This window comes from Nocardia sp. BSTN01 (genome assembly GCF_015354405.1).
GTDB lineage: Bacteria > Actinomycetota > Actinomycetes > Mycobacteriales > Mycobacteriaceae > Nocardia.
Genome location: NZ_JADKYP010000047.1, coordinates 1 through 54481, shown reverse-complemented (window position 1 = coordinate 54481; position 54481 = coordinate 1). Strand labels below are relative to the sequence as shown.

At 68.0% G+C, this 54481-nt stretch carries 39 protein-coding genes; 4 read left to right on the top strand and 35 right to left on the bottom strand.

Going from position 1 to position 54481, the window contains the following annotated elements:
* Positions 1 to 947 (top strand): aminotransferase class V-fold PLP-dependent enzyme (locus tag IRT45_RS27950; RefSeq protein ID WP_194808832.1); only part of this gene is annotated, 947 nt, incomplete at its 5' end.
* Positions 948 to 959: 12 nt separating this feature from the next.
* On the opposite strand, the gene IRT45_RS37865 is transcribed toward IRT45_RS27950, so the two are convergent.
* The 5 genes from IRT45_RS37865 to IRT45_RS27925 form a co-directional block, all read right to left on the bottom strand.
* Positions 960 to 3455 (bottom strand): AAA family ATPase, encoded by a 2496-nt coding sequence (locus IRT45_RS37865; protein ID WP_194808831.1) that lies wholly within the window; start codon positions 3453 to 3455, stop codon positions 960 to 962.
* On the bottom strand, positions 3452 to 4825 hold the full coding sequence (locus IRT45_RS27940; RefSeq protein WP_194808830.1) for an AAA family ATPase: 1374 nt from the start codon (positions 4823 to 4825) through the stop codon (positions 3452 to 3454). Before IRT45_RS27940 ends, IRT45_RS37865 begins: the two co-directional genes overlap by 4 nt.
* 64 nt (positions 4826 to 4889) lie before the next feature.
* Positions 4890 to 5474 carry a dihydrofolate reductase family protein gene (locus IRT45_RS27935; RefSeq protein ID WP_228535294.1) on the bottom strand — a complete coding sequence of 195 codons (585 nt, stop codon included), beginning with the start codon at positions 5472 to 5474 and terminating at the stop codon, positions 4890 to 4892.
* A 122-nt stretch (positions 5475 to 5596) separates the two neighbouring features.
* Positions 5597 to 6106, bottom strand: a complete 510-nt coding sequence (locus IRT45_RS27930) for a hypothetical protein (protein WP_194808829.1) — start codon at positions 6104 to 6106, stop codon at positions 5597 to 5599.
* 142 nt (positions 6107 to 6248) lie between these two features.
* Positions 6249 to 6983: a MerR family transcriptional regulator gene (locus tag IRT45_RS27925; RefSeq protein WP_194808828.1), complete on the bottom strand. Its 735-nt coding sequence runs from the start codon at positions 6981 to 6983 to the stop codon at positions 6249 to 6251.
* Positions 6984 to 7100: 117 nt separating this feature from the next.
* Between IRT45_RS27925 and IRT45_RS27920 the strand changes: the two genes are divergently transcribed.
* Positions 7101 to 7466, top strand: coding sequence for a DUF1707 domain-containing protein (locus tag IRT45_RS27920; RefSeq protein WP_194808827.1), 366 nt, complete (start codon positions 7101 to 7103; stop codon positions 7464 to 7466).
* Between the two features lie 6 nt (positions 7467 to 7472).
* Here IRT45_RS27920 and IRT45_RS27915 read toward each other — a convergent pair whose 3' ends face one another.
* Positions 7473 to 9902: a serine/threonine-protein kinase gene (locus IRT45_RS27915; protein ID WP_194808826.1), complete on the bottom strand. Its 2430-nt coding sequence runs from the start codon at positions 9900 to 9902 to the stop codon at positions 7473 to 7475.
* A 127-nt stretch (positions 9903 to 10029) separates the two neighbouring features.
* Positions 10030 to 11580, bottom strand: coding sequence for an amino acid permease (locus tag IRT45_RS27910; protein ID WP_194808825.1), 1551 nt, complete (start codon positions 11578 to 11580; stop codon positions 10030 to 10032).
* 182 nt (positions 11581 to 11762) lie between these two features.
* On the opposite strand from IRT45_RS27910, the gene IRT45_RS27905 reads away from it, so the two are divergent.
* Positions 11763 to 13028, top strand: coding sequence for an SPFH domain-containing protein (locus IRT45_RS27905; protein ID WP_194808824.1), 1266 nt, complete (start codon positions 11763 to 11765; stop codon positions 13026 to 13028).
* 275 nt (positions 13029 to 13303) lie between these two features.
* Here IRT45_RS27905 and IRT45_RS27900 read toward each other — a convergent pair whose 3' ends face one another.
* The 17 genes from IRT45_RS27900 to IRT45_RS37655 all read right to left on the bottom strand — a co-directional run bounded on the left by IRT45_RS27900 (position 13304) and on the right by IRT45_RS37655 (position 39464).
* Positions 13304 to 18220 (bottom strand): NAD-glutamate dehydrogenase, encoded by a 4917-nt coding sequence (locus IRT45_RS27900; protein WP_194808823.1) that lies wholly within the window; start codon positions 18218 to 18220, stop codon positions 13304 to 13306.
* A gap of 120 nt (positions 18221 to 18340) precedes the next feature.
* Positions 18341 to 19060: a hypothetical protein gene (locus tag IRT45_RS27895; RefSeq protein WP_194808822.1), complete on the bottom strand. Its 720-nt coding sequence runs from the start codon at positions 19058 to 19060 to the stop codon at positions 18341 to 18343.
* Positions 19057 to 20133, bottom strand: a complete 1077-nt coding sequence (locus IRT45_RS27890; protein WP_194808821.1) for a discoidin domain-containing protein — start codon at positions 20131 to 20133, stop codon at positions 19057 to 19059. Before IRT45_RS27890 ends, IRT45_RS27895 begins: the two co-directional genes overlap by 4 nt.
* Positions 20134 to 20210: 77 nt before the next feature.
* Complete coding sequence (locus tag IRT45_RS27885; protein ID WP_051757256.1) at positions 20211 to 20534, bottom strand: helix-turn-helix transcriptional regulator; 324 nt, start codon at positions 20532 to 20534, stop codon at positions 20211 to 20213.
* A 95-nt stretch (positions 20535 to 20629) separates the two neighbouring features.
* Positions 20630 to 22378: a type VII secretion protein EccE gene (gene eccE / locus IRT45_RS27880; RefSeq protein WP_309241181.1), complete on the bottom strand. Its 1749-nt coding sequence runs from the start codon at positions 22376 to 22378 to the stop codon at positions 20630 to 20632.
* Positions 22375 to 23751 carry a type VII secretion-associated serine protease mycosin gene (gene mycP / locus IRT45_RS27875; protein WP_228535292.1) on the bottom strand — a complete coding sequence of 459 codons (1377 nt, stop codon included), beginning with the start codon at positions 23749 to 23751 and terminating at the stop codon, positions 22375 to 22377. The genes eccE and mycP overlap by 4 nt, the downstream gene beginning before the upstream one ends.
* Positions 23751 to 25283 carry a type VII secretion integral membrane protein EccD gene (gene eccD / locus IRT45_RS27870; RefSeq protein WP_194808820.1) on the bottom strand — a complete coding sequence of 511 codons (1533 nt, stop codon included), beginning with the start codon at positions 25281 to 25283 and terminating at the stop codon, positions 23751 to 23753. Before eccD ends, mycP begins: the two co-directional genes overlap by 1 nt.
* Positions 25280 to 27124, bottom strand: a complete 1845-nt coding sequence (locus IRT45_RS37190) for an AAA family ATPase (RefSeq protein WP_228535290.1) — start codon at positions 27122 to 27124, stop codon at positions 25280 to 25282. Before IRT45_RS37190 ends, eccD begins: the two co-directional genes overlap by 4 nt.
* A 31-nt stretch (positions 27125 to 27155) precedes the next feature.
* On the bottom strand, positions 27156 to 28025 hold the full coding sequence (locus IRT45_RS27860; protein ID WP_228535288.1) for an ESX secretion-associated protein EspG: 870 nt from the start codon (positions 28023 to 28025) through the stop codon (positions 27156 to 27158).
* A gap of 3 nt (positions 28026 to 28028) precedes the next feature.
* Positions 28029 to 28343, bottom strand: coding sequence for a WXG100 family type VII secretion target (locus IRT45_RS27855; RefSeq protein WP_194808819.1), 315 nt, complete (start codon positions 28341 to 28343; stop codon positions 28029 to 28031).
* Between the two features lie 45 nt (positions 28344 to 28388).
* On the bottom strand, positions 28389 to 28793 hold the full coding sequence (locus tag IRT45_RS27850; RefSeq protein ID WP_194808818.1) for a hypothetical protein: 405 nt from the start codon (positions 28791 to 28793) through the stop codon (positions 28389 to 28391).
* Positions 28794 to 28839: 46 nt separating this feature from the next.
* Positions 28840 to 30270 (bottom strand): PPE domain-containing protein, encoded by a 1431-nt coding sequence (locus IRT45_RS27845; RefSeq protein WP_194808817.1) that lies wholly within the window; start codon positions 30268 to 30270, stop codon positions 28840 to 28842.
* A gap of 29 nt (positions 30271 to 30299) precedes the next feature.
* Entirely contained in the window at positions 30300 to 30617 is a 318-nt protein-coding gene (locus IRT45_RS27840; RefSeq protein WP_030518535.1) for a PE domain-containing protein, read from the bottom strand.
* A gap of 88 nt (positions 30618 to 30705) precedes the next feature.
* Complete coding sequence (eccCa, locus tag IRT45_RS27835; RefSeq protein ID WP_194808816.1) at positions 30706 to 34716, bottom strand: type VII secretion protein EccCa; 4011 nt, start codon at positions 34714 to 34716, stop codon at positions 30706 to 30708.
* Positions 34716 to 36281 carry a type VII secretion protein EccB gene (gene eccB / locus IRT45_RS27830; RefSeq protein WP_194808815.1) on the bottom strand — a complete coding sequence of 522 codons (1566 nt, stop codon included), beginning with the start codon at positions 36279 to 36281 and terminating at the stop codon, positions 34716 to 34718. Before eccB ends, eccCa begins: the two co-directional genes overlap by 1 nt.
* A 3-nt stretch (positions 36282 to 36284) precedes the next feature.
* Positions 36285 to 38039 (bottom strand): type VII secretion AAA-ATPase EccA, encoded by a 1755-nt coding sequence (gene eccA, locus IRT45_RS27825; RefSeq protein ID WP_030518538.1) that lies wholly within the window; start codon positions 38037 to 38039, stop codon positions 36285 to 36287.
* Between the two features lie 453 nt (positions 38040 to 38492).
* Positions 38493 to 39464 carry a C40 family peptidase gene (locus IRT45_RS37655; RefSeq protein WP_194808814.1) on the bottom strand — a complete coding sequence of 324 codons (972 nt, stop codon included), beginning with the start codon at positions 39462 to 39464 and terminating at the stop codon, positions 38493 to 38495.
* A gap of 200 nt (positions 39465 to 39664) precedes the next feature.
* On the opposite strand from IRT45_RS37655, the gene IRT45_RS27815 reads away from it, so the two are divergent.
* Positions 39665 to 40975, top strand: coding sequence for a hypothetical protein (locus IRT45_RS27815; RefSeq protein WP_194808813.1), 1311 nt, complete (start codon positions 39665 to 39667; stop codon positions 40973 to 40975).
* Between the two features lie 116 nt (positions 40976 to 41091).
* On the opposite strand, the gene IRT45_RS27810 is transcribed toward IRT45_RS27815, so the two are convergent.
* The 11 genes from IRT45_RS27810 to IRT45_RS27760 form a co-directional block, all read right to left on the bottom strand.
* A complete protein-coding gene (locus tag IRT45_RS27810) occupies positions 41092 to 43023 on the bottom strand; it encodes a type VII secretion target (protein WP_194808812.1) in 1932 nt (643 codons plus the stop codon).
* 137 nt (positions 43024 to 43160) lie between these two features.
* A complete protein-coding gene (locus tag IRT45_RS27805) occupies positions 43161 to 45698 on the bottom strand; it encodes a hypothetical protein (RefSeq protein WP_194808811.1) in 2538 nt (845 codons plus the stop codon).
* A gap of 5 nt (positions 45699 to 45703) precedes the next feature.
* Positions 45704 to 46009: a hypothetical protein gene (locus IRT45_RS27800; protein ID WP_194808810.1), complete on the bottom strand. Its 306-nt coding sequence runs from the start codon at positions 46007 to 46009 to the stop codon at positions 45704 to 45706.
* 19 nt (positions 46010 to 46028) lie between these two features.
* Positions 46029 to 46385 carry a hypothetical protein gene (locus tag IRT45_RS27795; RefSeq protein ID WP_030518544.1) on the bottom strand — a complete coding sequence of 119 codons (357 nt, stop codon included), beginning with the start codon at positions 46383 to 46385 and terminating at the stop codon, positions 46029 to 46031.
* A 76-nt stretch (positions 46386 to 46461) separates the two neighbouring features.
* Entirely contained in the window at positions 46462 to 47229 is a 768-nt protein-coding gene (locus IRT45_RS27790; RefSeq protein ID WP_194808809.1) for a hypothetical protein, read from the bottom strand.
* Positions 47226 to 47570 (bottom strand): YbaB/EbfC family nucleoid-associated protein, encoded by a 345-nt coding sequence (locus IRT45_RS27785; protein WP_194808808.1) that lies wholly within the window; start codon positions 47568 to 47570, stop codon positions 47226 to 47228. Before IRT45_RS27785 ends, IRT45_RS27790 begins: the two co-directional genes overlap by 4 nt.
* Positions 47567 to 49063 carry a PPE domain-containing protein gene (locus IRT45_RS27780; protein ID WP_194808807.1) on the bottom strand — a complete coding sequence of 499 codons (1497 nt, stop codon included), beginning with the start codon at positions 49061 to 49063 and terminating at the stop codon, positions 47567 to 47569. The genes IRT45_RS27785 and IRT45_RS27780 overlap by 4 nt, the downstream gene beginning before the upstream one ends.
* 29 nt (positions 49064 to 49092) lie before the next feature.
* Positions 49093 to 50811 carry a hypothetical protein gene (locus tag IRT45_RS27775; protein ID WP_194808806.1) on the bottom strand — a complete coding sequence of 573 codons (1719 nt, stop codon included), beginning with the start codon at positions 50809 to 50811 and terminating at the stop codon, positions 49093 to 49095.
* Complete coding sequence (locus IRT45_RS27770; RefSeq protein ID WP_194808805.1) at positions 50801 to 51679, bottom strand: hypothetical protein; 879 nt, start codon at positions 51677 to 51679, stop codon at positions 50801 to 50803. Before IRT45_RS27770 ends, IRT45_RS27775 begins: the two co-directional genes overlap by 11 nt.
* A gap of 9 nt (positions 51680 to 51688) precedes the next feature.
* Entirely contained in the window at positions 51689 to 53281 is a 1593-nt protein-coding gene (locus IRT45_RS27765; RefSeq protein WP_194808804.1) for a hypothetical protein, read from the bottom strand.
* Between the two features lie 103 nt (positions 53282 to 53384).
* A complete protein-coding gene (locus IRT45_RS27760; RefSeq protein ID WP_194808803.1) occupies positions 53385 to 53924 on the bottom strand; it encodes a hypothetical protein in 540 nt (179 codons plus the stop codon).
* Between the last annotated feature and the right edge of the window lie 557 nt (positions 53925 to 54481).

Genomic DNA, 54481 nt, shown 5'->3' with positions numbered 1-54481 from the left:
ACGGGTGGGCGAGCGGACACCGCGCACCCTCGCGCTACGACGATCGGGTGGATCGGCTGCGCGCCGCCTACGCCCGCCTCCTCGACGGCGCGACGGCAGCCGATGTGGCGATCGGCAATTCGGCCGCCGCTCTCATCGGACCGGCCGCGGCGGCACTGGCCCCCGGCTCCGAAGTACTGGTCGCCGCAGGCGATTTCGCGTCCGTGCCCAATCCGTTCCGCTACCGCGGGGATCTGCGGGTGCGCACGGTGGAACTGGAGCGACTCGCCGACGAGGTACGGCCGGATACCGCACTGGTGGCGTGCAGTCTCGTCCAGTCCGCGGACGGCCGGACGGTCGACGCGGCGCGGTTGCGCGCGGCGACCACGGCGCACGACGCGCTGCTGCTGTTCGACGTCTCGCAGGCCGCGGGCTGGTTGCCGCTGCGGTTCGCCGACGCCGACATCTGGGTGTGCGCGAGTTTCAAATGGCTGCTCGGCGCCCGCAGTGTCGGACTGCTGGCGATCCGGCCGGAGATCGCCGACCGGGTGCGCCCGCATGCGCCGGGCTGGTATGCGGCCGCCGACCGCTGGGCGGAAATGTATGCCCCGCAACGGCTTGCCGATACCGCGCGGCGCTTCGACGCCACGCCGGATTGGCTCGGCGTGGTGGGTGCACTGGCCGGCGCGGAACTGCTGGAGGAGTTGACCGTTCCGGCGATTCAGGCCCACGATCTGGCACTGGCCGACCGTTTCCGCGCCGGCTCGGCCGACCTCGGCTTCACACCCGTTCCCGGACGAGCGCCGATCGTGTCGATTCCGGGCGCCGCGGCCGCCGCGGACGCCCTCGCCGAGGCCGCGGTGGTGACCACGGCGCGAGCCGGTGCGCTGCGGGTGTCGTTCCACGTCCACAACGACTCCGACGATGTCGACCGCGCCCTGAAAGCCTTGGGCGACAGTCGAAGGTGATCGGCTGAGGTCTCAGAGGGTTCGGCGCAGGCGTCCCGGTGGCTGCCGTGATTCGGCACGCACGCGATCGCGCAATCCACCCGGAATGCGGTGGATGATCGCCGAGCGGTCCGCGGCCGCGAGTTTCCGGCGAATGGTCGCGACCTGGGCGTCGACCGTGCGGACCGACGTCCCGCGGCGCACGGCGACCGCACTGTTGGTCCACCCGGCGGCCACCAGAATCGCGATCTCGCGTTCGGCGGGTGAAAGTTCTTGCCACCCTGCATCATCCGGGTCGGCGTCGAGGTCCTCGACGATCTCCAGCCGTCCGAGGAAATACCGCTGCAGCTCGTTCTCCTGCGGCCGCATCCGCCCACCGCGACGCACCGCGGCGGCGTAGCGCTGGGCGCCCAGCACCGCGGTCGCGGCCGTACGCGCGGCCAGCGATCCCTCCATCACCAGCGGCACCCGGTCCGAGGCGATCCCCATCGAACGATGCAATGCGGCGGTACCGCCCTGCAGGTAGGCGATCTCCCGCGCGGCGGCGGCGAGTTCGCCCGGGCGCGCGCCGGATTCGATCCGCCGCGACAGGATCGTGGCCAGCGCGACGGTGCAGAAGTGGATGATCCAGCCCGCGGTCCAGGTATCCCCGCGATCGAGATGCGCGGCAACCGCCGCCCGGCCCCGGCGCACGGCATCCGCGGCATCGCCGTGGCGGATGGTGGCGACCAGTTCCGCGAACTCGGCCCAGGACACCGCCCACGGCGCATCCGTCTTCGCCGCATCGTGCAGATGGCGGCGCACCACCCGCCCGGCGACCTCCGGGCTCGCCAGGCTGGCGGCCGCGAGCACGGTGAACAGATCGCTGCGCTGGGTGCCGCCGCGATCGCCGACGGCCGCGAACTTGCGGCGGGCGCGCGACAACACCTCGATCGCACGCAGGTCCAGGCGAACCAGAAACAGTTCCAGACCCCAGGTGAATTCGACCTGGGCGGGCAGACCGATGTCGTCGGCGGTGTGCTCCCGCCATTCCCCGCGCAGCACCGGATCGGTGAGACATTCGGCGGCACATTCGCCGAGGAGCCGGGAGGTGTAGTCGAACCGGCCCTGCCACACCGCGATCCAGCCGATCAGGGCCTTGGCCGAGATCCGCAGCGACGACAGCGCCGGATCGTCGCCGATCACCGCGAGAGCGCGCTCCGTGAGCCTGGTGACCGCGCGATTGGTGCCGGTGAGGAACGGCACCCGCAACGCCATGACCACGGTGGCGATCTCGAGTCCGATCACGGCCTCGCCCGGATCGGCGAGGCTGGTCTCCACCGCGAGCAGCACGTCGTTCCAGGCCGCGCGGACCCAGTCGATCCACTCCATCTCGTCCGGGCCGTACCACATCGCCTGTCCGGCAACGACTTTGTCCCGGAAGTAGCGGCGATGACGGGCGGGCACGCCGGACGGTGCGGCCGAACCGTCCGGCCGCTCCCGCAGCCGGGCGCGGGCGAACGCCCGCACGCTCTCGGGCAGGAAATAGCGCACCGAAGTGGCCGTCATGCGGGTCGACACCAGCGACCGTTCCACCAGTCGCTCCAGCGTGGCGGCGATGACCGGCTCGGGCAACGCCTCGTCGGCGCAGACCTGCGCCACCGCGCTGTATTCGATTCCGCCGCTGCGGGTTTCCTCGTCGCCGGGATCGAATCCCGCGGCGAAGACCGACATCCGGTCCAGCAGCAGGCGTTCGGCGTCGGTGCACAGCCCGTAGGACCAGGCGATCACGTCGCCGACGTTGCGATGACGCTCGTCGGCGCCGGCCCGCACGCCCGACGACCAGCGCATCCAGGCGTCGGAGTCGGTGCCGGTGAGATCGCGCAACACCTCGGCGACCGGACGATAGCGCAGCCGCGCCGCGGCGAGCCGGATGAACAGCGGATTGTTGTCCACGCGCCGGCAGATCCGGGCGGCCAGTTCCAGTGTGGCGGGCTCGGTGCCGATCGGCCGGCCGGTCAGTTCCGCGCGCCGCCGGAACAGTTCCAAGGCATGGTCGTTGGTCAGTGGCGGCACCGGCACCAGCCGCTCGTCGGTCCAGCCGATCGGTTCCCGGCTGGTGGCCACGACGGTGACATCCGGATTCACACTCAGCAATTCGACGATCAGCCGCGCCACCGGGTGCAGGACGTGTTCACAGTTGTCGAGAACCAGGATGGTGCGAGCGGGGCCGAGCGAGGCGAAGGCGTCGAGCAGGCAGTCCTCGGCGCTGCGGCCGGTGGGATCGGTCGGTGCTACGGTTCGCACGATCTCCTCGGCGACCGCCTCGATGCCGGTGCCGGTTTCCAGCCGCGCCAGCCGCACCCACAGCACCTGATCGCGACCGGGCCGCTGGGCTCGGCGCAGCGCCTCGGTGGCCAGCGTCGTCTTACCGATGCCACCCGGCCCGAGCAAGGTGATCAACCGGGGCCCGCCGGGGTCGAGCAGTTCGGCGATGCTGCGCAGTTCCGTGGTGCGGCCGACGAATTGGGATATCCACGGTGTGGTCACGACCGGGCCGTCTCGCGCCGGGCCCGGGCCTCGGATCGCATCCGCTCCCGAGCCTCGGCGGGCAGATGCCGGGCGATCTGCCCGCGGGAGGTGATCTGCAACTTCTGCCGGACCATCGCCACCTGCGCATCGACCGTGCGCACCGAACTGTGGCGGCGCACGGCGATGGCACTGTTGGGCCAGCCCGCGGCCGCCAGCACCGCGACCTCACGTTCCGCCCGCGACAGGCTCTCCCAGCGATCCGACTCGGGTCGCGGCGCCGTCACCGCGGGGACCGGCGGCTGTGTGGTGGCGACACACGGCTGCTGCGGCAGCGCCGACCCCTCGGCGCGGCGCACCTCGAGCCGGCGCAGCTGCAGATGCCGGGCGGCGAGCCGATTGGCCTCGAGCGGATCACGCCGATGCAGCTCGGCGCGCGCGACGAGGCGGACACATTCGGTGAGGTACCACCGCGCCGAGGTGGCCGTCAGCCGCACGATCACCAGCGAACGTTCCACCAGTCGATCCAGTGCCGATTCGATCGACGCCGCCGGCAATGCGTCGTCGGCACAGATCGCCACGATCGTCTCCCGATCGGCTCCGCCGCCCGCGGAACCGCCCGGAAATACCGAGAGGCGTTGCAGCAGCAGAGATTCCGTCGGCGTACAACGACTCGTGGACCACGCGATGTTGGCGCCGATATCGCGGTGTCGCGCTTCGACCCCCACCCGCGCACTGTCGGACCACTGCAGACGGCGGTCGTAGGCATCGCCGCTCACCTCGTGCAAGACGATGGTGGGTGGATTGTGCCGCAATCTGATCGCGGCGAGCCGCAGACCGAACGGATTGTGGCTCATATGGGCACAGATCCGGCGGAGAATATCGTCGTCGTCGCCGTCGGCGGTGCGGCCGGTGAGCTCCATGCGAATGTGCAACAGCCGCAATGCCTGTGCGGGATCCAGCGACGGCACCGGAACGAGTTGTTCGTCGATCCAGCCGATCGGCTCGCGACTGGTGGCCACGACGGTCAGTGCCGGGTCGGCCTCGAGCAGGTCCGCGAGCTCGGTCGCGAGGGCGGTCACGAGGCGATCGCAGCTGTCGAGGACCAGGATGTGCGGGGCGCCGTCCGGCCGGGGCGCGAGAGCGCGGAGTTCGGCGATCGCCGTCTCGGCATCCAGTTCCGCCAGCGCCAGCCAGCGCGTGGGTAGTTCGACATCGCGGCGCAGCGTTTCGATGGCCAGCCTGGTCTTGCCGATGCCGCCGGGACCGGTCAGGGTGATCAGCCGCGCGCCACGGGCGATCAGCGCCGTTATCCGCTCCCGCTGCGCGGACCTGCCCACGAACTCACTGCTGGTGGCGGGCAGTACACCGATACGCGAACGCTGGGACATAGTAGGAACAAGTTAGCCCACGATGCCCCCGTCGCGTGTCCGGATTCGATACCGCGATCTGCGACTACCCCATTCGCGCGACCGGCGTGGCCTGCTGATAATGCATCTGCACGACCGCACTGTCGAAGGTCATGATGTCCACCAGCTGCAACCCCGCCGTGTCCAGCGGTTTCGGGAACAGCGGCACGCCCCCGCCGAGCAGCAGCGGATGTACGAACAGCCGGTATTCGTCGACGAGATCGTGTTCCAGAAAGTACGAGGCGGTCTGGGCGCCGCCGAAGACCACGACGGGCCCGGTGGAAGCCGCGCGCAGCGCGCCGATCTCGGCGATCGGATCGGCGCCGATCACCCGGGTGTTCCAGCCCGGATCGCGCAGTGTGTGGGAGAACACCAGTTTCGGGGTGCGTTTCCAGCAGCGCGCGAATTCGACGTAGAACGGCGAGATGGCCGGGTCGGCATCGGCATAGGGCCAGAACGCGGCCATGATCTCGAATGTCTTGCGGCCGTACACGAAAACCTCGGCCGCCCGTAGTTCGTCCAGGAAGGACTCACACAGCTCTTCGTCCACCACCGGCCAGTGAATTTCCTGGTCGGGCCCCTCCGCGTATCCGTCGAGCGACATCTGCATCCACAGTGTCACGCCTGCCATCGCTCACCCATCTGCCGTTACCTGCCGACGTGTGATTGTTCCCCCGGGTGGGGGCGGCGCGCATCGGTAATGTTCGGGCGCACCTACTTAAGTAGGTCACGCCCGATACCTCGAGGTGCGGATCAGAGCAGTTCGCCGTCGCGGCACAGGCTCGACGAGCGCCAGGTCGGCGCCGGGCCTTCGTCCTCGAAACGCCACTGGGAGATCGGCCCGGCCGCGCGCCAGTAGAGACCGCCCGAGGCCGGAACCGCCTCGTAGACATCCTCGGTTCCCTCGATCAGCTGGTTGCCCACGCAGTAGTCGTTGTAGGAGGTGCCCGGCTGACGCGCGCCGGGACTGAAGCGACCGGCCGGGTTACCGAGCGCGCCCGGATTGGCCACGGTGTCGGCGCGACGGGACTGACCGTCCGCGTTCCACCGGGCGGCGCCGAAAAGGTCGCTGCGGCAACTGAATGCCCAGCCGCCGGCATGCACCTGGGCCCCGGGGGCGAAGGCGGCGCCGGCCCACAGACAGTACGGTCCGGGCGCCTGCGCCGCGGCCGGACCGGCGGACAGGCCCACGACCGCGGCACCGGCGACGGTCGCGGCCAGCAGCAGGGCTCGGGTGGTGCGGGCAAAGGTGGCTGCGGTCATCGGTGTGTCTCCGTTCAATCATGCACTCCCGACGCTGACGGTCAGAAGTATCGGCCACACCGATAATGTACCGTTAGACAACGGCACGTTATACCGCGAAATCTTCCCAGTGTTGGGGGGAAGAGATTGTCGCGAAGAACGCTCAGGAGTCGGCGAGCGCTTCGTTCAGCGCGCTGTCCTGATCGAGATATCGGGCCACGAAACGGCCGATCAGTTCGGCGCCCGCCTGCGCCGGGACGGTCCGGATCACCTCCGAACCCGCGGCCAGCCCGGCCACGTCCGCGGGTGTGCCCGCGGAATCCTGGAAGCCGGTCCACACCGTGCGCTGGAACAGGTCCGCGAAGCGACGCGCGATCCGGTCGCATTCGGTCGCGAGCCGCTCCAATTCGGCGATGATCTCCGGCTCCGGCACGCCCGCGGCGGCCAGCCGGTCGGCGGCCTGCAGCAGCATCGGATCGGCGGCGCGGTAAGTGCTGGCGTCGACCGGTTCGTAGAGGCCGAGCGCGACTACCCGGGCCAGCCCATTGGGCACCTCGTGCAGCCGCTGCGCCAGATCGGTCGCGGCGATCGTCGCACCGGCCGGCGATTCGGCGCCCGACGACACATCGGGCTCCGCGACGCCGAGGATGTCGCCGAGATCGTCACCACGATCCCAGGCGTTGAGCAGTTCCTTGATGCCGTTGAGCTTGATGCCACGGTCGAGCAACCGGCTGATCGTCCGCACCCGGTTGAGGTGTTCGGCGCTGTAGAAGCCGGTACGGCCCTTGACCTGCGGCGGCGGCAGCACACCGCGCTCGTGGTACACCCGCAGGCTGCGCACGGTGGTCCCCGCCTCACGCGCGAGCTCGTCGATGGTGTACTCGGTCCGGGTCGTCATACATCAAGGAAACCACACCGAAACATGCGCGGATCGAAAGCGTGCGGCGGCATGCCGGTTCCCATCTTTGGCGGTTCGATTGCGATCCGCGGGGGTAGCGGACCTATTCTGCTGTGCATGGACGATATGGCGGACGCGCGCCCCAGCGCCGCCGAGCGAGAGCGCGCACTGCAGGAATTGTCACAGCAACTGGGCGCCGGCAGATTGACCCTGCCCGAATTCGACGAGCGCACCGCACTGGCCACCCGGGCCGATACCCGCGTCGAGCTGGCGGCGCTGTTCACCGATCTGCCCGTCGTCACCCCCGATCCGCCCGCCGCGCCCGCAGCCGCCAATCCGCTCCCCTCCCTGGCCGTTCTGGCCGGTGCCATCACGGTCTTCGCGGTGGTGTCGGCGTGGGCGGCCGGAAACTGGCTGTGGCTGTTGCTGATCGCCGCGGCGCCGGTGGCCGTCGTGCTCTGGCGTGTGCGCGGAGTCGCCTGAGCCGGTTCACCACCGGGTGCGCGGACGCACCTGATTGGCCAGATCGACGAGCCGGTAGCGATGCAGCCGGCCCGGTGCTGTGCGGGCGAGCGCGCGCAGCGAGGTCTCGAGGCCCAGTTGCAAACCGGATTCGGTGAGCGCGAAACCCAGCAGGGTCGCGTCGGACCGGCGCGGCTGCCCGCCCGCGCGCAGCCATTCCAGTGCCGCACCCACCACGACGACCTGCAACTGCAGTGCCCGCGGCTCCTCCGGCAGGGCTTCCAGGCGCAGCGCGGCCGCGGCGAGATCCTCCTCGGTCACCTCCGCCACCGGCCGGGAGACGAGCAGCAGTCCACCGGTCATGTGCGCGAGCGCGTAGTGCCGGGAGGTCACCGGCACCCGGTCGAGTACCGCGACGGCGTCGAGCAGTTCGCCGTCGGCGGCCAGTCGCCGCGCCAGCCCGAACGCGGCGCTGACCACACCGTGGTTGGTGCGCCACACGGTGCGGTAGAAGTCGACCGCGGCCCGGTGCCAGCGATCCGGATCGGCCGGTAATTCGAGGTGCTGCAGGACCAGTTCGGCGGTGGCCGCCAGCGCGAGAGCCGGGGCGATCTCCCCGGGCAGCATGGCGTGCACGGTGTCGAACCGGGTGTAGGCGTGCTCGAAGGCGCCGTCGAGCAGATCGGCGATACCGCCGTACCAGGTCAGCCGCCAGTCGGCGTCGTAGTCGATCATCAACTCCCGCAACAGGGCCCGTGCCGGCTCCACCTCGCCCAGATCCAGATGGGCGCGCACCGCGGTGAGGGCGCCCTCGAGTTCGAAGGAGCCGGTGTCGGCGAGGACGCCGGAGGCGATCCGATCGCGGATGCGCCGCAACGTATCCAGGGCGTGCCGCGGATCTCCGTGCAGCAGCGTGGACATCAGTTCGGCACTGGGATCGGTGCTGTCCATCAGGGGAACCGGCAGGGCGGCCACCACCGCGCCCGCGTCGAGGGTCGGCATCCGGTGGCGGCCGTCGACGATGCCGTCGGTCTGACCGATCAGCGTCTCGATGCCGAAATCGCCACGCATGGAGCCGAATTCGACCGACGCCTGCGGATGTTCCCGGTCGGTGTCGGTGGCCAGCACCATCCGGAGCACGCCGGTGAGCTGGCAGTACATCGAATAGGTGGAGGGGAACCGGCGGGCCGGGTCGGGATCGGTGGCGCGGCACAGCAGCCGATACAGCGACGGATAACGGACCAGGAGCGGATGCGCCTGCGGCTCCGGCATTTCCGGTAGCTGATGGCCGCGCTCGTCGCGGGGCAACTGCATCACCAGAGCCGCCAGGGTCCGGCCGACGGTGTAGATGTCGGAGGCGACGGTGGGCCCGGTCTCGGTGATCTCGGGCGCCTGGAATCCCGGTGTGCCGTAGATACTTCCGAACGACTCCATGGCCGCCACCGCGCCGAGATCGATCAGTTTGACCTCGTCCTCGCTGACCATGATGTTGTCGGGTTTGAGATCGTTGTAGGACAATCCGAACGAATGCAGGTAGTCCAGTGCCGGCAGCACCTCCATCACGTACGCGATCGCCTCGGCCACCGGAATGCGCTGCGGCGCACGCTGATCGAGCACGCGCTTGAGCGACTGCCCGCCGACGTACTCCATCACGATGTAGCCGTCGGCGACGTCGCGGCCCGGGCCGCGATGCTTGACGAAGTTGTAGATCTTCACGATGCCGGGATAGGCGACCTCCGACAGGAACTGCCGCTCCGCCAGCGCGACCACGTGCGCCTCGAAATCCTGCGGATTCTGCAGGCCCTTCAGGACCACCCAGCGATCGCTGACATTGCGATCGACGGCCAGGTAGATCCAGCCCAGACCGCCGTGCGCCAGACAGCCCTGCACCTCGTACTGTCCGGCGACGACCTCACCCGGTTGCAGAATCGGCCGGAAGCTGTAGGGCGAACCGCATTTTCCGCAGTCTCCCGCCACCTGCCCGGCGTCCGCGTCGCCCGCGCGCCCGACCGGGGAGTTGCATTTCCAGCAGAATCGCTTCTCCTCGGGCACTTCCGGGTCGTCCAGTACGGCGGCGCGCGGATCCACCGAGACCACCCGCGGCATCTCCACCAGACCGGCGCCCAACCGGCGCGGACTCGGCCGCGAGCGCGCACTGCGGCCGGAGCCGGCTTCGGAGCCGAGCGTATCGACCTCGATATCAGCGGTCACCGGTCCGGAAGTCGGCTCCGGTGCGAAACTCGTTGCCACACCGCCGTTTCCGACAGTCCCACCGACGTGGTGCCGCGCGGACGGTTCGCCCGGAGATTCCACCGCGAGGCGTAGCCGTTGCGAGGGTTCTCCCCCACCGTTGCGCCGCGTCGCCCACGGATGCGCATCCGGCCCGCGCACCTCACTGCGACGGATGCGGCGATTCGCCCACGGATGCGGAAGGGGCGTATCGGGTCGCTCCGGCATGAGAAACCTCCCGAGGCCGCTGATGAACCGGGGCCTCATTCTCGTTCCCCGGCCACGGCCCCGCGTTCCCGAGCTTCCCAACGCCGGGAACAGCTCCGCCCCGGTGGTACCGGGGCGGAGGGTGCGACTACTTCTCGGCGTCGGGCGCTGATCCCGGCTCCCCGGATTCGGCTGCCGACTCGGCCGCCTCGTTCTGTAGCGGGCGTTCCGCCAGCACCGGGAACTGACCGGTGTAGCCGAGGCGTTCGGTGGCCATCGCCAGCACCTTGCGGCGGGCCAGGAACCAGCCCGCGACCAGCGCCGGCAGCATGACGCACACCATGGCCAGGACGGCGAAGCGCTGCACGTCGTCGTCACTGGCGGCCATCAGGACCACCACCGCCGCCAGGAACACCAGCGTCGCGATGCTGGTGTACGGGGCGCCGATCAGCCGGAACGACGGACGCTCCGCCTTGCCGATGCGCGACCAGCGCCACAACTGCAACTGGCACAGGATGATCGCCGTCCACGCGAAGATCGTGCCCAGCGCCGACATGTTCAACACGATTTCGAATGCCTTGTCCGGCACCATCGCGTTGAGTCCCACACCGATCAGCGCGATGCAGCCGGTGGCGAGGATTCCGACGTACGGCACACCGGAACTGGACATGCGCGAGGCCAGCTTGGGCGCGCTGCCGTTCATCGCCATCGAGCGCAGGATCCGGCCCGTGGAGTACAGCCCGGCGTTCAGGCTGGAGAACGCGGCGGTCAGCACGACGAGGTTCATGATGGACCCGGCGCCGTTCACCCCGAGTTTGGAGAAGAAGGTGACGAACGGGCTCTCACCGGCGTGGAAGTCGGTGTAGGGCAACAGCAGTCCGAGCAGGACGAGCGAACCGACGTAGAACAGCGCGATCCGGGCGATCACCGAATTGATCGCGCGCGGCATGATCTTCTCCGGATTCTCGGCCTCACCCGCCGCGGTGCCGATCAATTCGACTGCCGCGTAGGCGAAGACGACGCCGGTGGTCACGGTGACCAGGGGCAGGAATCCGGTCGGGAACAGACCGCCGTGCGCGGAGAGCAGACTCGGACCGGTGGTCTGGCCGTCCAGCTCGAAGCGGCCGCCGAGGATGACCACACCCACGATCAGGAAGGCGACCAGCGCGATCACCTTGATCAACGCCGCCCAGAACTCGAGCTCACCGAACCAGCGCACCGAGATCAGGTTGATACTCACCACGATCGCCAGCGCGACCAATGCGATGAGCCACTGCGGAATGCTGCGGGTGCCTCCCCAGTAGTGGACATATGTCGCGATCGCGGTGATGTCTACGATCCCGGTCATACACCAGTGGAAGAAGTACATCCAGCCGACGCCGAAAGCCAGTTTCTCGCCGTAGAACTCGCGCGCGTAGGAGACGAACGAGCCCGAGGAGGGGCGATGCAGCACCAGCTCGCCGAGCGCTCGCAGGATGAAGAAGACGAAGATTCCGCAGACGGCGTAGACGAGGAACAAGCCCGGGCCCGCGTCGTGCAGGCGGCCGGCCGCGCCGAGGAACAGGCCGGTGCCGATGGCACCGCCGATGGCGATCATCTGCAGCTGGCGGGGGCGCAGCGATTTGTGATAGCCCGCGTCCTCGGCATGCAGCGCGTCCGCGGGCGCCGTCGCCTCCGAGGGAGGTCGAACAGTTGTCATGGGGAGGACCTTTCACGTGACGGCGATCATATCTATGGGCAATGTACCGTCATTCAACGGCACGTTCAATACGTGGGATAGGTTGTAACACAACGGAAATCCCTCCGCCGAGGTCGGCGGTAGACCATACCGATAGGTATCGGTACGCTGGATAACGACAACGGCCGAGGAAGGGCGAGGATATGGCCTGGTTCGAGCGGGAATTCATCGCCGTCCCGGACGGCCGCAAGGATCAGCTGGTCTACAAGTGGCCCGATCTGAACATCCGGCGCTACAGCCGGACGATCGTCAACGCCGATCAGATCGCGCTGTTCGTCAAGTCCGGCCGGGTCGTCGCGACGATGGGACCGGGCCGCCATCGCGTCGACGCGGATGAACTGCCGGTGCTGGGCGCACTGGTGGACTCCGTCACCGGCAACAACTTCTACCGCGCGGAGCTGTATTTCGTTTCCACGCGCGAATTCGCGGGCGTCAGATTCGGCGGCCGGCTCGACGACATCGTCGACCCGGCCAGCGAGCAGATCGTGACGCTGCGGGTCTTCGGCGAATTCGCTCTGGCTGTGCGCGATCCCGCGCAACTGATCACCTCCCTCGTCGGCACCACCGATCTCACCGATCCTGCCGGAATTCAGGCCTGGTGCGCGGATTTGCTGCTCAAGTCGATGAAGATGACCGTGTCGCACGGCATCTCGCAGGGCGACTGGCAGGTGCTCGGCCTCTCGGCGCAACTGCAGTCGATCGAGTCGGCGGTGGTGCGTCAGACCAATCTCACGCTGTACGAGTACGGGATGCGGATCTCCCGCATGGGGAATTTCGACATCACCCTGGCACCCGAGGACGCCGAGCGGCTCAAACGACTCGCCAAGGACGTCACCTACATCCGGCTCGCCGGAGATTTCCAGCGTTACGCCGCCGGGGAGATGGCATTGGGCGCGGGACAGGGCATGGCGCATTCGCACGGCGGCGGGGGCGAAGGTGGATTCCTCGGCGCCGCGTTGGGCCTCAACGCGATAGCCGGTATGGGGCAGCAGCAGTCGACAGTGCCCTGGGCCACGCAGCAATCCACACCGCCGCCCGCGCAACCGTTCCCCCAGCCCTCGGGCCCACCGGTCCTGCAGCCCGCACCCGCTCCCGAGCCGCAGACCTCGGATCCGCTGCCGACGACGACTCCCCCCGCGGCCGGCGCATCCGCGACGCCCGGCTCCCCCGCCGCCTCCGCGAGTGTCGAATCGCCGCCTCCGTCCGCGGCGCCACAGGGTGACGAATCCGCCGCCTCGGAGCAGGTGATCTGCGCATCCTGCGCTACCGGTAATCCCCGCACCGCGCGATTCTGCATGCACTGCGGAACCCGATTGCCCGCTGCCCCGCGCCACTGCACCGAATGCGGTGCGGATCTCCCTGCGGCAGCGCGGTTCTGCGGCGCCTGCGGAACTCCCGCCGGGGCGTGAGCCGCCGAGTCGCTCATACCCGGCACCGGGCAAGTCGCGAGTGATTCCGTTGCCGAACCTTCGGGCGTCGTTCGACGCCATGCCTGCTGTGGCCGGTGAGCGGCTCGACCCGTCGGCCCATCCGCCACCCGGCTGAGGTCTCGACGGCGCCGTGCTCAAAGGGTTTCGCTTATGCCGACGCCGCCCACACCGTTTCGAGTGGGCGGCGTCGGCGGGTTTCCGGAGTGGGTTCGGGTGTGCCGGTCCCAGGCGGCGCACCCGAACCCACCGGCAGGTCAGCTGGGCACCGTCGCCGTCGTTTCGGCGCTGCCGACCATGCTGCGGACCTGGCGTGCGGCCACCGACAGGGTCGCCAAGTCGTGGGCTTCGGAGGTGAAGATCTCCCCGAGTGCCGCGCGGGCACGGCTGAGGCGAGAACGGTTGGTCGATTCCCAGTAGGCGATCTTCTCCTCGGGGGTGTCGACCGGTTCGGTGGTGGTCAGCACGTCGGCGGTCAGCGAGCGCAGCGAATCGTAGAGATCCTCGCGAACGGCCAAGCGCGCCAACGTCTGCCAGCGATCGCCACGGTCCAGTCCGGCCACCGCGGACAGCAGCCGCTGGATGTCGAAGTGGGCGTCCAGTGCGTAGTAGAGCGCGGCCACCTCGTCGGCATCGCGTTCGCAGATGTCGGCGATATCGAGCACGTCCAGCAGCGGGAACCGGTGGATCAGCAGGAACACCTCCTCCGCCAACTCCCGCGGGGCGCCGTGACCGATCGGTCCGCCGGAGCGCGACATCAGATCGTCGGCGAGCGCACCGGGCCGCCAGGCCGGCACCCGCGCCGACAGCGCGCGCACTCCGTCGCGGTAGCGCGCGATACCGGCGCCGACCGCGATCGGCTGCGGCCGGTTGGTCAGCAGCCAGCGCGCCGCCCGATCCAGGGTGCGCTTGGTTTCCATCTCCAGCTCGTTGCGGGCCGCCGCCGGCATCGGCGTGGTGCGGATGCGCTCCCACAGTGCCCGCAGATCGAAGATCTCCACGGCCGCGGTGAAGGCGCGCACCGCGTCGTCGGTGGTGGCCCCGGCCTCCTCGGCGAGCCGGAAGGCGTAGGTTATGCCGCCGTAGTCGACCATATCGTTGACCACCATGGTGGCCAGGATCTCCCGGCGCAGCGGGTGACGGCCGATCGCGGCGCCGAAGCGTTCCCGCAGCGGTGTCGGGAAGTAACCGGGCAGCAGCGCCTCGAACGCGCTGCTGTCCAGCAGATCACCGCTGAGCAGATCCGACTTGAGCGAAAGCTTCACGTGCGCCAGCAGATTGGCGAGCTCCGGTGAGGTCAGTCCGGCACCGGCGGCGGCACGCCGGTCCAGTTCGGCATCCGAGGGCAATGCCTCGAGCTGGCGATCCACGCCGCGCCGGGTCTCCAGTTCCGCGATCAGCCGCCGGTGCACCCCTACCATGGCGGCCGCGTTCGACCGCGACAGGCCCATCCGGAAGTTCTGGGAGATGTTGTCGCGCAACACCAGTGCCGAGACCTCGTCGGTCATCACGGCAAGCAGGGCGTTACGGTCCGACTCGGCCAGCTCACCGGCGGAAATCGCCGCTCCCAGCAGGACTTTGATGTTCACCTCGTGGTCGGAGCAGTCCACGCCGGCGGAGTTGTCGAGGGCGTCGGTATTCATCCGGCCGCCGTGTTTGCAGAACTCGATCCGCCCGAGCGCGGTGGCGCCCAGATTGCCGCCTTCACCGATCACCTTGACCCGCAACAGATCCGCGTCGACCCGCACGGCATCGTTGGATTTGTCACCCACGTCGGCGTGCGATTCGGTGCTGGCCTTGATGTAGGTGCCGATACCACCGTTCCACAGCAGATCGACCGGCGCCAGCAGGATCGCCCGGATCATTTCCGGCGGCGAGAGCGTGCTCACGCCCGGATCCAGATCGAGTGCGGCGCGAATCTGCGGCGTGATCGCGATGGCCTTGGCGGAGCGATCGAACACACCGCCGCCCTCGCTGATCAACGAGGTGTCGTAATCCGCCCACGACGACCGCGCCAACCCGAACAACCGCTTCCGCTCCGCGAACGACGACCCCGCCACCGGATCCGGATCGATGAAAATATGCCGATGATCGAACGCCGCCACCAACCGAATATGCTCCGACAACAACATCCCGTTACCGAACACATCCCCCGACATATCCCCGACACCCACCACCGTGAACTCCTCACGCTGGATATCGACATTCATCTCCGCGAAATGCCGCTTGACACTCTCCCACGCACCCTTCGCCGTAATCCCCATCGCCTTGTGGTCATACCCCGCCGAACCACCCGACGCGAACGCATCACCCAACCAGAAGTCGTACTGCTGCGCGACTTCGTTCGCGATGTCGGAGAACGTGGCGGTGCCCTTGTCGGCGGCCACCACCAGATAGGTGTCGTCGCCGTCGCGGCGCACCACCCGCTGCGGCGGGATCACCTCACCACCGGCGTGGTCGACATTGTCGGTCAGGTCGAGTAGTCCCGAGATGAAGGTGCGGTAGCAGGCGATGCCCTCGGCCTGCATGGCCTGGCGGTCGGCCGCCGCATCACCGGTCGCGGCCGGCGGGCGTTTCACCACGAATCCGCCCTTGGCGCCCACGGGCACGATCACCGCATTCTTCACCGCCTGCGCCTTCACCAGACCCAGAATCTCGGTCCGGAAATCCTCCAGGCGATCCGACCACCGCAGACCACCGCGCGCGACCGCACCGAAACGCAGGTGCACACCCTCGACCCGCGGCGAATACACGAAGATCTCGAATTTCGGCCGCGGACGGGGCAATTCGGCGATGGCGTGCGGGTCGAATTTGAACGACAGATGTCCGGGCGGATTTCCGTCCTCGTCGCGGCGGAAGTAGTTGGTGCGCAGGGTCGCCGTGATCAGCCCGAGAATCGCCCGCAGAATCCGGTCGGTGTCGAGGCTCACCACGGCATCGATTTCGTCCTGCAGCCGCGACGAGATGGCCGCGGCCCGCGCGGTCGCGACCGGCCCGAGGTGTTCGGGATCGAAATAGGCGTCGAACAATTCGGTGAACGCGCGCGCGGTGCTCGGCTGCGCCAGCAGCACGCGGGTGATATTGGCGAAGGTGTAGGCGAATCCCGCCTGCTGCAGATATTTCGCGTAGGCCCGCAGCATCGCGATCTGACGCCAGTGCAATCCGGCGCGCAGGACGAGTTCGTTGAGTCCGTCGACCTCACCGTCGCCGAACCACATCGCCGACACGGCCTCCGGCAGGCGTTTGCGAATACTGGTGTCCGGCAGGGTTTCCAGCGCCACGGCGCGGTCCAGATCGGCCTCCGGATCGCCCTCGCCGGTGCCGCGCAGCGTGTTCGGCGCGACCCGCAGGCCGAAGTCGTAGATCCATCGGGTGCTGTCGCCGGGCAGTTCGAGCCGGTAGGGCTTTTCCTCCACGACCTCGATGCCGAGGCTGTGCAGCAGTGGCAGCACCCGGCTCAGCGACACCTCGGTTCCGGCGACGTACAGCGTGAAGCGCCACTCCCCCGAGGGGGCGCCGGCGGTGCGGTAGAGATCGGTATCGATCTGCCCATCGGCCAGGCGCTGCAGCCGGCAGAGGTCGTCGAGCGCCCGCGCGGGCTCGTATTCCTGCTGATAGGTCGCCGGAAACGCGGTCGCGTAGTCCTGGACGACCGGCGCGGCGATCTCGGCGAGACTCGCGGCCTCGCTGACCAGCCGGTCGCTCCAGCTCCGGGTGGTCGCGAACAGCAGGTCCTGAATGCGTTCGCGGTTGGATTCGGTGATATCCGCCGGTTCCGCGTCGGCGCCGCGATGCACCGTGAAATAGACCACGGCGAGCTCGGATTCGGTGACACGCGCCGAGTAGGCGATCTGCTCGGCGTCGAATTCGCGGCGCAGGATCTCGTGCATCCGCAACCGCACCTCGGTCGAGTAGCGGTCGCGCGGCAGGTACACCAGGCAGTACACGGCGTTGCTGCCCAGATCGCGGCGCAGGAACAGCCGGATCTGGCGCCGCAGCCCGAGATTCATGACGGCCGAAACGGTTTCGAAGAGGCGGCGCGCATCGGTGGAGAACAGTTCGACGCGCGGGAAGGTCTGCAACATCTCCAGCAGCGCCTGGCCGGAGAACGAATTCAGCGCCAGGCCCGCCCATTCGATGACCTGGTGGACGCGGCGGGAGATCACCGGAATGTCGAGGATGTTCTCGTGGAAGCCGCTGACGGTGAAGGTGCCCACGAAAACGTGTTCGCCCACCACCTGACCGGCGACCGAGGGCGTGGTCTCGGCAGCGTAGTCGGCGACGCTGACCACGTACACATCCGGCGAGCCCGGCAGCAGCGAGTCCAGAGATCCGTTGGACAGCCGCAGGATCTGCTCCGAACCGGGTGCGGGAGCGCCCACGTCCACACCCGAACCGCTGCGCAAGACGCCGAGTCCGGTGCCCGAAACCTGTTGCGGCTCCGGGCCGTCGGCGCCGGGATGAACCCGGTAGTAGCCGTATCCCAGCAGGGTGAAGTGCCCGGAGGTCAGCCAGCGCAGCAACTGCGCGCATTCGGCCGCCTCGGTCGCGGGCGGTTGCGGTACGGAATCCAGCCGCGCGGCCAGCGTTCCCATCGTGCGGGTCATCGCCTCGGTGTCATGGGCGACCTGGCGGATCTCGCCGAGCAGGGGTGGCAGCGCCCGCTCGATCCGGTCCAGCACCGCGTCGGAATCCCCGGCACCCAGCTGCACATGGATCCACGACTCGGTGACGACGTTGCCGCTGCCCTCCGATCGGCTCGCCGAATTCGCCTGCGCCACATCGAATCCCTCGCTGGGCGCGATCGCCCGCAACCGGCCGCGCCGATCCCGCAGGACGTCGAAGACCGGATGCACCACCTCGGTCACGGTGGCGCCCAGGCGCTGCAGCGCCGCGGTGAGCGAATCCACCAGCAGCGGCATGTCGTCGTTGACGATCTGCAGCGCCGGTCCCAGACCGCTGCCGTCTCCGGCGCGATAGAGCCTGGTCACCGCGGTTCCCGGGCGCCGCCCCGCGGCCAGCTCCAGATGATGCCGGAAGATCTGCTCGGCGCGGTCGGTGATCGTCGGGGCCGCGGCTCCCGGCTGAATCCAGCGGAAGTACACCGCCTCCAGATCGGTCGGATCATCACGGAATCGCTTCCATGAAATCGTCTGCTGGGTAGTTGCCACCATCGACCCGTGCCTTCCCGCGATCGGAATCGGTACCGCAGTATTGCGGACTGTCTGTAACGTGCCGTTAAATAACGGCACGTTATTCAGTGTAACAAGGATTGCGCGCCGGTACCCGGTTTCTCAGCGAACCAAACCGGATCGGAACAGAAATGTCTGCGCGCCTGCACGATTCGCGAAACTACCCGTCTCGAGATGCAGGCCCGAATGCCTGTCGGCATACCAGACGGTAACCGCGGGGCCGATCGCCACGAAGGCCGTACCGTCGGAGACGATCGCCGCACCCGAGGTGCGCCAGCGCCCGATCGTGTCACCGATACGATCCGGTGGATCGGTGCGCACGGTGAAGGTCAGCGCTCGCCCACCCGTGATCCCGCCCGACAACAGCGGATCGTCCGCGGAGACGACACAGGAATCGCCCTGTCCGTCCGACGCCGGCTGACAGGTCGACACCGCGCGCATCAGTTCGGGCAGCGTATCGACCGGTGTCAGGTCGCCGATGGCGGGCGCGACCGTCGAACAGGAGCGCAGCACCAGTACGGCCAGCAGCACCAGGGCGACCGCGCCACCCAACGCCGCCTTCCACTGCCAGGCCGGAAAGACCTTGGCTTCTTCCTTTTTCGCGTCCGCGGCGGCTTGTTCACCGCCGGACGCCGCCTTCTCCAAACCACTGGCGAGCTTCTCGGCACCGATGATCACCGGTGCGATACCCGCTGCGGTCCGGCCCAGTTCGCCCAGCACATCGCCCACCGCCTTCAGCGGCGCCCCGCAGTGTCCGCAGCGGGAGTCCGCACTACTGTTGCGATGCGAGCAGTACTCACAGGTCTGATGCGTCGAATTCATTGGCCGGTGACGACAATCGAGGAGATGGCGGTGGTGTTGATCGAGGCGTCACCCTTCGATTCCAGGATCGTCAGCGTGATCTTCGACGCGGTGACCGGTGGACTGATCGTGGTTACCACGAGGCTCCGCTGATCCATCGTCTGCTGGGTGTAGGTGGTCACGCCCGGATCGTTGAACCGATAGGACACGCGGCTCACGGTCCGGAACTTGGCCCACTGGTCGGCGCCGTCGGAGCCTATGCTGTCCCAGCCGGGCACGATACCGATGGAGTCGATCCGATAGGTCTTGCCCAGATCGATGGTCAGTACCTGACCGTCCACCCGATAGGCGCGCACACACGACCACGCCTTGTCCGCCTGACCCGAGAAAGCGTCCATACCGGGCGTACTGCCGGTGGGACAATGGGATTCGGCCGCCTTCACCTGGATCGCCGTGCCGGCGGTCAGCGATTCGGACGGTTTGGGTGCGGCGCTAGGCGGTGCCGCCGCGGCCGCCGTCACGACCTTGACCTGGTCTCCGCCGTCCTTCTTACCGCCGGTGGTGACCAGCGCCAGCACGACGATGATCGCCAGCACACCGGCCAGCGCGATCGCCACCTTCGGCTTGCGCACCATAGCGAGCAGCTGCTGCGCCGGCGCGGCGGCGCCCGCCGGGGCCGCCTTCTCCGCCTTCTCCGGCTGTGCCGGCTTCTCCGGTTCGCCCGCAACGGGTTTCGCTTCGGCCGCGCCTGTCCGATCGAGCCGGGCGCCGGCCCGATCGGCGAAATCGGAGGTGAATTCCAGGCCCGACGGTCCGTCCAGGGATTCGCCGTTCAGCAGCGCCATGATCCGGTCGCTGGCCTTGGGTCCGCTCGGCGGCCGGGCGGCGCCGTTGGCCGCAGGACGAGACGATCGGTCCGATCGGTCCGGGGCGGATTCCGCCGGCGGGACGGACACTCCGACCGACACCGGATCAGCGACGCCGAGGCGGTCGGCGGCTGCGGAGGCGGTGGACAAACCCGGCTCCGACAGCAACGCGTCCAGGACCGCGCCACGATGGCGCACGAAGACGTCTGCGGGGTCCTTGTCGGACATGTGTGCGATGGTATCGGGACCGGAATACAGTCCGCGCCAAGCCTATTCCCGCTGGAGAGAAGTTCGGTCCGGCGGAATCAGCGGCCGGATTCGGCCGCCACGAAATACTCCGGCGGCACATCGAAGACACGGGCCAGGGCGATGATCAGATCGAGCCGGGGAATCGCTTCGCCGTGCACCAGCCGGTACAGACCCGACTGCGACACCGGAACATCCGGATAGGCCAGCTCGAGATGCTGGGCCAGCGAATACAACGTCAGCGAACGGGTCGAGCCGTCCTCGGTGGATACCACCGATTCGGCGATCAGCTCCGACAATCTGGCCGAGAAGATCGCCGCCGCCGCTTGCCGCGGTGTCAGTTGCTCATCGGCGCCGGACTCACGACGCTCGGGATCGAGCACCCCGAACTCGCCTCCATTCTGGTGTCTGCTCTGTGGGTCTCGATCAGAAGATTGCCTGCCGTCCGCTGCGGAGTCCGCTACCACGTTGATCAACACTACCGTCTCACCTCGTCCGATTCGGCGTCGACCACATGAGCCGGACCTGCCGGCGGCATCGATCCGCCACCTGCCACCGTGATCGCCGGAGGTCCGGCTGCCGGTGGATTGCCCATGGAGTCCAGATATCTGGTTTCACCTCGCGGCTCGATCAGATCCACGCGCACCGTCCGCATCGGAATGCTGACGTCGATGGCGGTCTCGCTGACCTGGTCGATCGCCAGATCGGCAGACCGCCGACGGGGTGCGCCGGGTTCGCTGATGGTCACCGTCGTATGCGCGGCCGAGGCGCGCGGAGGTATCTGGTCGAAGACCGCGATGGTCGCCTGTGCGGCAGCCGCCGGGGCCTGCTCGGCGTCGGAGGCGTCGGGCGCCAGCCGTAGCGAATCCGGATCGCCCACCGCTGTGACGAGTTGCTGCCAGCGCTGCGGCCGGGCCGAGTGCACTTCCACATCCGCGCCGACGACCATCGCTCGCAGCACGATCTGCTGGGCGACCGGAAGATCGGCGTAGACATCGATCGTGCGGTGACGCGGGTTGTATCGCACCGGGTCGAACAGCGGCAACGCCAGCGTGTGCTTGGGCCTGCCGCTGATCGAACCGAGGATCTGACCGCTCGGACCGATCGCGATGGTCAATGCGTCCAGTTGCTCGGGAGTCGCCGAGTCGCCTCCGGATTCGGTGCGCGGAATGCGATGGACCGAGGTCGATGTGGGCAGACTCGCGCGCAACGCCTCGGCCTGCCGCCCGCCCAGCGGTCGCAGATATCCCGGCGGGGCGACCGAGGATGCCGGGCCCACGTAACGCACCAGGCCGCGAGCGCCCAGCGCGCCACCGGCCAGGCTGACCACCACCGTGGTGCGCCCGCGGTGCCACGACCAGCAGTCGTCCAGGCCTGCGTCGCCGAGCCGGGTCCAGTCGATCAGGTAACTGGTGACACTACGTCCCGGCACCGAGGATTCGAGGTGATGCCACGTCTCCCGCAGATCGGTCAATTCCACACCGGCGTGTAGCAGGCGGATCGCATCACCCAACGCTTCGGCGGGCAGCGCGTGCGCCGCCATCCCGCGTTCCCGCAGGCGACCGGCGATGCGATGGGCGGCCGAGGCCAGCGCCCGGGGAGCGGACTCCGCCACCGGCCCTCGCCGCACGAGGGCCTCGAGGTTGTGCTCCGGATCCAACCGCAGCACCAGCCAGGTCATGCGGTCGCCGACCACCGGGTGCGGGCCGATCAGCTGGTCGTAGAGCATGCTGTAGCTGCCGGCCGGGCGCACCCGCTGACCGGTCGTGACGATGTCGATCTCGATCCGGACCCCGAACTGGTCGAGCATCGGCAGCAGATCCTGCACCGGGACGGTGTCCTCGGTATAGAGCTCCCGCTCGGCGATGACGGTCGGCAGATCCAGATTCGGCGCGAGCTGGACCATCGCCACATACGACGATCCGTCCTCCCGGACCCCGCAGACGCCCGCAGCCACCTCGACGTCGCGTAATCGTGCCCGCCGATGCAGCAGCTCCTGGCGGGCCTGCCGGCCGAAGCGATAGTCACACCAGTCGAGCAGCCAGCGCACCGCGGTTCGCTCGCCGACACGCACCGTGAGGGTGATCGCCACGACCGTCGCCGCCGCCGGTGCGACCCACCACGGCATCCGGCCCAACAGGCCCGCCACCGCGACGCTTCCGACGATCACCACCGCCGCCAGCGGTCCGCGCTCGGGCGCGCCGGCTCCGATCCTGGGAAAACTCACCCACGCCTCCGGACGATGGAGTTGGCATAACCGGCCCCCACCCCGAGCAACAGCGCCACCGCCACGACGACCAGTGCCGTGATTCCGGGACGCCGGTCGGCCGGACGCCCGGGCGGCGGCACGATCAGCGCCGAGGTACGGAACAACCCGCCCGGCGCCTGCGGCGGTTCGGAATAGCCGAGCGACGCGGCCGGATCGATCACCCCGGCACCGACGACGTTGTCGACCCCGCGGGCCGGCGCATGGGCGCCGGCCTGCAGTCGCGCGGCGATCTGGCCGGGCGTCTCGTTCGGGAACCGCGAGCGCAACAGCGCCGCCACCCCGCTGACGTAGGCCGCGGCGAAGGACGCGCCGCCCACCGGAACCATCTTGTCGCCGGCTCCGACCGCATTGATGAGCCCACCACCGCCGGGACCGAGCGATTCGATTCCGGTTCCGGGGGCTGCCACCGAAACCCAAGGGCCCCACAGTGATTCGGGCATCGGCGCGCCGGTGGCGGTGGTGAAGCCGACCGTCAGCACATCGGGCGCATACCATCCGGGCGTCGAAATCGTCTGAACGCCTTTCCAATTGCGCGAATCGGTCGGCCGGCTCGGGTCGATATCGGGGTTCTGCTGACAACCGGCCTCGCCGGTGTTGCCCGCCCCGGCGACGATGAGCGCACCGCGCACATGCACGGCATAGCCGACAGCGGCCGCGAGCATCGATTGATCGATACGCGCATTGGCACCGAGGCAGACCGGCAGCGCCACGGTGATCACGCCGGCGCCCAGATTCGCGGCATGGGTGATCGCCCGGGCCAGGGTTCGGATCTGGCGGGCGGGTTCCTCATCGGAAGTGCCCGCGTCCGGACGTTCCAGGCTGAACGCACCGGACCGGTAGCGAATGGAGATCACGTGGGCGTCGGGCGCTACCCCGGCGAATCCATCGGCCTGATCCGGAGCCGCGGCGATGATCCCGGCGACGAGGGTGCCGTGCGCATCGCAATCCGACAGCCCGTCGCCCCCGGCGGCGACATAGTCGCCACCACCGACCAGATTCGGCAGCCGGGGATTAGGAGCGACACCGGTGTCGATCACCGCGACGGTGACCCCGGTGCCACGACTGAGCGGACGAACTCGCCGCAGATCCAGCGCACGGTCGGACGGCGGGACCTGGGCCAGGTCACTGCCCGGCAGTACGCCGGCGGCCAGGCAGCCCTTGTCTTGTTTGGTCGGTTGTTCCGGTCCCGGGGGCCCGTCCGGCGGCGCGGTCCCGACGATCGCCTCGGGCGGATCCACCGCCGCGGCCGGGGCGATGACGGCCGCCGGCGCCACCGTCAGCGCCGCCACCAATCCGGCGAGCAGCATGCTCACCGGTCTGCGCATGATCATCAGATCGCTCGCATCGCCGTGTATATGCCCATGATCCAGAAGGCGATCACCGGAATCAGCAGGATGAGCGCGTACTCCACCAGGTCGATGACTCGTCGCGTCACCGGAGACAGGCGCCGGCCGGGCAGCCGCAAGGCGGCGACACAGGCCGCCACCGCGGCGACGACCAGCACCCCGACGACAGCCAGTCGCGCGTAGTCGGTGCCGTACGCGCCGACGGTGACCGCCGCGACCCCCACCGTCGCCACCGCCGAGGCCGCGCACAGCGAAACCGCCTGCACCCGATCCGGATACCAGCGCGCCCGCATGACGAGAATGCCCGCCACGGCGGCGCCCAGCACGATCTCCCGGATGCCACCGGGTGCCTGCTCGGCGGCCACCACCACACCTCCCGCAAGCAGCGCAGACACCGCCGCGATGAGACCGCGCAGGCTGGTCACGGCCAGCCGGGCGCGAGTTTCGATCCTGATGTCGGGCCGCAGGTCCCGCTCCGGGTCGACGCTTTGATCGAGCTGATCGTCACGCACGGTTTCGGCGTCGAAGATGTCGGTGAGCGTGGCCGGTGCCACCTCGTTGCCGGGGTCCGGCAGATCCGGCGGCCGGATGCGCGCCGCGACGACCGCCAGTCGCGGTGCCGCGGTCAGCAGCACCACAGCGGCGAAGACGATTCCGCCCGCGACCTTTTCGAGAGGGACATCGAAGTAGGTCGGGACCAGTGCCGCGAAGGCCAGGACCACTCCGAGGGTCGCGACCGCGGTCAGCGCCGAGGTGCCGGAATCGCTCGCACGCAACATCGTGACCGCCGCGACCGCGGCGACCACCGCGCCGGCTGCGATATTGGCTGCGGCGAAGCCACCCGGCTGTCCGTAGGCCGGCGGCACGAGCATCGCACCGCCCGCGAAAAGCAATGGCAGTGCGGACAATTCCAATCCCAGGACGACGCGTGCGGGCGTCCTGCCTCGTCCCGCGACCACGGCGGCACCCCAGCAGGCGGCGCCCAGCAGCAGAGCGGGCAGACCGCACCACCACAACGACCCGCTGCGGGTCCACGACCAGGACAACAGGACCGTCGCCACCACCGCGCCGACACCCAGCGCCGCGGAACCGACCGTGGCAACGGTTTCGGAATCGAACTCCGCGAATTCGCGCTCGTTGATCGCCGCGAGTGCGTCGGTGATGTCCTCGACGACCGGGGTGAACACCTCGGCCGACTCCACCACGGACAGCATCAGCACCGTGCCGTCGACCACGTCGTGGTCGGCCAGGCTGCGCCACCGCGGAATCGGCTGTTCACCCGGCCGGGCCAGGCTCCACTGACCCGCCGGTGGCGTGAAATCCACCGTCTCGTCGTCGATCGCGCGGTCGAGCACCCCGAGCAGGTCGTCGATGAAGGTCTCCACGGCGAACTTCGTCGGAACGACCACATCGACCTGATAGGTCGCGACCAGGACCGCGATCCGTGCCCGCGCCACCTCGGCCTGTTGGGCCGTCGCCCGTGGGGCGGCGCCCGGCGCCGCGACGGCCGTGCTCATCGGCGGGCCCCGCTCGTCGTCGCTCCCGGATAGCCGGGGAATCCGTCACCGAGGCCGGCCGCGAGTTCCTCGAAGGCCAGCAGGGTGGTCTTGTCGATCAGGCGCAGATCGATCTCACCGCCCTCGGCGAGATGCTCGTCGTACGGCACCACCCGCGTCGGGCGCTGCGCGGTGGCGAAGAGCTTCTCGATCTGCTCGACCTCGACGGTCGGCTTGACCGGTTGCTGATGCACGATCGCCACCACCGAACCGGCGATGAGATGTTGCAGCCCATGGGAATTCAGCCAGTTCAAGGTCGCGACGGCACCCTTCACGCCACCGACGGTCGGGGGTGTGACGACCACGATGGCATCACTGGTCTTCAGCACCATCTGGGTGATCGAATCGAGCACGCCGGTGCCGCAATCGACGACCAGTAGGTTGTAGTGCCGCCGCAGCGTCTCCACGGCGACAGCGAATTCCCGGCCGGACAGCGCCTCGATCGACTCGGTACTCCACGGCGAGGCCAGCACCGCCAGATCGGCGTTGTTGATGGACGTGAACGAATGCACCGCCGAGAACGCGTCGAGATTGGCGGCCTGCGCCATATCACGCAGGGTCAGCCCGTAGGGATGCGGCGCGGTACGCGAGGGCAGATCACCGAAGTCGGGGTTGGCATCCACAGCGACCACGCGGTCGGGCCGCAGCCCGGCGAACGTGGATCCGAGGGTCGCCGCGATCGTGGTGCGGCCGACGCCGCCCTTCACACTGATCACCGCGATCTGATAGGGCGCGTTCAACTGCCGGCGGATCCGGGCGCGCCGCTCCTCGGTGCGCTGTTCGGCCGGCGACAGTCCCAGATTGAAACCGACCTTGTTCAGCGCACCCCGCATGCCGCTGGTGGACTTGAGCTGCGCCCGGCGGGCAGCGGTGATATCGGCCAGCAGATCCATCGAGGTCAGGGTCGCCGGCAGCACCTCGACCCGGGCGGCGGCCTCGGCCTGGCTCAGCCGGTCCGGAAGCTGGGATCCACTCGCTTGCGGTTGCTGCCAGGCCGCGGGACGACTCTCGGAGGTTGCCGGCTGCGGCGTCCACGATGTTTGCTCGGCGCTCGCGGTCCATGCCGTCGTAGCGCCCTGTCCGGTGGCGGACGGTGAATCCGGCTGCACCGCCGCGTAAGTCGCGGGGGTGCCGGCGTTCGTGGCACCGGTGGTGGACGCGGACGCCGGTGACGGCGCGGATGTGGATGTCGCCGGTGCGCCTGTCTGCGACACCGCAGCAGTCTGCGGCGCGGCAGTCTGCGGCGCGGCGGCAGTCTGCGATGCGGCGGTGGGCGTGCGCGGGGCGGTGGTCGATCCCTGCGGCGCGGCGGTCGTCGCCTGGGCCGCCCCGGCCTGCGCCGGGTTCGCGACGGGTCCGGACGTTGTGTTCTGTTGTCCCACCGTCGTGTTCGTCGTGCCGCTGTCGGGCCTGGGCGCGCCGATATCGCTCGATCCGCCGGGCGCCGGATTCCGCTCACCACTCGCACGCAGATCGCCGAAACCGCCGTAGCTCTCCCGCGCGAACGCGGCTCCCGCGGGCGGTACCGCCACGCCGCCGGGCGCGGGCGTGCCCGTCGGCCCGGTAGCCGGCTGGGGTCCGCCGGCCGCCGGTGGATTCGGTTGCGCGGCGGCCGCCGCCGATCCGGCGGAGGTGGGCGCCGCATCCGGCCTCGAGGCCGACCGCGGCATATCGTCGTTCGTCATTCCGGCGGCTCCGGCCCGCTCCGCCGATTCGGGGATCGGCGTGAAATAGGCGTCGTAACCACCCCGAGCCCGCACGGACTCGGCCGTATGCCCGTTCGTATCCGGTGCTCGGTTCATATCCTCATCCTTCTCGAAACCCGCTGCGAATTCAGCTGATTCGGCTGGTTTCGAACCAACTCCGGCTGGGTAACAGGTTGATCAGCGCGGTGATCCCCGACCGGATCGCCGCGTCGTCGCCCGGTTGATAGGTCGACCGGAGTTCACCGTCCATTGCCACGCTCGGACTCACGACGAGCCGTCCGGAAACGGTGTCCAGCACGGAAAGACACACCTCCGGTCGCGGGTATTCCCCGTCGTGGTGCTCCAGCACGAGCACCTCCGCCCGCCGAAACACCTCGTTCAGCGCTCGCTCGAGTACCGCCGCGGTCCGCGGCGGGGCGCCGAGTTCCGCGAAGGCGCGCCGCAATTCGGCCGGCTCGGCCGATTCGCCGAATTCGGTTGCGACGGCGGAGACCTGTGCGGACGACACCTGCCATGGTTCGAACGAGGCCGCGAGTGCCGACCCCAGTGCCGAGACGATCGCCCCGGCAAGGATGTCCAGATCCTCGTCCTGCTGGAACACCGACTGGAGAACGACATGGTCGTCGTTACGCACCGCCAGCACGTGATCGGGGCCCGAACGAACCAGCGACATCCGCAGCATGCCGCGTGGTTCCCCGTCCAGCCCCGTATCCACGATGCGAGCGGCCAGCTCCACATCCGGCCGGTACAGGCATCGCAGCCACCGCTCGACCACGGGATGTACTCGTCCGTCGTCGAGGAGTACACCCGCGTCGGCGAGTTGAGCGGCCACCACCTCGTGGACCCGATCCCGGTCCTCGATGCGGTAGATGTTCGGCAGCAGTGCCAGCACCGGCGGATACGAGTCGATGCCGACCAGTGTTTTCAACAGCAGGGCGGCATCGACGTTGATTTCGACCGCGACGGGATCGTCGACCACCTGATCGTCGAGAGGCAATGCCTAGATCTCGAGCGCCAGGAACCGGCCACCCTGCTGCTTGTCCGTGTCCTGCATCGCGCCACCGCTGGCGCAGTGCTTCTTCACGGTCGCGTTCAGGGCTTGGAGCGCGTTGTTGTAGTCGGTGATCTTGTTCAGGAGCTCGTGGATCTTGGGGCCCCAACCTTGATCACCGGCTTCACCCGTGAAGGAGCTTTGCAGCCCCTTCGCCAGCGAATCCAGCGCACCGTTGTTTTCCTGAATGTTCTTGACGATGTTGTCGAACGTCAGAGTGTGAGTGTCGACTTCACCGAACTTGTACTGCATTCCACCGGCCATGGCGAAAACCTTTCGGATAATTGATAGGTGAATTACTGCGTTGCCCTAGAAGCCGATATCGACTTTTCCTGACATGGTGCTGCTCGCGACGTTGCCGGCACCGGCGCCCATGTCCGTACCGAGGGCCTGCGCACCACCGTGCAGCTGCTCCTGCTGCCGGATGAGATCGGCGTATGCGTCCATGTCGGCGGCACTGAATTTGTGTGCCGAATCGACGAGAACATTGAGAATGTCCTGGAACGCGTTGCCCAGCCGGTTGCCCTTGTCCAGCGCATTCTGCATGGACGAGGCGATCGCCGGTGTGGCCTGCGGGCTCCGCACCGCGGCCTCCAACTCGTCCTTGACCGCGAGCAGGGCCTTGAGGTATCCCTCGTGGTTACCCTGCAGTCCGATGCCCTTCTGAGCGGCGGGGATCAACTCGTGGGGATCGCCGTTGAAGACGTAACTCATCTGTGGTTCCTTTCCGGTGTTGAATTACACGCGACCTCGGTCTTGTTCACCGGGGACGTTCGGGGGTGGCCGGAATCGCCGCATCGTCATTGATGCGCTCGATCACACCGACCGCGAGTTGGGGTTCCAATACCGGGTCTTCTCCACGGTCGCCGGCGTATTCGATAACTCCGACGAGCGGAACCTTCTCCAGCACGGGCACGTCCATCGGCTCACCCGGTACGAAGACCGCCGACTTGGATTTGCGCTCCTCGTCCTTGCGGCGTCGCATCTGCGCCTTGGGTGCCGTTGCCCCGCGCGTAGGGCCCTGGCGCGGAGGCACAGTCGTGGTGGGCTGACCGTCCGCGGCCCCGAAGGCACGGAAGGACCCGGGATTCCAGTTACCGGGCATCCGGAATCCGGTGGCGGCGCCCGGCATCGAGCCGACACCACCGCGCATCATCGAAAAGGCCACCGCGCTACCGATTCCGCCGGTCAGACCGGCAAGGGTGGGCGATGTCGCCGACATGCCGTACAGGCCGTCCTGCCCGGCCAGCGGATCGTCACCGTATCCCTCGCCGCCCTGGCCGTATTCCGACATCGGCGACAGCGCGTCGGTTGCCCCGGTGGGATCGGACAACCCGCTGTCCGGTCCCGTGCCCGTGGGATCGGTCCCTTGCGGCCCGTCACCCGGGCCCGACGGGTCGTGGGTGCCACCCGAGGATTGGTCACCCCCGCCCGAATGAGAGTTGCCCGTCGAGGTGTTCTGATTCCCGGTGGTGGAGTGCGAATTACCGCCGGTGTCGGTGATAGTCGAATGCTGATAGGCGGTGGGCCGCGGCGTCGTCGTCGTGTCCGGGGCCATCTTGTACTGCATATCCGGCGGCGGTGCGCCACCACCGACGATCGGTGGTGCCGTGAGCGGCTTCGGGAGGGCGGCCAGCGCGGGCACGACGGCCCCCGCATAACCGTCCATCACCAAGGCCGCCTCGGGCCAGATCACGCCGAAGTACTCGAATTCGTTGGCCGCCAACGCCGGAAGGGTCGCGGCCAGCATCGCACCTCCCACCGCGGCTCCCACCGGACCGGCGGTGGAAATGGCACTCGCCGCCGCCAGGTTGGCGAGCAACGCTTTGCGTTCTGCCTTGTTCGCCTCCAAATGGATCTTGACCAGAGTCATCGCACCGCGCGCGCCGTTCGCCGCGGCAGCCACCTCGCCCACGAGCGCGGCGGCGGCGCCGGCTACTGCCGCCTGTTCCTGCAGCCATGCCGCATGCTTCTGGAATGCAGCCCGTGCCTTATCCGCCGACATGCCCTGCCACGAGCCCGAGATCGTCGCCATCGTCGCCTCGGTATCGGCCGCCGCGGCATTCAGTTGCGCCGCGAGGTCCGCGTAGGCGGTGGAGGTCGCGGACGTCGATGCCGCACCCGGACCGCTCAGTAATCGAGAGGTATTGATTTCCGGCGGCAGCGCATGGAAGTCGAAAAGGAACGCCATGACATCAACCTCGGCTCGCCGATCTCTGGCTACACGTTGAATATCGGGCCGTGCGTGGCGACATCGGCACCGGCGAGGATGTCGCTACCCGAATACGCGGTGCCCACCTCGGGCATCACGGCCGAGGCCTGGGTCTGCAGCACGGCGCCGTGCGCGGTGGTCGAGAAAAAGCCTTCGCCCCAAGGGTTCAACACCTCCGGGATCATCAGGCTCACATCATCGATGCCCGGCGGGAGCGGTTGGCAGGCCGGCATGTGGGCTCCGAGAGCGCCCTGTAATCCTGTGGCGGTGAATTCGATTTGCGAGGCGATAGCCGGGAAGTTCTCAGGAGTGACATTGAGATACATCGACCTCTCCTAACGACGATACCGCCTCCGACGAGCGGTACAGGATGAACGCTAAGGCATCCCCAATGTTGGGAAGATGTCGGCGATCTCACTCTTCGGCCGGTGTCCACGCGGCTTGCACGAGATCGCGCCGCGAATGCAGCGGCTCGACCAGAATTCCGCGACCGAGCGGTTGTTTCGTTGCCTTCACGTCGCCGATGAGCATTCCGTCGAGCTTGGTGCCGTCCATGATCAGACCCGAGCAGTTCAGGTTCTTGATCTGACCCATGATGTTGTCGTACATCGCCGAATCCGCTTGCGCGATATTGCGTCCCACGATGATGTGCAGACCCGTGTCGCGACCGTCGACGATGATGTCCTTCAGCGGGTCGAGCGGATTGAGCATGCCGCGCTGCGCGACCATGTGGTAATCGTCGATCACCACGAATATCTCCGGTCCGCTCCACCACGAGCGTTCCTTGAGCTGCTGCGAGGTCACGCCGTCCGGAGGCCGCCGACTGCGAATCTTGTCCGCGAATCCCGGCAGGCCTTCCTGCAGATCCCGTTCGCTGGTCAGATAGCCGATCAACCGTTCGTCGGGAACCACGTCCATATGCTGGCGACGGTAGTCGATCAGCAGGATACGCGCCTGATCCGGGCCGAAACGCCGGTCGATCGAACGCATCAGATCCGCCAGTACCGTGGACTTTCCACATCCGGGTGATCCGACCACGATGAAGTGCGTGGAAACGCCGAAATCCACTGCCGCCACGCCCAAATCGGATTCGCGCACACCGAACGGAGTCACCAGTTGCTGTGCCGGACTCGTCGGTTCCGGCACAACTTCGTAAATACGATCCAATTCGATTTTCGACGGCAGCAGCCGGACCTCGGGTGCGCGCCGGCCCTCGTAGCGCCGGTTGAGTTCTTCGCCCGCCGCCGCCAGCCCGGCCGCGGCGGACTCCGGATCTCCGACGCCGTCGATACGCGGCAGCGCCGTCAACATGTGCAACGCTTCGCTGGAAATACAGCGTCCCGGCCGGTCCGGCGGAATGGACGCGACAATGGCGCGGTGGCTGCCGAATACGGTATCGGTGAGGTCACCCAGACGCATTTCCAGCCGAGTCTGCAGCAGGTCCTTGATCGCCGGCCGGATCGCCGCCCAGCGCGAACTGCTCAGGACCAGGTGGACGCCGTAGTTGAGGCCCTGCAGCGCAATGGATTCGATGACCGGTGAATATTCGTCGTAGAACGGTCCGTTGACCGCGAATCCGATATCCCAGCCGTCGATGACGAGGAAAACGTCCCCGTGCGCGTCCCCGTACGCGGTCAGTTTCTCGGATTCGACGGGATCGGCTCGCCGCCTGCGGAATTCGCGCATGCTGTCGATCCCGAGTTCGGTGAACATCGACTGCCGGTAGGCCAGTAGGTTCGTCACCAGCGCGAAGGTGCGGCGCACGCGGTCCACATCCCGGGCCGACGCCACCGACCCGACGTGCGGGATGGTGCGAAGGCTGGACAGACCTCCGCTGAAATCCAGGCAGTAGAACTGCACCTGCTCCGGGCTGTGTGTCATGGCCGCGGAGACGACCAGGGTTTGCAACGCGGTCGACTTACCCGACTGCGGCCCACCGACGATCGCCATATGTCCACCACCGGCGGACAGGTCCACCGACCACACGTCCTGGCGCTGCTGCCGCGGTTTGTCGACGATCGCCAGCGGCAGCTGCAACGTACCGGGCTGAACCGCCGGCACCAGACCCTCCAAGGTGGCCGGAACGCCCAACGGCGGCAACCACATCGCGTGCGCCCGGCGTCCGTGGCCGGCGTACTGCTGCAGGACCGTCTCCATCAGGGTGACCGGTTCGGCCTCCGGAGTTTCCGGGCGGGTGACGACCGGAGCCGGGGCCACCGGTTCGACGCGGCTCGGTGCGATGTAGCCGGCGGTGAAGGCCTGCGGGGGACGGTATCCCCCACCGGGGCGGCGCGCGCGCTGTGTCCCCAACGCCGCGGCTTGGGCGGGCGGTGTGTACGGCGCACCGACGTAGGCGGCTTGGAAGCGCTGCAGATCGCCGGATCCGACCCGAAGATATCCGGCGCCGGGCTTCTTCGGCAGGTGATAGGCGTCGGCGGTGCCGATGGCGTCGCGGGAGTCGCTGGTCTGGTTGGTGCGCAACGCGACCCGATACGACAGGTGCGCCTCGAGTTCACCCATGCGGTTGGCCGGCACCTTCTGTGAGGCCAGCAGCAGATGGATGCGCAGCGACCGGCCCAGACGGCCGATGGCGACGAACAGTTTCGAGAAGTTGGGATGCTGTTCGAGCAGTTCGGCGAATTCGTCGAGGATGATCAGCAGCGTCGGCAGCGGCGGCAGTTGCGCGCCCTGTTCGCGGGCCCGCTCGTAGTCCGCCACACTGGCGAAATTTCCGGCGTCACGCAGAATACGTTGCCGCCGGGCCATTTCACCGCTGATGACGTCCTCCATACGGGTGACGAGATCGGCTTCCTCCTCCATATTGGTGACAACCGCGGTGACGTGATGCAGCCGGTCGAAACCGAGGAAGGTCGCACCACCCTTGAAGTCGACCAGCAGCAGGTTCAGCACATCCGGCGAGTGCGTGGCGATCGCCGAAAGAACAAGGGTGCGAAGGAATTCGGACTTTCCGGAACCGGTGGCGCCGATGCACATACCGTGGGGGCCCATACCTTCTTCGGCGGATTCCTTGATGTCGAGGTACACCACCTGGCCGGTCGGATCGTGGCCGAACGGGATATTGAGCCGGCCGCGGTCACTGTCACGACGGCGGGGCCACTGCCGCTCCACCCGGATCGCGCCGGGGTCGGAAACACCGACCATCTCCTCCCACGACGTCCCGCCGCTGGTCTGTTCCGCGGTGACCGCCTCGACCACACTCGACAGCCGATACGACGAGATGCTGCGAGCCAATGCGGTGATCGCGGTGACCGACATGGTGTCGCCGACCCCGACCGCCCGCAACCCTCGCGAGGTGACCTCCTGCAGGCGCCGGTCCTCGTCGACGACGAACTTCAGCGCCCGCGGCAGATTCTGCTCCCCGACACCCAGCCGCAGCCAGGTGCAGCCGTCGACGCCGGAGATGTCTCGTTCGTTGGTCGGCCCGTCGGTGTCGACGAGCAGCAGATAGTGGGTGCGATCCATGGTCGGCTGGGTGTTGGCCGAGAACGGCCCGCGGTTGAGGCCGGCGAGCACCTTGGAGCGCAATTCTCCTACCGACCGATACACCATCCGGCTGGATCCGATGGCGTCCGTATCGTTGGGGTGCTGCGTATGCGGCAGCCATTTGAGCCAATTCCATTCCGGCGCATCGGGATCGGACAGCACCGCCGCGATGGCGATCTGATCCGGCCCGTGCAGGACGACGATCTCGGCGACCATCGCACGCACCAACGCGGCCATGGCTTCGTGGTCTCCGTCGAATCCGACCTGCGGAACCGACAGCAGATTGATCGCCACCGGCATGCCGCCGACCGTGGAGTACGCCTTGGCGAAACGGGTCACCTCGACCACGCCGACCGGGTCCAGGTCGGAGGTCGGCGCCGCCTCGGGAACGATGACGCGCACCTGGTTCGCGATCCGCCCCCTCCCGATGCGCACGCGCAGGAACTGCGGGCTGGACACCTGCACTTCCCACATGCGTTTGCCACCGACGAGGCGGGACAGCTCGGCGGGACCCGGGTGCGTGTAGCGCAGATAGTCGTAGAGTTCGGCCTCGGCGGCGTGCACGGTCTTGCGGTTCTCGGCGATCGAGCGCAGATAGTCCTTGCGTTCCTCGTTCAGTCCCGCCGCGCCGCCACCGCCGTTGCCGCTCAACGCGCCGCCCATCATGCCGAACATCGACACGACCATCATCATCGGGAAGAACAGCATGGTCGGTGAGAACGATCCGCCGTTGCGGAACATCATCACCATCATCCCGCCCATACCGGCCATCATGACCACCGGCATGATCATCCGGATTCGCGACGCCGGAACGGGTTTGGGCAGTTCGGTGGGTGGTTGCAGGCGTAACTCGGTGACCGCGGGCGCCTTGGGGCCTTTCACCGTGCGCGCGGGCCGTACGAAGCGCCGGGTCGTCGTCACTAGGCTCCTCCCCCGGTTTTCTCCGGTAGGCCGACCGCGGCCTTGTCGGGTGCGATTCCGTCGTGCTGGATACGGGCGTCCGCGGTCGACAGGGTCGGGCCGACGGCGAACAGGGACACGATGCTCCAGGGCGCGGGCACCGGCGCCTGCAGGCCGAGGGCGGCGACGGTGTGGTCACCCGTACCGGTTCCGACATTGATCCCGTACCGCACACCGCTGTCGGAGATCCAGAACAGCGATTCCCGCAGCGGGGAGTTCGGATCGCTTCCGGTCAGCTGGACGAATCGGCCGGAACTGCGCGGTAGATAGGCGGCATCGGCGGTGGCGCCGTGCGAGGTGGGTGCGGTGACCAGTGGTACGACCTGGCTCTGTTCGGCGCCCGGCAGCGGCAGTTGCCGTCCGACCAGGGCGCGCGTGACGGCATTCGCCTCGGTCGCTCCGCGTGACCAGTGGAAGCAGGTGACGCCGAACTTCTCCGGATCGGCCAGCGCGACCGGCCGGCTCGGGTAGGTCGAGGTGCCGGGCCAGGAACCGGGACGCAAATTCTGCGCCACCGCGTCGGGACCGACGGTCATACTCGCCACGGCGCCACGGGAATTCGAGTTGCGAATCATCGCGGCCAGGACGGAACCGACCTGGACCAGCCCGGACTGGGAGACCAGATAGTAGGACGCGCCCCGCCCGGGATTCGACACCGTCACCACCGAACCGACGGGCGCGGAAATACCGCCCCTCAGCACGGCGGGCTCGCCGGCGCCGGGCACCTCCGGCACACGCAACGGCGGTACCTCCGGAATCGCGGCGATCAATCCCCTCGAAGCCTCGATCACCGGTGCGGTGGCATCGATGCCGAGAGCCAGGGTGACCGCGGAATCGGCGAGGTTGATCGCCGCTCGCACGACGCCGTGATCGCCGTTGTTGTAGACCAGCCACGTGTCGTCGTCCTGGCGCAGCAGACGCGCCTCGTCGGCGCCCAGATCGCGGATCGCGCCGTCACCCTCCGGTTGCACGGTCAGCTCGCCACCGATCACGGTGGTCCGCACACCCGCGCCGGCGGTGGGCAAACCGGTTCGCTGGTCGACCGGTGCGGCGGCGCCGATCCGCGCCGTATCGCACACCGCCCACGAGGAGTCCCGGCCGCCCGTATCGCTCATCACGCCCGGTGCACCCGGAATCCCCACCCACGGACCACGCGGATACTTCGCGAGTTCGTCGCGGGAGACGGGTACCGGATTGGCCGCCATGCCGGTGATCAGCCGCGCCGAAGACAGATTCAGCGTGGGATACAGGCGGTTGTCGACCTTGACGAACAGCGCGCCGGAATCCTTGTCGGACACGATATTCGCCTGTCCGACCTGCTTGGCCGGTTTGAAGAACGCCATCACCGCGGCACCGGCAACGACCACGCAGGCCAGGGCGATGCCGATGGACAAGGCGGTGGAACGGCCCCGCTGCGGATCGTCGACCATGGAGGCATCGCGCCGGACCAGCGCGTGCTCGATCCGGCGCAACAGGAACCGCCACCCCGAGATCTGGTGTTTGGTCACCACCCGGAAGCGGGCCATGGGTCAGCTCGTCGGCGCCAGCCCCGCCAGGGCGGCAGTGATGTCGAATGCGTCGACGGTCATCAGTTCCTCGTTGGACATATTCGCGATATCCGCGTTGTCGCGCGTGAACCGGTAGTCGCGTTCGGCCTCGGCCGCCTCCACCACATTGCGGACGAACCGGCCGTTACCGGCCAGATCGATCAGGCGGCGGCCGTTGCGGGTCTGCTGCGCCAATTCCGCGCAGCGGTCCCGCAGCACCTCGCGCGCCTGGTCGGACAGGATCGAATCCTTCTTGCGCGCAATGTGATCGGCGATCTGGACCAGTTCGTCGGCGTCGTAACTGGCGAACCGGATGCGCTTGGTGAAGCGGGAGGCCAGACCGTCGTTGGACGCCAGGAAGCGGTCGATCTGGTCCTCGTAGCCGGCGATGACCACCACGAGTTTGTCGCGGTCGTTCTCCATCCGGGCCAGCAGCGTATCGACGGCTTCCTTACCGAAGGCGTCGCCGCCGGACAGTCCCTCCTGAATCAGGGTGTAGGCCTCGTCGATGAACAGCACACCACCGAGGGCCGAGTCGATCAGCGCATTGGTCTTCGGCGCGGTGTGGCCGAGGTGAGTACCGACCATATCGTTACGCGAGACCTCGATGACGTCGGCGTTCTCCACCACACCCAGGCCCGCGAAGATCTTGGCGATCACTCGGGCGATGGTCGTCTTACCGGTACCCGGCGGGCCGGAGAAGATCAGATGCTGGGTCTTGGATTCCACCGCCAGCCCGCGTTTGGCGCGAACCTGATCCATCAGGACCCCGGACTTGAGCCGCTCGACCTGTTCCTTGACCGAGTCCATGCCGATCTGCGCGGCCAGCAGATCCGACGCCTCGGCCAGCAGGGTGTCGCGCTCGGCCTTGGCCGCGGTGGCGGCCACCTCGGCCGGGTCGTCGCCCGAGGACGGATCCCAGACGTTCGTCCGGGAACCGATCACCTCGGGGGTCACCACATCGAAGCGATAGCTCTTGTCGCGCACGGCCCGCTGCCACAGCGGCCGCTCGGACCACAACGCGGAACCCTGCAGCCCCGCCAGAACCTTCTCGGCGGCATCGTGGTCACCGTTGTGCCGCAACAACATTCCGAGCAGGAAGTGCGCATCCGCCCAGATGTAGGACAGGCTTCCGGAGGCGCTGTCCTCGACGATGCGCTGGGCGCGCGGCATGGCCTCGCCGAATCGTCCCATCCGCGCCAGGGACTCGGCGGCCATCAACTCGGCGGCGATATCGAGCAGGCCGTCCTCGAGGACCGGTTTGGCCGTGCGCGCGGCCAGCAGATCCGGCCAGCGATCGGTGCGGTAGTACAGCGACATGCGAACGAAATCGGAAACGTCGTCGCTGGGCACCTGATCGAGAATGGCCGCGGCCTCTTCCCATTCGCCGCCCTGGGCGTACGAGCACGCCTGCGCGATCGCGATCTGATCGCGGTCGGCCATCGCCACCCGCAGCCCGTACATACCGAGCTCCACCTGACACCACAGCGCGCGATCGACCAATCCGGCGCGCTGTTGATCCCGGTACAGGTTGTGCACCGACCGGTAGGCGCCGTAGATGACTTCGGAGGTGATCTCCCCCGCCATCGCGCGCCCCAGCCAGGCATCGCACATATCCGGATCCAGATCGGTGGCGGCCCGGAACGCCGCCAACGCATTGTCTTCGTTGCGAACCCCGCCGGCAACCAATCCCAGTGATTGAACACCCGTGTAGAACGCGTCCTCGGCCGCTGACACCTGGACATCCCTTCCGCCGCACTCGCCTGCCCGAACGATAGACACCCAGGCCGCCAGCCGTGGGAGCGCTATTCCCATTCTTGGGAAATACGAGCGACGCGTCACGGTTCGCTACAGCACCAGCGGTTTCGCCGAATCCCCTGGGAGCGAGACATTTTCCCACCGGCGCCGCCGCCACACGACTCGGCGACCCATGGCGTAGGCCGGCACTTATTTGATGAGCCGTCGTAAGACGTGCCGTCATTCAACGGTATATTGCGTAGCGGGTCGGCAGTCCTCATCCTGACGGCCCGAACCTCGGGGCGGCGGCCATGAACCGCGATCCGGTAACCGACCGCCGTGGGGTGCAGGCCCGCAGCCCTGCACGGGCCGGTATCACCCACCGATGCCGGCCACCCGCCCGGCGGCCGGTGGTGTCAGCAGACCACCGGCCGCTCCCACCTCGACGACAACTCACATGACGCGGACGACGACGGCTTCACTGGGCATTTTCGCCCACCGTACGGTCGCACCCGAGTACGGCGCCTCGATCACCATCCCGTTCCCGGCGGCGAGCTGCACGTGCTCGGGCCCGCGCGCGGAGAACGAATCGGCCGGGAAGACCAGATCACCCGGCCGCACATCGCGAGGCGAAATCCGCTCCCCACAGTAGATCTGCTCATATGTCGTGCGCGGCAAGTGAACTCGGCCGTCGGTCGCTTCCGCGACCGCGTACTGGGTCAGCCCCGAACAGTCGAAGCCGCCGCCGCTCGGCCCGCCGGCGCCACCACCGCCCCATACGTAGGGCGTGCCCAGCCAGGCGCTCGCCGCACTCACCGCCTTACCGCCGGCGGTGCCGTCCGACGGAACCGGACGACTGCGCACCGCGCTCGGGAGTGCACCACCACCGCCCCCACCGGCCCGGGTTCGTATCCGGGAGCGACGCCGGCTGCGGCCTGCGGGCGTGATCCGCCGGTGGACCGGAGCCGGGGCGGACGGCGGCTGGATCGTCGCCGCGTGGCGGTGCGCCGCGGCCACATCGGCATCCACCTGTTTGGTCGCGTCGGCGATGGTGGCGTGCGCGGCGTTCAACAGTGCCGGACCGCTGAACCGCAGATCGCCGACCCCCGCGATGGCTTGCAGCCGCGATTGCAGGTCGGCGATCCGATTGTTGAGCGCATTGCGTCCGGTGACCGTGCCGTCGCCGGCGGCGGCGACCGCCTTGTGCACGACCGCGTCCTTGCCTGCCTGGGACTCGGCGATCGATACCTGCATGCCGCGGGCGTCACTGTAGTGGCGGGCGATGGAGCCGTTGTGGCTGTTGTCGATATTCGCGACGGTGGTCGAGACCGTGCCGGCCGTACCCGGTGCGGGACTGCCCTGGCCGTACAGCCCGAGCAGTGAGTTCAGCACCCCGTTGAGATCGGTGGTCAGATCAGGCGCCATGCAATCGCCCCGCCCTCACTCATCCGCCCGCCTCCTGTGCCGGCGCCGCTGGATGGCCGACGTGAATTCCAGATCTCCCGCACTCGGAAGACTGGTTTCCGACTATGCGACACCGATCGTGTTATGGCGAAACGACCGAGCTTCCCATTTGCGGGAAGCGCCGACAATGATGTCGTCGGTGGCGGAAAGGATTGTCGGGCATGGCGGAGATGGATATCGACCCCGCGGGGCTGCGCCAACTGGCACAACAACACACCAAGGTCGCGGGAGTCACCCTCGTACAGGCAGACCCCGCCACAGCCATCGCTCCCGGGGAGAAGCCGCCTACGGATGGTAAGCCCGGGCATAAGCCGCCTACCGATGGCAAACCCGGCGACAAGCCGCCCACCGACGGGAAGCCCGGGGGCAAACCCGGAACCGACCACACGACCGGTGGGCCCACGCCGAAACCCACCCCGCAAGCGGACGGCATCGGTCAGCACTACGGCAAGCCGATCGAACTCGCCCCGCCACCGGGTGCGTCGCCGGCGCTGACGAGTTTCGTCGCGCTGGCGGAAACCGCGATCCAGACCACTGTGGATCTGCTGGGGCGTGGCATGACCACGCCGCCGCCCAATGTGAACGATCTGCTCACCACCACCGTCTATCAAAACCTCGGCAAGGGCGAGGCCAGCGACGTCTACCAGCAGACCCTGACCAAGGTCCGGGCCCGCCAGAGCTACCTGCTGCAGATGGACGCCGAGGTCGTCAAGACGTCTATCAAGGTCAAAGACGGCAAGGATCAGACGCTGGCCGCTGTCATGGCCGACGTGAACAAGTTGAAGGATGCTCTCAAGGTCGATCTGCGGCCGCTCAGCAAGAAGCTGAAGGCGGCCAAAGAGCTCAAACTCATGGAGCAGATCGCCGACACCCTGGACTCGGTGTGCCAGAAGGTTTCCGCGGTCGCCGAATACAACGCGAACATGGCCGGTGGTGGCAACAGCAAGAACGGATCCGGTCAGGGCTCCGGCTCCGGCAGCGGTTCCGGGGCGTCGAGCGGTACCGCAACGTCCGGCGGCGCCGCGCAGGCAGGCACCGGCGGCGACGGTGGATTGGGCGGGCTCGCGCAGATGCTGGGTCCGCTGGCCATGATCTTGCCGATGGGTCTGATGTCCCTGGCGCCGATGGTGCAGCAGTTCATCCAGAACAATGCCGAACAGCACCGCAGGGAAGAAGAGGAACGCAAGGAGCGGGAGGCGGAGCAGACGCAGCAGAACGGCGCCGCACCCAACGCGCAAGCCGCGCCCGCGGCTCCCGCCGCCGACCCGAATGCGGCGCCGCCCGCCGGTGCGGCCCCGGCGGCGACGGCTCCCCAGCCGGGCGGTATCACCGCCGACCCGGCAGTCATCACTCCGCCGCCGGCCGACGGCACCGCACCGGCCACGGTCGCGCCGGCGACCACACCACCAGGCACCTCCGCGCCCGCCGTTACCGCCCCCTCGGGGGGCGGTATTCCGGGCGCACCCGCCTGACCCGGGCATCCCCGGCACACAACTGCGCGCTCACCGACCGGTCCGGCCGTGCGCGCGTGCCCATACCCGAAACTTCCGGGAATACCTGGGCCGCAATCTCTTTCATCGGCCCGCGCCTACGACTGCTCGGACGGTGGGGTGACCACCGGCGGCGCCACCACCGGCGGCGCCACCACCGGCGGCACGACCGCCGCCCCGCGCGGCGGACCGGCGGCGACGCTCGGAGCCGATACCGGCCCGGACACGGTGACCGGGCGGTCCACCGTCGTAGGCTCGGCGGCCGTGACCGCGGCCGGAACCTCCACGAACTGCGGATGATTCACGATCTGGTCGTAGGCGTAAGCCGCGTCGCGCAATTGTTGCCGACCGGGTTCACCGGCGAGCACCAGCAGGAGTTCGTTGCAGCGACGTTCGAAGACCATGGCACGTAACGTCGCTCCCTCCTCGTCGATGCGAAGGTCACCCGGCGCCACCCGGGCGACGTCCACGCGCCGCGAAAGCATTGCCGCCGCGAGCAGGTCGTCGGCCTCGCGTAGTTGTTCCCACCATTGCGGCGACACCTCCTGCCCGGCCTCCAGAACGGCGAGGATGCGATCGCGGATGCGACGGGACTCGGCGGAATCGGCCGCGGCCGTCCCGCTGCGCACCAGCTTGGTGTGGGCGTCGGTCACCAACTCGAGGCAGCGGGCGTACGCGCGTGAATCCGATACTGCCGCAATGGGACCGGCGGCTTCCGGCGATCCGGCCAGTTCGAGGCGATCGACCGTGTCCGGGGTGTGTACCCGGAGATCGACGTCGTAGGCCGGGCCGACCAGGTCCGCCATCGCGATATCGGAGAACCGTGCCCGCAACTCACCGTCGATCGAGGCGGACGAGGCCAGGGCCACCAGCGATGCGTTCGCCTTCGGGCCCCATGCCAACCCGAATTCGACCAGCACGCGGGCCGGGTCCGAGATCCCCTCCCAGGGCGAGGCGGCACGGCCTGAGCCGTCGTCGAGCATCTGGTCCCACAGCCACGGCGTCGACACCTCCCGAGGGAGATAGATCCCCGCCGGCAACCAGCCCCGTCCCTCGTTCGAGGTGATGAACACCCCCGCCCCGGCCGGGCCGCGCATCACGCCGACCGCCCAGTGCATTCCCACCGCCGGCGTATCCGCGGCGGCCAGCACCGCCGCCAGCAAGGTGCGCGCGACCAGGAGGTCGTTGTCGACCGCATCGCCCACCACGTAGGCCGGCTCGGCCTCCTTGTCCTTGGCCGCGGCCACCGCGGCGGCGAACGGCGTGACGACCGGTACCGGCGGCATGTCGTAGCGTCCCGTGGCGCCGGTCGGCGGCTGCTGCGCCGATCGGTCGTCGGCACCCACGCCCGCGCCGACGGTGGCCGGCGTCGCCACTCCACCGACCGGGGTACCCGCGGCGGCGGCCGCCGCACCGGTGTTGACGCCGGAACCGGACCCGGCCTGGGTGCCTGTGGAGTCCACGGCGCCCATCGGTGCGGCAGCTCCCGGTGCGGCGGCGGCGACGCCGGGGACGGTCGCGCCCGGCGATTGGTCCGCCGCGTCCGGGTGTTGCTGACCGGCGCCCGGCGTCTGCGGACCGGTGACCGAAGGACCGCCGTCGAGCGGCGACGTGCCGAGGGGCGAGATACCCGCCGGCGTGCGGCCGTCGCCGGGGCCGAAGGTGTGGCCGTTCGGCGCAGCGTGCGCCGGTGTTCCCTGCGGTGACCCGTGCCCGCCGATCTCGTCGCCCGCTCGGCGGAAATCCGATGCGATGCCGTGGTCGGCGTTTTCATAGGACTCGGCCGCGGCGATCAACTGATCCGCGGTGTGGTCGTGGTCGTCCGCCAGCTTGTCACCCGCTCGTTTGCGGGCGTCGTAGTAGTCGTCGAGGGCATCCTTGACCGGCTGGGCGATCTTGCCGTACGTGGGGATGAAGCTGGCGAGCCAATCGTACGGCGGTTGCGCCCATTCCCGGGTTTCGCGCGCGACCTGACGGTGTTGCTCTGCCAGTTGACGCAGCACCGCAGGGTCGATCTCCATCTCCGGCATGCCGCACAATCCTTTCCGCCACTGACGAGATCATTGTCGGCGCTGGACAATCCCCACTGCCGGGCGCTGTTCCCAGCGCAGGGAAGTTCTGGGCGCGCACGGCATTCGACCGGCTACGGTCCACCGCTCCCTGGCGCTCACCGCCGCGTGGGGCCGACACTGACCGACGAGGTCCGAGGCGGTCCCGGCGGCGTCGGATCCGGTCCCGGCGGGGCCGCGGCCAATTCCGCCAATTGCGCATGTGCGTACACGGCGTCGCGCAAGGTTTGGCGAGTCGGTTCGGCCGCGAGCAGCAGGACCAGTTCGTCACAGCGTCGCTGGCACACCATCGCACGCAGGACCGCGGCCTCTCCCCGGGCGCCGGACTCCGACCGCAACTCGCCGAGCGCTACGCGGGACACATCCGCGCGCAGCGGCAACATCGATGCGGCGACCAGCGCGTCGGCGTCGCGCAGTTCGTCCCACAGCGGTTCCGGCACGGCCTTGCGCTGCGCGATCGCCTGCAGAATGCCGGCGCGAATCGCCCCGGCTCCCAACGAATCCGGCGCCCGCCCCAGTGCGGCGGCCCGGGCGTGGCCGTCGCGCGCCAATTCCACACACCGCTCGGCGATGCGATCCGGAGCAGTCGCGGCAACGCGATCGGCCAGCTGCGCCGACCCCACGAGTTCGAGCCGGTCGGCCAGACCCGCGGCCGGCGTACCGAAATCCATCACCGCCGCGGCCGCGACCGAGCCCTCCGTCGGAACCGCACCGAGCTGGGCACTCAGCGTGCCGTCGATCGGCTGCGAGGAAACCAGCGCCGAGAGCCGCGCCCCGATCTTCGCGCCCCAGGCGATTCCGAATTCGGCCAGGATGCGCGCCGGATCGCCGACGCCCTCCCAGCCACTGCCATCGGACTCCGACCATACCCACGGAGTGGACAATTCCCGCGGCAGATACAGTCCGGCCGGCAGCCACCCGCGCCCTTCGTTGGACGTGACGAATGCGGTCACGCCGCCGGAATGACGCAGCACCGACACCGCCCAGTCCACACCGAGCGCCGAATCCCCGGCCGCGGCGAGCAGACTGCTCAGCAGGCTGCGGGCCAACACCAGATCGCCGTCGACACGTTCGCCGAGTACGAAGGCCGGGGCCGACGCCGCCACCATGGCCGCGCCGACCGCATCCCGAACGACCTCGTCGCTGCCGGGCTGTCCCGGAATACGCTGCGGGGGAATCGCTTTCGCCACCGGTGGCGCAACCGGGGATCCGGGTGGGCCGGGTGGATTGCCGACCATGGGCCCCTTCCCCCCGGGCGCGGAGATCCGCGAGTCCGGTGGCGATCCGGGGCGGGTGTCGGCACCGGCCGGCGGCGGGGTCGCCTGCGCCGCGGGCGCGTTCATCCGATCGATGGGGGCCGATACGGCGGGACCGAGCGCCCCAGGCTGGGGTACGACCAGGGGCGCCGACATCAGCCCACCCGCCGCGAGGCTCGACGCGCCGATCGGAGCGATCGGGCCCAGCTCGGCACGATGTCCCGCCTCGTCGTGTTCGGTATCGTCGTCCGGATTCGACATGCGGGCGAATTGCGCTGCGCCGGAGTCGTTCTCGTCCTGACCACGCCCGGACTCGGAGCCGTGCCCGGCGGCAGGCTCGACATGTGTGTCCGAGGCGGTCCCGGACACCGGGGCGTCCGGCTCGTGCGAGGCACCGGAATCGACCATCGGTGCGGCGTCCACGGTATGGTCACCGCTGTCGCCGGGTCCGGCGTGATTCGGTCCGGCGGGCGCCCACCCGGAGTTCTGCCCCGGGGCAGGCGCACCACCGGCCGGTGCCGTCGGAGCCGGCGCGTTCGGCGCTTGGTCCTGAGGGCCCGCCGACGGGGACGGCATGTGATCGACCGTGGCCGGCGGGTCGCCGAACAGCCGATCCCGCAGCCGATCCGCGATGTCCTCGAACGGCGGTGGAACATGAGAGAACATTCCCGGATCGAGCCGAACCATCCCGGGGAGGAACGGGAAGCGCGGCATCGGATCGTGCATCGGACCAGGCATCTGCTGGTGCGAGCCGCCGCCGGGGTTCCGGGGGCGGCCGCCGGCCCCGGGCCCACCGTCCTGCCGCCGTCCCGGGCCGCCCGGACCGTTGCCCCGCGTCCAGGGATTCGGCCGGCCCAGCAATTCGGCGATCAAGGCGAGCTCCGGAAGCCCCTGGGGGCCCAACATGTTCAGCGCATTGCGCTCGACGTCGGCGACCTCGTCCCGAGCCTCTCGGACGATCGCCGAGATCCGCCGCTGTTCGGCGGCTTCGTCCTCGTTTCCGTTCTTGTCGGTCTCCTGCTGCCGGACCCGCTGGATATCGGCGTCCGCACGATCGACGATGTCGAGGATCCGATGCCGGGTGCGATAGTCGATGTCGCCGATCTGCCCGAAGGTATCGGACGCGGCGACCAGGGCATCCACCAGCTTGCGCAAGCTGTCCTGCTGGTTCAGCATGTCGCGTTTGGCCGGCTCCAATCCTTCGCTGGACGGAACGCGTTCGGAAAACAGGCGCCGGGCACGATCGGCCTCCTCAGGGTCCATCGCCGCGGCGGCGTCGCGAACCATCGTCTGGAGGTTGTACCAATCCGACGGTGGAATCGTGGGCCAATGCTTGCCGACGATCGTTTCCCAATAGGGGCTGCCGTGCTCGGAACCCATGCGCGTCAGACCGATCGCACGCCGGCGCCGGTATCGATATCCGCGTCGTAGAGGGCGTTCACGGCATCGCGCACGGCAACGTTCGTGCCATCGCTGTGGCCGTTGCGCGCGGTCACGAAGTCGCTGATCCACTCACCGACTCGTTTGCCGATCTGCGTCGCCTGATCGTCGAATTTCGCTCCCGTGCCCTCGCGATAGTGCGTAGGCGAATATTCGACGTGCTGTGACGCCCGTCCGGTGTTCGCGGTGACGGCGACGTGGAACTGATCCGACGCGTTTATGGAGCTTTGTTGATCGTCCATCTCCAGCATGACGGACTCCTATCTGTAGTCACAGCGTGGTGCCGAATTCGGCGCTCTCCATCGCCCGGTAGGACGCCTCGGTCGGCAGATCGAACGAGTCCACCGTGTAGGGCCGCGCGCCGTTGTACTCCATCTCCGCGCGCAGCCCGACGCGAGATTTCATATGCGCGAGCCGCGCCAGTCGCAGGATCTCGTTGGCGAGCCAGCTGTCGCCGTTGTCGCGCGCCTCGTCCGACAGGTGCAGACCCACCACCTCGCCGTCCCGGTCGCAGGCGACGCCGACGCTGTGGTCGGGATTGAAGACCTCGTAGGTCATCGACTTCCAATCCGGCGCCGGTGCATCGGATTCGGTGTCGTAGTCGTCGAATTCCAGATCGTCGTTCATCCGTTCTCCTGTGTCTTGCGGGACTCGCGGGACACCCGCACCCGGTCGGGCCGAGGGGAAGGCTTCGCGGTGTGTCTCATCGGCCCTCCGAAAGTTCAGGGGCGAGCGCTCCTCGCGGCGGTGGTGCGCCGGCGCCGACGGGTGGCGCGACGCTCGCGGCCGGCGGTGGTTCGTTCGAACCCGCCGGTGATTCTCCGGTTCCCGACATCCGGTCGACCAACTCGCTCCAGGCCGCGTCGCCGACCGTCATCACCTGGCGCAGCGACCAGAATCGCGAGCCCAGATACATCTCCCCGGTCCCGTCGGGTTCGACGTCCAGATGGTCCGGGCCCTCCGCTCCGTTGAGCGTCACCGTGGTCAGCGGCGGATTCATATCGTCGATATTGATGATCGTCGCGCCGCCGCCCGGGATGAACGAGCGGCGGCAGCGTGGACTGTTACCGATCGCCACCTCGGCACTGTTGGTGGAGATGGTGATCTCCGGATTCAGCAGCAGTTGCAGAACCCACGACCGGGCGGCCGCCTCGGGCTGATCGGCGTTGATCGAAATAGTCAGGGCCGCAGCGAGATCCACCACCAGCATCGCCTCGGAGGTGGTGACACCGACGATCACGAGCCGCTTCGGCGAACCGACCGGATGGGGCAGATCGTCGGCGGCGAAGGTGCTCACGTCGGAGCTGGCGCCCGAAGCCGGATGAGCTCCCACCATTCCGGTCGCCACGTCGATGGTGAACGCCGCGATCGGGTGCAAACTGCGCTCGCCCACCCCCGCCAGCCGCACGAGGCCCTCCTCGTGCAGCCAGCGCACGGTGTCGGCGACGGTGACCGCCGCGGGTTCGGTCACGACAGCTGCTCCACCGGTTGCCCACCGACACCCTCGGTCTCGGGCGACGGCTCGGCATCCATGATCACCTGGTACTGGCGTCCGGCGTCGGCCGAACTCTCGCGGATGGCGGACATGATCTCGGCGACCAGTTCATCTGCCTCGAACCGGTCGACCGTGCCGGGTGCCAGGTACAAGTCGGTCAGCCGCCCCATCGCATCCACCTCGGGTATGACGGCACCGCTCGGCGACGGGCGCCGCGCTCGGATCGCGTCGATACGTTCCCGCAGATCGGCGATCTTGTGGCGTAATTCGCGGGCGGCGTCCAAAGCCGCTTGGACGTCGGGATGGATTCCACTCATGCGCTACCTCCGGATTGACTCGGGGTCTGGTTGGCGGGTGACGGCGTCGGGGGTGTGACGGTCGGTGCGATGGTCGGCTTCTCACCGATGACCTGCTCGGTGTGCGGGGTGTCGTCGACGTACATCAGCCGATCGGGATGCCATGCCACGACCCGGTTGCGTTCGTTGCCGCCGCCGCCACCGCCCATACCGGGCGCCATCGGCATGTACGGCATCATCGGCGACCCACCGGCGGCGCCGCGGGCCGCCGCGGCCGCCGAGGAGGACAGCGGCTCGATCACCGGTGTGCGAGGCATATTCGACGCACTGCTCGCCGCGGTCCCGGCCATGGACGCGGACGCCACCATCGGCATCGGGCCGACGCTGACGGTCGGTGTGCTCGTGGAGCCGCTGTCCAGCCCGCTGGTGATGTCCCCGATCGGCATCGCGCCACCGCCTCCGTAACCGCCACCGGCGGAACCGTAGTCGGGGTAGCTGCCGTAGTCGTAGTCGTAATCGGAGCCGTCGAGCCCGTCGAGCGAGTCCGTGCTGCCGCCCTGGCCCAGCTGCGACATCATCCCGCCCTGCATCAGCGAGCTCATCATCGTGGGCAGCATCTGGGCCAGCATGCTCATGTCGCTACCGCTCGAATCACTCTGCGAGCCCGAGGTTTCCGACCCTTTCGAGGGAGTCTTCGAGTTCACCGCCGTGGAGTAGTCGGTGACCGTCTGGGCCGAGCGCGCGTTCTGTTCCTGGAACTTCGCCAGCGCATCCTGCACGCCGAGTTCGTTCTTCGAGCGCATCGCCGAGACCAGTTCTTTGCGGGCGGCGATGATCTCCTGGGGCGTGGGATGTTTGGCCTTCGCCGCGGTGAAGGCGTCGGCGTAGTTCTGGGCGTTGTCCGCCAGATCCCCCAGCGCGGATCCGAGCTGGTCGAGCCAGCTGCGGTGTTTCGAGAGTTGCTGTGCTGCCGCCGATCCCACCGGTGTCCAGTGCTGCATGCGCAGCGCGGCCTGATCCAGACCGCTGGTGGCATCGGCATGCGTGGTCGACAGGTAGTTCCGCACGTTTTCGGCGAAGCGAGCCGCGCCTCCCGGCCCCGGGCCGGTATGCAACTGCTGGGCGAAGGTCAGCGGATCGACCTCCGCGCCGACGGCCGGCAATCGGAAGGTCGGCGCGAACCGCGGTGTGTGCGGCGGAGTCTCGCCCACCGGGTTGGTCAGCATGTCCGAACCCGCGCCGCCGATATCGCGCCCGGCCTGTTCGTCGGCCTCGGTGTAGTCCACCGCGGCGGCGCCGATGTTCCAGGCGGTGCGATGCACCTCGTTCAACGCCCCGAGCACACCGTTGTACAGATCCTGCGCACTGCCGTTCAGCTGCGGCACCGCTTGCGCGGAAATCGGATCCGCTCCGGCGGGGACCACCCAGCCCCTGGGCAGGGTGCCGCCACTGTTCTGCGCCATATCGGCCAGCGACGATGCCGCCGAAATCAGTTCCGTCGGATCAACATTCAACGCTACGACCTCCTCTCACCCTCCGGCCGTCAGATCGTCTGAGTGCCGGCCAGTGCCGACATCGTCGGACCGCCGGCGGACGGATCACCCGGTGCGGGCACCGCGGGCATGGCGTCACCGTGCGCGGCGCCCGTGCCCTCGATACCGGCCGGATGCGCGAACCCGCTGAAGTCGCCGAAATCGCCACCCACATCGGACATGTGCGCATCGAACCGCTTCAGCTCACCGCAGACGACCACCTGCAGCGCATCACTGCCGTCACCCGAACCGGCCGAGGTGTCGCCCGAGCCGGCCGAGGGATCACCGGAACCGCCCGACACACCGGTGAAACTCGCGGCACCGGTGAAATTCGCGGCGGCGGCGGTGGCCGGATCACCGGATCCGAAGGCGACGACGATCGCCGCGTGGTCCTTGTCCCACAGCGCGACATCGCCGGTCATCAACTGGCTCGGATCGATCCGCGCGCCGACCTGCTTGTTGTCCGACCACTTCGCCGTGGTGCCGGAATAGGCCGCCTTGGCGTCCGTGCCCTTGGTATTGGCGAAGGCCGCGTCCAGCGCCTGGGCGACGACCGGCGACACCTTCTGCTTCCGCTGGAAGTCGGGCGGGAAGGCGTATTCGATCATGCCGTCCGAACCCGGCACCCGCGGCGGCGGCGTGGTCCCGCCCGGCTGCGAGGACGTCGCGTTCGGAGGCGGACCGCCGGCGGTATTCGACACCGGCGCGGCGTTGTTCTGATTCGACCACGGCGTCGACGGCGCGGGTTGCTGTGGCTGCGCCTGTGCCAGCGGCTGCACCGCCCGATCGATCCGATTCGGATCCAGATCGTCGCCACGGTTGCGCAGCGAGTCTGTGAGCGATCCGTAAGGATCCATGCCCATGCCCATCCCGTACGGATTCATGTACGGGTTCATCCCCATTCCCCCCATGCCCGTCGGATCCATCATTCCCCCCAAACCCGAACCCAGCGAAGGTGATTCGACCGGACTTGCCATCGACGAGGTCGGTGACATCGCCGAGTCCTTGATCTGCTGAATCGCATCGTCGATCTTCGATTTGGCGTCGTCGGCCGTAGAGGTGTTGTCGGTCGGCAGTCCGGTATCGGGGTCGATGGTGGTGTCCTTGCCCAAGTTCTCCAGCCCGCTGTCGGCACCGAGGTTCAAGCCGGAGCCATTGCCCGCATCGCCGCCGTTCCCACCGGCATTGAGCTTCGCCAATGCGCTGTCCAGTTGCGACTGAATGGCGGCATCGTGCTGCTGCTGCCCCTTCTCGAAATCCGCCGCCCAGGATTTGATGGCATCGGCGGCGGCCTCGTTCTGTCCGGCAGCCGACTCCACCGAGTCGGTCAGTTCGGAGTACGCCTGGTCCATCATGTCGATGAATTCGATCTCCAATACCTGACCTTCCTCGAGCGAGGAGATCGACGCAACGTTGTAATTGATGCCCTTGACCAGGTTCCCGAGCTGTTCGAGTCCGTCCGCGGACGTCTTCTTTACGTCGTCGACCTTCGCACCTACCTTCGCCAGCGAAACATCCCAGCTCGCAGCCTTCGTATTCATGCTGCCCACAGCGTTACGGTATTGAGTTGCCAATTCCGACTGACCCTGCATTTTTTGGAGCATCTGCGGCTTCAGCGTCGGTGTTTTCACCACCGCCACCGGCTTACCCTTCTCGGGCTCACCGAAGAGATTCGCGTTCGTGCCCAGCGCTTGTGCCAGCGACAGAGCGGTTTTCGTTTCATCCGACATACCAGCGCCGTATCTGGTCGTTCAAGCCCTTCGGATAGAGCAGAAACCCGGTGGGACTTTCGATCGCCACCTGATAGCTCGGATCCTGCACGATAGGCTCTTTCGGGGGCGAGTCCATATATTGCTTGCCGCCCCACATGAGTTCGACATTCTGAGCCGTCGGTTTCGGTTTCGGGGTCTTGTCTCCGCCCCCGCTGTCGGATGAGGACGATCCCCCGCTCCGCCCTCCCGCAGTGTTGGACCCGATCGTCGCGCCCAGGGATCGCAAACCGGTGTTGCCCCAACCCCCTTGCCGGAATCCAGGCTGCTTGGCCCGCCCTTTGCCGCCCCGAAGTTCCTTTCCCGCGCGGTCCAGGATCTTCTTGCGCTGCTGCATTTTGGAGACCGAGAATCCCGGGTCGTCGGCCTTTATCTGGGCGTCCTCCCATTTCTTCTGTGCAGCGGCTGCGTCCGTCTCCGCTGTCTGCACCGCTTTCTGAGCGCTCCGCCGGCCCGGAATATTCGCTCTGTTCGTATTGGCGAGTTTGTTTCTGGCTGCCTCGAGTGCGTCATCGGCAGTCTTCCACTCGCCGGCGGCCTTGGATGCGTCGGCCGACAACGCCGTCGCCTTCCCGAGAGCAGACTCGGTCCCCTTGGCGCCGAACCGCGCCGCGGCTCCGAGACCGCGCCCCACCCCGTCGCCGATCAGGCTGCCCGCGGCACCGTAGCCGCCCGACTTCATCACGTCGCCCACGTTGGTATCCCCCTCGACCAACGACTCGGTCGCTCCGCCGGCGAAGCCCGCGACCACCGACCCACCCAGGCCGGGAGCCACTCGACTCACGACGGCAGTCACGGCGAGGTTTGCCGCCAGACCCATCAAGCTCATACGAATCTCCTATGCCGGTACCGACACCTGCCCGCCGGCCGAGTAGTCGACGGGGATCGCCGGTGCGGGTGGTTGCGAATCGCTGGTCGCTTCTATGCCGGCGGGATGGGCAAAGCCGGCGAATCCGCCGAAGTCACCTTGCTTATCGCTCATGTGAGCGTCGAACTGCTTCAACTCACCTTGGATGATCACCTCCAGAGATGTATTGCCGTCATCACCGAAAGCGACCACCAACGCGGTCCGCTGATCCCACGTGGCGATGTCGCCGGTGATCAACCGGCTGGGATCCACCGGATCGCCGATCTCCTTGCCGTCGGGCAGTTTCGCCGCGGTCTTCTCGTAGGCGTGCCGCGCATCCGTTCCTGCGGCGTTGCCGAACGCGACATCCAACGCCTGGGCCACCACGGGCGATACGACCTGGCTTCGTCCGTCGGGGAACGTGTAGACCATCACACCGTCGGCCGGCCGTGACGCGGACACCGGCGTCACCGCCGCCGGACCCGGTCTCGACTGGGCCGACGGCGAACCGGCCTGGTTGGACGGAGGTGGTGTACCGGCCTGGGACGACGTGGCCGAAGTGGAATTCTGCGACGTCGGGCCACTCCGGGTAGCCGTCGACGGCGTCCCGGCAGACGCTGCGCGCAGCTCGGAGGCGGGCGCGCTCGCCGCGCCGGACACCGCTCGGGTCGACGTCGGGCCTCGGTTCTCCGGCATCGCATTCCCGGCGGCTCGGCGGGCGTCGGCCATATCGGCCAGTCCCCGCATCGCCAGCGGCAACGCGTAATTGGCGGGCGAGAAACCGGGTGTCGCAGTCGCCGGCGAGGTTCCGGCCGGGGCGGCGGTTCCGACGGTCGAGGTCGGGTTGTCGGCCTGCCTGTCGCTGGATGGGTCCTCCGTAGCAGCACTGTCGCTCGACCGCGCGGCGAGACCGCTCGGCGACCCCGCCGAGGTGACGAAGGACGAACTCGGGGCACTACCGGAGTCCCAATTCCACACCGGCGGAGCCGCCGGCGAATCCGCGGACGTGGAGTCACCGACAGATCCCACATATGGACCGGAGTAAGGCGAAACTCCGTCCGTACCGGTTGTATTCGTGGGCGCCTGCTTCGTAGACGGCGCGTCTTTCGGCGCAGGCGTTTGCTGGGCCGGTGGCGGGATCTCCCCGGCGAGCGCCTGAAATTGATTACTCAGATCCTGCATCGCCGCAGTCGCCATCGTGGTCGTGGTGAGAACGACTGTCATGACGTATTTGTCTTCGGTGATTTCTCCTCCATCGGATGCGATGCTCGCGTCCAACTCCCGGTCTTGCAGCAATTGGCCAAGATATTCGACATCTTTCGGATTGACCTTTGCCAGTTCGTTCAGCTTTCCGATCAATGTCCGCAGACCCGCGCGGCCCTCGTCACACAAGCCCCCTGCCTTATCCGGAATACCCACGATGATGCGATCGTTGTCCGACAGTCCTTCATAGTAGGCGTCGAGGGTATCCACCCACTCCTGATAGTTCGCGATCCGCGCTTTTTCCGCACCCGTGATCTTCCCTACCGGAAGCGTTTCGGGCACCTCGGATGCCTTCCCGTTTCCGAGGCTGTCCCAACTCATTTGATACATCTTGACGAGGGCGCGGTACCGCATTTCGACAGCCTTGTTGAGAACCAGCCCGTCAGGCAGGTTCCGCGGGTCGGGCATCAGAATATGCGGCATGTCAGGCATTGGCCGCGAGCTCGTTTTTGCTCATTATGTCGATGGTGGGCACGTCGCCGAACTTCTTCGGGTGGGCTTGATCCCACATCTGCCGCGCGGTCGACGGACCGGTCGCTGCACCCAGAATCCCCATATAGGTTCGGGACGATTTCAGGTGGGCGCCGCCGAGCTGGGTCGGGATCGTATTTCTGAACAGCCCCTTCTTACCGACGGCCAGCGCCGCCTTCTCGGCATCCCCCAGCGCATTCGCCTTCACCAACGACTTGCCGGCGAACAACAGCCCCTTCACACCCGCACCACCGCTCACCCCGCCACCCAGCAGGCCCCCGACCGCACCGAAAGCAGCACCGGCTCCGACGTTCTTCCAACTCCACCCGTCATCGAAGCCTGACTGCAGCGCCCCGGCAGCAGCCCCGACCAGCCCGGCGCCGATGGGCCCACCCAGCGCGAAACCGACCCCGGTCGCGACACCGACGGCGATATCGCCGATGTGGTCGGAAACGAAGTTCCCGACACCTTTGAAAAAGTTACCGAGGCCCATGCGATCACCTGCCCGGCCAGCAGTAGGTGCCAGTCATCCCGCGATCCCCGTCCTGCCGTGGGTCCGATCTCCCCCTCATTCTCGGGGATTCCCACTGTTGGGAATTCGATACGGAGCCGGACCGGCGAGGATTGAGAGGAGCTCGCGCACAGACGAATCGGTGCGCCGCGGCGAACCGGCCGGGATCGATGCGGAAGGAGTGCCGATGCCCCTCCTGCGGTCGCTCACCGCCTTCCACCGCTGGGGCACGGTCGCCCTCGTCCGCCCGAGGAGCGGCGAGTGACCAGTATCGAGAGCACGGCACCGGTGGTTGGCGACGGCTCGGCGGATCCCACCACCGATCCCCACGCGGACACCCGCCCCGACGCGGACGCCGCGGCACCTATCACGCCCTGGACAGCGCCTCGGCGGCAACAGGATTCGAGCGGTACCCGAGCCGCGGTGCCGAATACTTCTCCGTGGACGGATCAGCGCGGCACGTCCTCGCCGCAGAGTTCGGGAGTGCCGGAGCACTCGAGCACGTCGTCCGCATCCGGGTCATGGAGTCCCGCCTCCAC

Coding starts and splice junctions, on each gene's coding strand:
- IRT45_RS27920 (WP_194808827.1), top strand. CDS start 7,101: ATGGACGATATGGCGGACGCGCGCCCCAGCGCCGCCGAGCGAGAGCGC.
- IRT45_RS27925 (WP_194808828.1), bottom strand. CDS start 6,983: ATGACGACCCGGACCGAGTACACCATCGACGAGCTCGCGCGTGAGGCG.
- IRT45_RS27930 (WP_194808829.1), bottom strand. CDS start 6,106: ATGACCGCAGCCACCTTTGCCCGCACCACCCGAGCCCTGCTGCTGGCC.
- IRT45_RS27895 (WP_194808822.1), bottom strand. CDS start 19,060: ATGAATTCGACGCATCAGACCTGTGAGTACTGCTCGCATCGCAACAGT.
- IRT45_RS27910 (WP_194808825.1), bottom strand. CDS start 11,580: ATGACAACTGTTCGACCTCCCTCGGAGGCGACGGCGCCCGCGGACGCG.
- IRT45_RS27935 (WP_228535294.1), bottom strand. CDS start 5,474: ATGGCAGGCGTGACACTGTGGATGCAGATGTCGCTCGACGGATACGCG.
- IRT45_RS27900 (WP_194808823.1), bottom strand. CDS start 18,220: ATGGTGGCAACTACCCAGCAGACGATTTCATGGAAGCGATTCCGTGAT.
- mycP (WP_228535292.1), bottom strand. CDS start 23,751: ATGATCATGCGCAGACCGGTGAGCATGCTGCTCGCCGGATTGGTGGCG.
- IRT45_RS37655 (WP_194808814.1), bottom strand. CDS start 39,464: ATGGCGCCTGATCTGACCACCGATCTCAACGGGGTGCTGAACTCACTG.
- IRT45_RS27760 (WP_194808803.1), bottom strand. CDS start 53,924: ATGGGCCTCGGTAACTTTTTCAAAGGTGTCGGGAACTTCGTTTCCGAC.
- IRT45_RS27915 (WP_194808826.1), bottom strand. CDS start 9,902: ATGCCGGAGCGACCCGATACGCCCCTTCCGCATCCGTGGGCGAATCGC.
- IRT45_RS27890 (WP_194808821.1), bottom strand. CDS start 20,133: ATGTCCGACAAGGACCCCGCAGACGTCTTCGTGCGCCATCGTGGCGCG.
- IRT45_RS27850 (WP_194808818.1), bottom strand. CDS start 28,793: ATGAGTTACGTCTTCAACGGCGATCCCCACGAGTTGATCCCCGCCGCT.
- IRT45_RS27940 (WP_194808830.1), bottom strand. CDS start 4,825: ATGTCCCAGCGTTCGCGTATCGGTGTACTGCCCGCCACCAGCAGTGAG.
- IRT45_RS27840 (WP_030518535.1), bottom strand. CDS start 30,617: ATGTATCTCAATGTCACTCCTGAGAACTTCCCGGCTATCGCCTCGCAA.
- IRT45_RS27785 (WP_194808808.1), bottom strand. CDS start 47,570: ATGAGTGGAATCCATCCCGACGTCCAAGCGGCTTTGGACGCCGCCCGC.
- IRT45_RS27765 (WP_194808804.1), bottom strand. CDS start 53,281: ATGAGTTGGGACAGCCTCGGAAACGGGAAGGCATCCGAGGTGCCCGAA.
- IRT45_RS27795 (WP_030518544.1), bottom strand. CDS start 46,385: ATGAACGACGATCTGGAATTCGACGACTACGACACCGAATCCGATGCA.
- IRT45_RS27800 (WP_194808810.1), bottom strand. CDS start 46,009: ATGCTGGAGATGGACGATCAACAAAGCTCCATAAACGCGTCGGATCAG.
- IRT45_RS27815 (WP_194808813.1), top strand. CDS start 39,665: ATGGCGGAGATGGATATCGACCCCGCGGGGCTGCGCCAACTGGCACAA.
- IRT45_RS27855 (WP_194808819.1), bottom strand. CDS start 28,343: ATGGCCGGTGGAATGCAGTACAAGTTCGGTGAAGTCGACACTCACACT.
- eccB (WP_194808815.1), bottom strand. CDS start 36,281: ATGGCCCGCTTCCGGGTGGTGACCAAACACCAGATCTCGGGGTGGCGG.
- IRT45_RS27905 (WP_194808824.1), top strand. CDS start 11,763: ATGGCCTGGTTCGAGCGGGAATTCATCGCCGTCCCGGACGGCCGCAAG.
- IRT45_RS27810 (WP_194808812.1), bottom strand. CDS start 43,023: ATGCCGGAGATGGAGATCGACCCTGCGGTGCTGCGTCAACTGGCAGAG.
- eccD (WP_194808820.1), bottom strand. CDS start 25,283: ATGAGCACGGCCGTCGCGGCGCCGGGCGCCGCCCCACGGGCGACGGCC.
- IRT45_RS27770 (WP_194808805.1), bottom strand. CDS start 51,679: ATGAGCTTGATGGGTCTGGCGGCAAACCTCGCCGTGACTGCCGTCGTG.
- IRT45_RS37190 (WP_228535290.1), bottom strand. CDS start 27,124: ATGAACCGAGCACCGGATACGAACGGGCATACGGCCGAGTCCGTGCGG.
- IRT45_RS27805 (WP_194808811.1), bottom strand. CDS start 45,698: ATGGGTTCCGAGCACGGCAGCCCCTATTGGGAAACGATCGTCGGCAAG.
- IRT45_RS27845 (WP_194808817.1), bottom strand. CDS start 30,270: ATGGCGTTCCTTTTCGACTTCCATGCGCTGCCGCCGGAAATCAATACC.
- IRT45_RS27775 (WP_194808806.1), bottom strand. CDS start 50,811: ATGTCGGATGAAACGAAAACCGCTCTGTCGCTGGCACAAGCGCTGGGC.